The organism is Nitratireductor luteus, from assembly GCF_026162365.1.
GTDB lineage: Bacteria > Pseudomonadota > Alphaproteobacteria > Rhizobiales > Rhizobiaceae > Chelativorans > Chelativorans luteus.
This window is the reverse complement of the sequence record NZ_JAOANW010000004.1, coordinates 227,325-283,879: the sequence shown is the minus strand read 5'-3', so window position 1 is coordinate 283,879 and position 56,555 is coordinate 227,325. Positions and strand designations below refer to the sequence as shown.

The following is a 56,555-nucleotide window of genomic DNA, read 5'->3' as shown; positions in this document are numbered from 1 at the left end:
GTCATTACGTCAATCGCGTGCAACGACATCTCCAGCGAGCAGCGGTGGGGACGCCCCTCGATGATCGCCATGGCCATATCGGCAAGGCCGACGGCGCGGTAGTTGGCGCGGCCGGGGCCGTTCTCCAGATCCTGGTTGGCAACGGCGAAGGGATGCGGCCAGTCCGGCAGCACGTCCACGACCTGCTGCTCATTGGTCACGATCAGATCGCCGCCGAAGAAATTCGGGTCCGGCAGGTGGAGCGAGCCCTTGTCGCCATAAAGCTCCATGTTGGAATGCTTGTGATGCCACACGTCCCAGCTCGCGCCGAGGGTGACGATGGCGCCGTTGGCGAACTCCATCACGGCATGGATCGTGGTGGGCGTCTCGACCGGGATCTTCTCGCCCCGACGCGCCTCCGAAAGGATGGTGCGCTCCTTGGCCGGGATCGATGCGAGCGCCCCGACGCGCCTGACCGGGCCGATGAGCTGGATCAGGTTGGTGACGTAGTACGGGCCGACATCGAGCACCGGACCGGCGCCGGGCAGGAAAAAGAAATCCGGGTTCGGATGCCAATGCTCCATGCCGTGGCTCATGACATGGCACGTGCCGCTGACAACCTTGCCGATGGCGCCGGTGTCGATCACGTGGCGGGCAAGCTGGTGTGCGCCGCCTAGGAACGTGTCGGGGGCCGAGCCGACGCGGACACCCTTGTCCTCGGCCAGCCTTGCCAGGGCAAGGCCCTCTTCCACGGACAGGACGAACGGCTTTTCCGAATAAACGTGCTTGCCCGCCTCTATCGCCTTGCGCGAGACATCGTAGTGGGCCGCTGGGATCGTCAGATTGACGACGATGTCGATATCGCCGGCGGCAAGCAGGCCCGCCACGGTCTCCTGCCTGACGCCGAATTCTTCGGCGCGCGCCTTCGCCGCCGCTTCGTTCACATCCGCGCAGGCGCGTATCTCAATGCCGCGGAAAAGCGGTGCAAGGCGCATATAGGCGGCGGATATGTTGCCGCAGCCGATGATGCCGACGCCCAGTGTCTTTGCCATTCGTTTCCCCTTTCTAGAGCAGTTCCAGGAAAAGTCGAAGCCGGATTTCCGTCTGGAATTGCATAAAATCAAACAGTTGGACCAGTTCTGCGTTTCTGCGAGACGGCGAACTGATCTAGAATTTGCGTGCGTTCTCGATGGACCGGCGCGCGAAGCGCTCATGGTCGTTCGGCTTGTCATGCTCCATCACGAAGAAGCGCGTGCTGGTATGCGCCCGCACCGCGTCCATGATCGACTTCCAGTCCATCGTGCCGGTGCCGACATCGGCCCAGCCATCTTCATCGGCGCATTCGCCCTCGGGCGCGATGTCCTTGATGTGAACGGCTGTGATGCGGCTGCCGTGTTTTTCGATCCACTCGATCGGGTTGCCGCCGCCGCGGACGATCCATGCAATGTCGGCCTCCCACGAAAGATCGGGCCCGCCGCGGAATATCTCCTCCTGGGGGATCGAACCGCCCGGCAGGGCGCGGAACTCGAAATCGTGATTGTGCCAGCCGAAGACCAGGCCGGCGCTGACGAGCTTCTCCCCCGCCTTCTGCAGACGCTCGCCGAAGCGGGCATAGCCGGCCGCATCCGCAGGCCGCTGGTCGGGCATCAGGAACGGGCAGTACGCCGCCTTCATGCCGACGGTGCTGGCGATCTCCAGCACCTTGTCGGCCTCATTTTCCAGCGCATCGATCCCGAAATGTCCGGAGGTCATCGAAAGGCCGGCCCCGTCGAGCGCCGCCTTCAAGCCCGCCAGATCGCCATAGACGCCGCCATAGCCTTCGACCTGCGCGTAGCCGAGCGACTTGAGCATGGCGAGGGTTTTGTCCAGGGGCGGAAACTCTCGGGAGGAATAAAGCTGGTAGGAAAACGCGGTCATATCTTTCTCCACTATTGGAAGGTCCGCACGCCTCGCAACGATAACGAACCGGGCAATGTTCTGGTGGTCCTGCTAATTCGGCGCCGGTCGTTCGAAGGTCACAAGCGCATCTCCGTCTCCGCATTGAAAATCGAGGCGCGGGCCGGGTCGAAGCCAACGGCAATGCGATCTCCCTTCTTGATGGCAGTCTGGCCATCCACCCGGAAGCGAAACTCGTGGCCGGCCAGGCGGGACCACACGAGCGTATCGGCGCCCATCGGCTCGATAACCTCTACGACGGCTTCGGCCCTGAACGGCAGGTCTTCGGCCGCCTTGTCCATGAAAATGTGCTCGGGCCGCATGCCGAAGACGACATTGCCTTCGCGCGCTCCGTTGCCGCTGAATTCGTATCGCGCCAGCGGAACTTTCAGATCGCCGGCCTTCAGGAAGGGATCGCTGTTCATGACGAGCTGCCCGTCCACGAAATTGATGATCGGCGATCCGATGAAGCCGGCAACGTATTTGTTGACCGGGCGATTGTAGATCGTGGCCGGGTCGGCGAGCTGCTGAACGGCGCCGTCGCGCATGATGGCGATGCGGTCGGCCAGCGTCATGGCCTCGATCTGGTCATGGGTGACATAGATCATCGTGGTGTTTTCGAGCTGCTGGTGCAGCCGCTTGATCTCCACCCGCAGTTCGGCCCGCAGCTTGGCGTCCAGATTGGACAGCGGTTCGTCGAACAGGAACACGTCGACATCGCGCACCAGCGCCCGGCCGATCGCCACCCGCTGCCGCTGACCGCCGGAGAGCTGCGCCGGCTTGCGTTTCAACAGCGGTTCGATGTGCAGGATTTCCGCCGCCCGGGCGATACGCTTGGCGATCTCGGCCTTCGGCACGCGGGCGTTCTTCAGGCCGAAGGCGAGGTTCCCCTCCACCGTCATCTGCGGGTAGAGCGCGTATGACTGGAACACCATGCCGATGCCGCGATCCTTGGGCTGCTCCCAGGTGACGTTGCGGTCGCTGATGAATATCTGCCCGTCGGTGATGTCGAGCAGGCCAGCGATGCAATTGAGCAGCGTGGACTTGCCGCAACCGGAGGAGCCCAGAAGGACGAGGAACTCACCCTTCCCGATTTCCAGATCGAGACTCTGGAGGACCTTCACATCGCCGAAGCTGAGCGAAAGGTCGTTAATGATTACGCTGGACATGGCCTACCCTTTCACCGCGCCTGCGGCGATGCCGCGGACGAAGAGTTTTCCGGATGCGAAATAGACGATGAGCGGCACGAGGCCGGTGATGATCGTGGCCGCCATGTTGACGTTGTATTCCTTCACACCCTGCACGGAGTTGACGATGTTGTTGAGCTGCACGGTCATCGGATAGAGGTCCGGCTTGGTGTAGACGACGCCGAACAGGAAGTCGTTCCAGATGCCGGTGATCTGGATGATCATCGCGACTACGAAGATCGGCAGGCTCATCGGCAGCATGATCTTGAAATAGATGCCCCAGAAGCCCGCTCCGTCCACACGCGCGGCCTTGAACAATTCCTCCGGTATGGATGAGAAATAGTTGCGGAAAAGCAGGGTCAGGATGGGCATGCCGAAGACCGTGTGCACCAGCACCAGCCCGGTAAGGCTGCCGTAGAGCCCCATTTCCCGGAGTAGGATGACGATCGGGTAGAGCATCACCTGATAGGGGATGAAGGCGCCGATAATCAGGATCGTGAAGAACAGGTTCGCCCCCTTGAAGCGCCAGTTTGCGAGCGCATAGCCATTGATGGAGGCGATGGCGATCGACAGGATGACGGAGGGCACCGTGATGCGCACCGAGTTCCAGAAACCGCGCGAGAGCCCCTCGCAATTGAGGCCCGTGCAAGCGGTTGCCCATGCCTTGACCCATGGTTCGAAAGTGATCTCCATGGGTGGGGAGAAGATGTTGCCGAGGCGTACCTCCGGCATGCCCTTCAGCGATGTCACCACCATCACGTAAAGCGGCAGGAGATAATAGACCGCCATGACGAACAGCGTGCCGTAAAGGATGATATTGCCGCGCGAAACGATGCGCCTCGGCCGCGCGCCGCGTGGGCCCGAGAGTTCCCGGGGAATCGTGCCGGCCGCTACTCCGGCTCTGTTGAGGGCGCCTGTGTCAGCCATGACGTTTCTTCCCTCCGAATTCGAGATAGGCCCACGGGATGACGACAATCAGCACCGAGAGCAGCATCATCGTGGAGGCGGCAAAGCCCTGGCCGAGATTCTGCGAAGAGAACATCATGTCGTAGACGTACTTGGCCGGAACCTCCGAGGCGATCCCGGGCCCGCCGCTGGTCTGCGCAACGACGAGGTCGTAGACGCGCACGATACCCGTCGCGATGATCACGAGGGCGGTGATGAAGACCGGCTTCATCATTGGTACGATGATGAGGAGATATGTCTTCCACATCGGAATGCCGTCGATGCGCGCGGCTTTCCAGATGTCCTCGTCGATGCCGCGCAACCCGGCCAGCATCAGGCACATGATGAGGCCGGTGCTCTGCCAGAGCGCGGCGATCAGGATGCCGTAAATGACGATGTCGGGGTTATAGAGCGGGTCGAAGGCGAAGCTCTCCCACCCCATCTGTCGAACCACATTCTGGATGCCGAATTCGGGATTGAGAATCCACTGCCAGACGAGACCCGTGACAATAAACGAAAGAGCGAAGGGGTAGAGAAAGATCGTGCGGAACGTGTTCTCGAAACGGATCTTCTGGTCAAGCAGCGCGGCGAGGATGAAGCCCACCACCAGCGAGAAGACCAGCATGCCGAGGCCATATATGAAGAGGTTTTCGATAGATATGAGCCAGCGAGGCGTCGACCAGAGACGCTCGTACTGAGCCAGCCCTACGAATTTCAGACGGGGGAGCAGGCCTGAGTCGGTGAAGGAATAGAAAATCGTCCAGAGCGTTCCGCCAGCGAAAACCACCACCGCCGTAAAGATCATCGGTATGGCCGCGATCTTGGCGTGAAGATTTCGGAAAAGCTGGTTCGGACGGCTTTGCTGCGTCATCGCATGATCTCCCGGCCGGCGAACTAGGGTCAGGACCTAAAGGTTACGAGGCACCGGCCCGCCTGTGGCAGGCCGGTGTTCATCGTCACGCGGTCAGGAGGCGCTGCCGATGATACCGGCGAAACGCTGCTGCGCATCCTCCGGCGTCATAGAGGGCGTGCTGAAGAATTCCGTCATCAGATCGTTGATCTGATTGATAATGTCCGGCGACATCAATTGCTCCTGCGAGGGGACGGCGCCACCGCCCTCCAGAATTGCCAGCCCCTTCTTCATACAGTCGTTGGCGGCACTCTGATCGATATCGCCGCGAACCGGCACCGACCCCTTCTTCAGGTTGAAGGCAACCTGCACCTCGGGATCGAGCATAACCCTGGCCAGTTCGTCCTGGGCGCTGGATATCTCCGGATCGTCCACCGATGGGAAGTAGAACGCGTCGCCGCCGGTTTCCAGAGCCTTGCCCACGCCGAGACCCGGAAGGCAGGTATAGTCCTCGCCCGCGACTTCGCCCGCCACCTGGAAATCGCCCTGGGCCCAGTCGCCGATAATCTGGCCTCCGGCCTTATCGGTGATCACCAGATTGGTCGCCTGGTTCCAGTCCTGCACATTGGATCTGGCAGCCATCTTGCGCGCGTCATCAGCGGCTTTGAATATCTTGGCGATCTCCGGACCGGCCGCCACTTCGGCATCTTTCTCGCCATAGACCTTCTGATAGATCTCCGGCCCTGCGAGCGAAATCAAGAGCACACGGAACACGCCATGTATCTGCCAGGACTGGCTACCGACGGCGAGCGGGATCTTGCCTGCTTTTTCAAGCGCAGGAGCAGCCGCCACGAACTCGTCCCAGTTCGTCGGGACCGGCACGCCGGCGTCCTCGAAGGCCTTGTTGGAAAGCCACAGCCATTCCCAGGAGTGGATATTGACAGGCACGCAATAGATCTTGCCGTCAAGCGTGCAGCTGTCGAGCAGCGACGAAGGCTCAATGGCGTCGCGCCAGCCCTCCTGCTCGGCCAGGTCGGTCAGATCGCGCATGAAACCTGCCTCGACCAGTTCTGCCGCCTGCTGACCATGATTGAATTGTGTGGCGCCCATCGGATCGCCGCCGGTGATGCGGCTGATCATGACCGGACGGGCAGTGTTGCCGCCACCGGCAATGGCGCCGTCGACCCATTTGTTTCCGGTGGCGTCGAACGCCTTGGCGAATTCCGCGACAGCGGCAGCCTCGCCCCCGGAGGTCCACCAATGCGTCACTTCCAGATCGACCGCGGACGCGGTCGTGACAACGCTCAGCATGGTGGACGCGGCCAATACGGCTTTCAATGTGTTCATCTCATTCCTCCCGTTCGGCAGCCCGACGCGCGGACCAGAAAAACAAAACACCGGCCTCCTACCGGTGCAATCGATTACATGGTAACATATGTCGGCATCTGTAATCGATTACATATAGCTTGATTTGCCATGGCAAAAGTGTCAAGCCTTTTTATGGGATGCTTCTCCGGAAGAGCGGAGCCAGGCAACAGGGTGGAGCGGGATTGGATAAGAAAGCGACCACTATTCAAGATGTTGCGCGGGTTGCGGGTGTTTCCACGGCGACGGTGAGTCGGGCCATCAGCAACCCGGACATCGTATCGGAAGCGACGCGCGAAGCCGTGTTCGCCGCCATCCGCACGACCGGCTACCACATCAATCTGATGGCTCGAAACCTGCGACGCAAGCGCACCGGCGCCATCGTCGTGCTGGTGCCCAATCTCGGCAATCCGTTTTTCTCCCGCATCCTTTCAGGCATCGAGCAGACGGCGGCGGCCGAAGGGCTCTCCGTGCTGATCGTGGATACCAAACATCCCAACGCGGACCAGACCCAGCTCGTCAGTTACCTGCACAACACGCGGGCCGACGGGCTGATCGCGCTCGACGGCTCCCTGCCGCGCGCCCTGCTCGGCGACGGGCAGGCATCCGGCGCCATGCCGCCGATCGTCTTCGCCTGCGAATGGATCGCCCACTGTTCCTTTCCCAATGTAGCCATCGACAACGAGGCCGGGGCGGCCTTGGCGGTGAGGCACCTTTATGAGTTGGGGCACCGGGATATCGGCCACGTCATGGGCCCTCCAGGCAATGTGCTCACCGAGACTCGCCTTGCAGGCACGCGCGATGCGCTGCGTTCGCTGGGGCTCGACATCCGCGACGAGTGGTTCATCGACGGCGATTTCAGCCTGCAGTCGGGCGCGGATGCGGCGCAGCAATGGCTCGCAATGAAGGAGCGCCCCACCGCGCTGTTCTGCGCCAGCGACCAGATGGCCTGCGGCTTCATATCCGAGATCAGCCAGGAAGGGCTGTCCGTGCCCGGTGACGTCTCCATCGTGGGCTTCGACGATATCGATATCGCCCGGCGCTTCATCCCGCCCCTGACCACGATACACCAGCCCCGCAACGCCATCGGCAACGCCGCCGCCAGGCTGCTCATCGAGCAGATCAGCGGCGATCGAACCGAAGCCGCCTCAGCGGTGCATCAGGTGCTGGGCGTCGAGCTGGTAGTCAGGAAAAGCACGGCGCCGCTAGGGAATAAATGAATCCAAGACGGATCAAACGCACCTGCCGTCATCCCGGACAAGCGGCGTAAGCCGCGCAGAGCCGGGACCCATTGAGAGGCACGGCCGGTCTCCGCAGAAGGGGTAGGTGGCGCTGAAATGCGCCGACGCGAGGACCGGGCCGCTCTCCATGATATGCTTCCAATAGGCCCCGGATAGCCCCGACGGGCTTCCGGGGTGACGACGGCGAAATAAGCTGAACTCAACCCGCTCCTACTGTGACCTAGGGCCGGCTTCTTCGCCCTTTCAGATCGCTTCCTCGAACAGCTTCCGGGTATTCTCCGGGTCGAGCCGGACGGGATTGCCGCCGGCCGTTGGATCCTCCAGCGCCATCTCGACCATGTCGCCGATGCGATCGGTCCCAACGCCAAGCTCGCCCAACCGGTCCGGCACGCCGAGTTCGGCGCGCAGGCCGATGACGAAGTCGTAGAAGCCGTCAAACCCGCCGGAAATGCCGAGATAGGCGGCCGCGGCCGCGATCCGGTCCTCGATGGCCGGACGGTTGAGCCTTAGGACGGGTGGCATCACCACCGCGTTGGTCATGCCGTGATGGGTGTTGTAGATCGCGCCCACGGGATGGGAGAGCGCGTGGATGGCGCCGAGACCCTTCTGGAAGGCGACGGCGCCCATGGCGGCGGCGCTCATCATGTGCCCGCGCGACTCCAGATTGCCGGGGTCGGCCACGACCTTTGGAAGATTCTCCTTCACCAGCCGCATTCCCTCGAGCGCGATGCCCTGGCTCATGGGATGGTAGAAGGGCGAGGAATAGGCTTCCAGGCAATGGGCGAAGGCATCCATGCCGGTGCCGACCGTGATCGTTGCGGGCATGCCGACGGTCAGCTCGGGATCGCAGATGGTGACGGCGGGGAGCATCTTCGGGTGGAAGATGATCTTCTTGACATGGGTCACGGAGTTGGTCAGCACGCCGGCGCGGCCGACTTCAGAGCCGGTGCCTGCCGTCGTCGGCACGGCGACGATGGGCGCGATCTTTGCCGCGTCGGCGCGGGTCCACCAGTCGCCGATGTCCTCGAAATCCCACACGGGCCGCGTCTGCCCGGCCATGAAGGCGACGAGCTTGCCGAGGTCCAGCCCCGAACCGCCGCCAAACGCCACGACGCCGTCATGGCCGCCCTCGTTGAAGATCTTGATGCCGGCGGCGAGATTGTTCTCGTCCGGATTTGGATCGACGTCGCTGAACATCGCCGCGCCCAGCCCCGCGTCGCCGAGGACGGCAAGCGCCTGGCTGGTGATGGGCAGCGGCGCCAGGCCCTTGTCGGTGACGAGAAGCGGCCGGCTCATGCCGGCGGCCTTGCAGGCCTCGGCCAGTTCCTTCACGCGCCCTGCCCCGAAACGGATGCTGGTGGGGTAGGACCAATTGGCAGTCTGGCTCATGATTTTCTTTTCCTGAGATGGAAGGATTTCGGGCGGGTGAGGTTGTGAAAGCCGATTTCGGACAGCGCGCCGCCGCGGCCGGTGTCCTTGCAGCCGGTCCAGCACAGCGCCGGATCCAGATAGTCCGCCCGGTTCTGGAATACGGTCCCGGTCTCGACCAGGCTTGCGATACGCTCCGCGCGCTCGGCATCCGCCGTCCATAGCGAGGCGGTGAGGCCGTAGGGGCTGTCGTTCATCAGTTCCAGCGCTTCGTCGTCGTTCTTGACCGGCATGATGCCGACGACGGGGCCGAAGCTTTCATCGCGCATGACGCGCATCTGATGGTTCACATCGACCAGGATCTGCGGCATCAGATAGGCGCCGCCATCGTCCTGCGGGAACAGCTTGGGGTCGATCAAGGCACGCGCTCCCTGCGCCACGGCATCGGCCGTCTGGCTGCGCACTTCGGCCGCGAAGCGCTTGTTGGCCATGGGCCCGATGGTCGTCTCCCGATCGAGAGGATTGCCGAGCTTGAGCTTTTCCACCCAGGCGACGGATTTTTCCACGAAGGTGTCGAACAGCGGCTCGGCCACGTAAAGCCGCTCGATGCCGCAGCAGCACTGGCCGGCATTGTACATGGCGCCGTCCATCAGCACGTCGACCGCCCAGTCGAGATCGGCATCCTCCATCACATAGGCGGGATCCTTCCCGCCCAGTTCCAGCCCAAGACCGGTGAAGGTGCCGGCGGCGGCGCGCTCGATGGCCTTGCCGCCGCCGACCGATCCGGTGAAATTGACGAAGTCGAAAAGGCCGGCCGAGACCAGCGCCTCGGTGCCCCTGTGGTCGAGGAAGAGATTGACGAAAACCTCCTCCGGCACGCCCGCTTCGTGAAAGGCAAGGGCGATCCGCTCGCCCACGAGCAGGGTCTGCGTTGCATGCTTCAGCACCACCGCATTGCCCGCGATCAGCGCCGGAACGATGGTGTTGATCGCCGTCATGTAGGGATAGTTCCAGGGCGCGATGACCATCACGACGCCATGCGGCTCGCGCCGGATGAAGCGTGAGAAGGTGGCCGAACCCTCGATTTCGATGGGCGCCAGCGCCCGCGCGGCGATCTTGGCCATGTAGTCGGCGCGCTCGTTCATGCCGCCGAACTCTCCGCCGTAGCGGACGGGCCTTCCCATCTGCCAGGCGAGCTCCGGCACCACCTCGTCTGCCATCTGGTTGAGGCGGGCGATGCCGGCGCTGACCAGGGCGATGCGCTCGTCCAGCGGGCGGGCGGCCCATGTCTTCTGCGCCTTGGCCGCGCGCTCGACCCGCTTGGCGGCCTCCGTGGGCGGCATGATCGGACGCTCCGCATAGACGGAGCCGTCGATCGGCGAAATGCATTTCAAGGTGTCTGTCATCTTAGGCTCTCTCAAATCCGCGGCGGACTTCCCAGTCGGTGACGCGGCGGTCATATTCGGTCTGCTCCCAGCGCGCGGCGTGCACATAGTGGTCGATCACCTCGTCGCCGAAAGCTGTCCGCATAAAGCGGGACGTGTCGAGCGCTGCGGTGGCGTCGCGCAGGGTCTGCGGAATCTCGCGAACGTCGCGACCGTGATAGGCGTCGCCGACGAAGGCGGGCTCCAGCGCCAGCTCGTTCTCGATACCGTCCAGCCCCGCCGCCAGCAATGCGGCGAATGCAAGATAGGGGTTGAGATCGGCCCCGCCCACCCGGCACTCCACCCGTACGGCCTTGCTGTCGGCACCGCAGACGCGGTAGCCGGCGGTGCGGTTGTCCATCGACCATATCGCCTTGGTCGGCGCGAATGTCCCGGCGGCAAAGCGCTTGTAGGAATTGATGTAGGGCGCGAGGAAATAGGTGATCTCGCCGGCATGCGCCAGCAGGCCCGCCATGTAGTTCCGCATCAGGTCCGACATGCCGTGTTCCTTGTCGGCGTCGAAGAAAAGCGGCTTGCCGTCGAGCGACCACAGCGACTGATGAACGTGCGAGGAATTGCCGGCGGCCGCATTGTCCCATTTGGCCATGAAGCTGACGGCGCGGCCGTTCTTCCAGGCGATCTCCTTGCAGCCGTTTTTCACGATGGCGTGGCGGTCGGCCATGGTCAGCGCGTCGGCGTAGCGGACGTTGATTTCCTCCTGCCCGGCATCGGCCTCGCCCTTGGAGTTCTCGACAGGCACGTCGGCGCCGTTCAGGCCGTTGCGGATCGCCCGCATCACGCCTTCTTCCTTGGTGGTCTGGAAGATGTGGTAGTCCTCGTTGTAGGCGCTGATCCGCTCCAGCCCGCGATAGCCCTTGGCATGGGCCTCCTCGTAGGAATCGCGGAACAGGAAGAACTCCAGCTCCGAAGCCATCATGGGCTTCATGCCCAGCGCCTTCAGCCTTTCGATCTTCGTCTTCAGCATCGCGCGCGGGGAATGCGGAACCTCGGCATGGGTGTGGTGGTCGAGCACGTCGCACAGCACCAGCGCTGTGCCTTCCAGCCATGGAATACGCCGCATGGTGGTGAGGTCCGGCTTCATCGTGTAGTCGCCATAGCCGGTCTCCCAACTCGTCGCGCGGTAACCCTCGACCGTGTACATTTCGAGGTCCGTCGCCAGGAGATAGTTGCAGCTATGGGTTTCCTCGAAAGCGCTTTCGAGGAAGAAATCGACGTGGAAGCGCTTGCCCATGAGCCGCCCCTGCATGTCGACCAGCGCCACCAGGACGGTGTCGATCTCGCCAGCCGCAGCTGCGGCCCTCAGTTCTTCCAAAGTCAGCTTTCCGGGCATGGCGTTCTCGACTTTCTTAGAGCGGGACACGAAAAAGTGGACACTGTTCTTGTTCGCAAAGATCCCGCGACAAACAATGGGCTGTCATGAATGAGGCGCCCCCGGTCTAGCGGGAGCGCCTGTCTCGGAGCGCGCTCAGGACGCGCTGTAGGGGAAGCCGGACTTGTTGATAACGGCGTTGTAGTCCTTGAATATCTGGACCACTTTCGCCTTGGTCTCGCTTTCCGCGGCGATCTCGTCCCAGAATTTCTTTGCCGCTTCTTCGACCTCGTTCCACTCGGCCGCCGGTACGGTGGTCAGTTCCAGCTTCTCACCGCCGGCGCGCAGCTTTGCCTCGCCGCCCCAGTACCACTGGTTGCGGAAGGTGTGGCTTGCTTCCATGCAGGACATGTAGAGCGCCTTGAGATGATCCGGCAGGTCCGACCATTTGCGCTCGTTCGCGAACCACGAACCGATCCAGGCACCGGAGATGTTGTTGGTGGTGAAGTAGTCGGTCACGTCCGCCCACCCCACGGTGTAGTCCTCGGTGATGCCCGACCACGCCATGCCGTCGAGTTCGCCGGTCTGCACCGCCACCTCGGCGTCCTCATAGGGGATCGACACGGGCACGACGCCGAACTGGGCCAGGAAGCGGCCGGCGGTCGGGAAAGTGTAGAGGCGCAGGCCCTGGAGATCGGACAGGCTGCGGATCGGCTTCTTGGTGTTGAAGTGGCAGGGGTCCTGTCCGGCAGCCGAAAGCCACACCACGCCGCCCGCCTGCGCATATTGCTCGCGCCAGATGTCGGCGAGGCCGTACTGCTGGAACAGCGCCGGCACGTCCAGTATGGACCGCGTGGCGAAGGGGAAGTAGCCGCCGAAGACGGCGACTTCCACGGGCGCCGCCATGGAATCGTCGTCCGAATGGACGGCGTCGATGGTGCCGGCCTGCAGCGCGCGGAAGAGTTCGCCGGTCGGCACGATCTGGTCGGCGTAGAACAGCTCGATCTCCATCTCGCCATTGGCCGCCTCGTTGAAGGCATCGACGAAAGGCTTCGTCACGAACTCGCCCAGCGTCGAGCCGGCATAAGTCTGCATGCGCCAGCGGATCGGCGCCTGCGCGCGCACGACGGCGGGAGCCGCAAGGCTGGCCGCGCCCGCCATTCCGGCGGTTCTCAGGAAATTGCGTCTCGATGTCATGATGGTTCTCCTCTGTGGTCCCGGTTTCTTGTTTTCCTCGTCAACCCTGCAGCTTCCCCTGGAACTGCGATGGCAGCCACAGGGCGATCTGAGGGAAGAGCATCACCAGCGCGAGCGCCAGAATCATCACCAATACGAACGGAAAGACGGAAGCGTAGATGTCGCGCAGGCGGATTTCGGGGGGTGCCATCGCGCGCATCAGAAACAGATTATAGCCGAAGGGCGGGGTCATATAGGCGATCTGGCAGGTGATCGTGTAGAGCACGCCATACCAGATGAGATCGAAGCCGAGCGCCCGGACGAGCGGAATGTACAGCGGCGCGATGATGACCAGCATCGCCGTATCGTCCAGAAAGGTGCCCATCAGCAGGAAGGAAAGCTGCATCAGGATCAGCACCTCCCAGGGGCCAAGGCCGAGATCCTCCAGGAAGAAGCCCTCGATGGCCCGCACGGCGCCCAGCCCGTCGAAGATCGCGCCGAAGGCGAGCGCCGCCAGGATGATCCACATGAACATACAGGTGATGCCGAGCGACTTGCGCAGCGTGTTTTCCCACACCTTGGCCGTCAGCCGGCCCTTGATGGCGGCAGCGGCCGTCGCCGAAATAGCGCCGACGGCGGAGCTCTCCACAAGGCTGGTGATGCCCATCAGGAAAAGGCCGGTCATCATGAAGAAGATGGCGAGCGGCAGGATGCCCGCGCGCAGCAGCCTCAGCTTCTCGCTGAGCGGTATATTGCGCTCCTCCTCAGGCAGGACCGGGCCGAGATGCGGCTGCAGGCGGCAACGCACGGCGATGTAGACGACGAACAGGGTGGCCATCATCAACCCCGGCAGCGCCCCGGCCAGCCAGAGCTGGCTCACCGGCTGCCGCGCGATCATGCCGTAAAGCACGAGCACCACCGAAGGCGGAATGAGGATTCCGAGCGACGATCCTGCCTGGATGACGCCGGTGACCATGATCTTGTCGTAGCCACGCCGCAGAAGCTCGGGCAGTGCAATGGTGGCGCCGATCGCCATGCCGGCCACCGAGAGACCGTTCATGGCAGAGACGATCACCATCAGCACAATCGTACCGATGGCGAGGCCACCACGGACCGGACCGAACCAGACGTGGAACATCTCGTAGAGATCGTCGGCGATGCGGCTCTCTGAGAGGACATAGCCCATGTAGATGAACATCGGCAGCGTCAACAGCGGATACCATTTCATCAGCTTGATCGACTGCGCGAAGGCGATCTCCACGCCTCCCGTCCCCCAAAGGAGAAGGGCCGCCGCCACCGCAACGGCGCCGATGGCGCCGAAGACGCGCTGCCCTGTGATCAGCATGAGCATCATCGAGGCGAACATCAAAAGGGCGATGACTGTGTAATCCATCCCTATGCCTCGACGCCGCGAAGACGGGCGACATCGCGGATCAACTCCGCGATGGACTGCAGCAACATCAGAAAAATTCCGAAGGTGGCGACGAGCTTGACTGGCCACATGTAAGGCCGCCACACCGAATGCGCCCGCTCGCCATATTCGATCGCGTAGACGGTGCTGGAGATGCCGCCATAAAACAGGACGCCGAGGAAGAAGATCAAGGCGAACACAGTCACCGCGTCGAGCGCGGCCTTGCGCCTGTCGGAGAGGGCACCATAGACAAGATCCATACGCACATGATCTCCGAGTTGCATCGAGTAAGGTCCGCCGAGCACGTAGTAGCCGACCATGACGAACTGGGCCATTTCCAGCGTCCACAGCGACGGGTAACCCACCTGCTTGGACACGGACGACCACATCAGGACACCCGCCAGGACGACAATGAGATACATGGCGAAGCGACCGATGGCACGGTTCACCCGGTCGACGACGCGGACATAGCGCAGGAGCAGTTCAGGCATTTGGAGCCTCCGCAGTTCCTGTTCGTGCTCGATGCTTCATCATACCCCCAGGCTTCGTTCCACTGACGCCTTTGCCAGCGTCAGATGTTCGGCGAGCAGCCTGGCCAGCCGCGCCTGCTGTACTTCGTCCGCAATAAGGTCGTTGCGGACTTCGATCATGACGTTGTGGAGACCGCGCGGCAGGGCGTGGGTGACAAGCGTGTGCATGACGCCGTGCTCTGGGCCATAGGGCTCGTTGCGGCGTACCTCGAAGCCGGCACCGGTCATCAGGGAAGCCAGCAACGCATCGGCCAAACGGCTGTCACGGTCGTGAAGGACACCGATTTCCACGTCCCGGTGAACGCCGTTGTAGACGGGCGTGAAGGAATGGATGGTGACGAGCATCGGCAGCCGGCGGGCCGTGGTCCGGCTATCAAGGCTTGCCGCAAGCGCTTTCTCGAAAGGCCGGTAGAACTGGGCGACGCGGGCAGCCCGTTCCTCCTCGGTCAGGCCCATATTTCCTGGCACCATGTAAAGCTCGCTGCGCACCGGCATGGCGTCGGGTGCTTCCATGGGGCGGTTGCAGTCATAGACGAGCCGCGACACGCGCTGCGCCACCAACGGCGCATCCAGCAGGCGCGCAAGCTCGACCGCGACCGCGCGCGCGCCGGGATCCCAGGCGATATGGCTGGACAGCGCCTCCTCGCCCAGGCCGAGATCGCCATACTCCGGCGGGATGGCGCGGGAGGCGTGCTCGCATGCCAGCACAAAGCCGGCCGAACCTTCGGCGTTGATCGTCTCGACGACGCTCCCTGATGCCTCGGTCTCGTCCTGCTTCACTAATGGCTTCACGCCGGTCCCCTGAAACTGTTCCCCGATGCGATCGTTCCGCCGCATTCGGAAACAATCTTTTCACAATCATCATTCCGGTCAAGTTTAATTCTGAAATTTTTTTTACAGGTCCTGAAAGATGGACTACATCTTGAGCAAGAATACGCCGCGCACGGGCGCCGGGAAATCGAGGGAGGTGGGGCCGATGGGGATTGTGGAACAGAAAACTGTCGCCGAGCGGGCGCGTCAGGCCTTCGACGCCCTTACACGGGCCGAGCGGCAACTGGCCAACGCGCTGCTCGACAACTACCCCATGCTCGGGCTGGAGAGCATAACGGCCGTCGCGGAATCGGCAGGCGTATCTACCCCGACGGTGGTGCGCATGGCCAAGAAGCTCGGCTTTGGCGGTTTCCCGGAAATGCAGGCCAGTCTGCGGGCGGAACTGCAGGCGACTATCTCAAGTCCCATCGCCAAGCACGACCAGTGGGCCGCAAGCGCATTGGAAGGCCATCTCCTGAGCCGCTTCGCCGATGCGGTGACGGAGAATATCCGGCAGACGCTTCACCAGATCGACAAGACGACATTCGATGCGGTTGCCGACCTCCTTTCCGACCCCGAACGGAACGTCCATGTGGTGGGCGGGCGCATCACCCGGTCGATGGCCGACCATTTCTTCACCCATATGCAGGTGATCCGGCCGGGGGTGACGCAGATCGCCTCCAACTCGAACAGCTGGCCGCATTACGTGCTGAACATGCGCGCGGGCGACGTCCTGGTGGCCTTCGACATCCGCCGCTATGAGCACGACATCCTGCGCCTGACGGAAATGGCGCGGGCGCGCGATGTGACGGTTGTGCTGTTCACCGACCAGTGGGGCTCGCCCGCCGCCCGCCATGCGGCCCATCGTTTCCATGCGCGGATAGAGGTGCCGTCGGCCTGGGATTCCACCACGGTCATCCTCTTTATCTCCGAGGCGCTCATCGCGGCCATCGAGACCCGTACCTGGGAGACGACCCGCGCGCGCATGAACGAGCTGGAAGAGCTGTTCGACAAGACCCGGCTGTTCCGCAAGTTTGTGTAGAACACTTGCCGAAGCAGGACCCTATCGCACCACCAGCACCGAGATGGTGGCGTGGCGCACCACGCGGGCGGCATTGGGCCCGATGAGATAGTCCTCCGGTCCCGGTCGCTTGGCCGAAAGCACCACGAGATCGGCCTTGGTCACATCGGCATAGTGCAGGATTTCGCGGTAGATCGAGCCGTGGCCGACAATGTGGCGGTGCTTGATCTCGGCCGGCACGTGCTCCTTCGTGAACTCGTGCAGCGCCTTGTTGGTATGCTCGATCGCCTCCTGCTCATGCCCCTGGGGGAAGAAGCCACCGACAATGGACATGCCGTAGTCCGGCACCACGGTCATGATGTGCAGACGGCTGCCGAAGGTGCGGGCATAATCGATCGCCGTCTCCAGCGTCTTCTTCTCGTTGTCGGTGTCGCCGAGATCGATGGAGACGAGAATGTCCTTGTACATGATGATTCTCCTTATGCGGCCACTGCCTTGCGAGGCCGTGGATTGCCCGCCAGCGTGCCCCCGCGCAGACGCTGGACAAACATAACCAGCGCCAGAAGAAGAACGGCCGGAATGTAGAACATTTCGCGCGGCATGCGTTCCGCACTTACCTCGATGGCGGTGATCTGCACGGGCTCCTCCGCGTAGAAGTCGAGGTTCGACAAGGCCTTGGCCGCGAGCGAGTTCATGTCCAGGGGTTCATCGAGGATAACGGTGCCATTCTCGATGCGTACCGGCAGGCCAATCGATCGCTCGAACCGTTCCTCGCCCGATGCATCGGCCTCTCCGAGGCCGAAGGCCATGGTGCGCGTGAGCATCTGGTCGGGATTGTCGAAGCTCGGCCCGCTGATGACCAGACGCACATCCGCCCCGCTCGGCTCTGCCTCCACCGCCTCGAACAAGTTCTGGGGCTCCACTTGGTCATAGGGGCTTTGCACGAGATCGAGGAAAAAGCCCGGACGCAGCAGCATGAAGGTCACGAGCAGAAGCGCCGCCGATTCCCAAAGCCGCGATTTCACCATGAAGAATCCCTGGGTCGCGGCGGCGAATATCAACATGGCGACGGTCGCCAGCGTGAACACCCAGATCGCACCAAGCCAGCTCACGTCGATCAGCAACAGGTCGGTATTGAAGACGAAAATGAACGGCAGGAGAACCGTGCGCAGCGAGTAGAAGAACGCGGTGAAGCCCGTCTTCAGCGGATCGCCGCCTGAAACGGCGGCAGCGGCAAAGGATGCCAGCCCCACCGGTGGCGTCACGTCAGCCATGATGCCGAAATAGAAGACGAACATATGCGCCGCGATCAGCGGGATCAGCACGCCATTGGCCGCGCCAAGCTGCACGATGACGGGAGCCATCAGCGACGAGACGACGATGTAGTTCGCCGTCGTCGGCAGCCCCATGCCCAGCACCAGCGAGATCGCGGCCGTGAAGACCAGGATCAGGAAGATGTTGCCGCCCGAAAGGAACTCCACGAATTCCGCCATCACCTGGCCGATGCCGGTGAGCGTGACGGTGCCGACGATGATGCCGGCGGCAGCCGTCGCGCAGGCGATGCCGATCATGTTGCGCGCGCCGGCGATGAGGCCGGCGATCAGGTCCTGGAAGCCCTCAACCACAGCGGCGCGTTGCTTGTCCGACTGGAGGCCCCGAAAGACTGCCTTGAGCGGCTTCTGGGTGAGGATGATGAAGATCAGCAGCAGCACGGCGTAGAAGGCCGACAGGCCGGGCGACGACCGTTCGATCATCAGGAACCACACGAGCACGACGAGCGGCAGCAGATAGTGAAGGCCGGTTCTCAGCACTTCCGTGGCGATGGGCAATTGAACCACCGGCGCCTCGGGATCGTCCAGTTCCAGATCGGGTTCCCGCGCGGCGAACCAGACCAGCCCGACATAGACCGCCAGCATGCCGATGATCAGAACCGGCGCGGAGACCTCGGGAAGAACATAGCGGACGAGCGTGATGCCGTAATAGATGGCGCCCGCCAGGATGACGATCGAGGCGACGGTGATGCCGATGCGCAGCAGCGCGATCGTCGCCGGATGCGTCTGGCGCTTTTCCAGGACCGGCATGTCGTTCTTCACGGCTTCCAGATGCACGAGGTAAAGCAGCGCGATGTAGGAGATCACGGCCGGCAGGAAGGCATGCTTGATGACCTGCAGATAGGAAATGCCGACATATTCGACCATCAGGAAGGCGGCCGCGCCCATGACGGGCGGCATGATCTGCCCGTTGACGGAACTAGCCACCTCGACCGATCCGGCGCGCTCGGGCGTGAAACCGACGCGCTTCATGAGCGGAATCGTGAAGGTGCCGGTCGTCACCACATTGGCGATGGAGGAGCCGGAGATCAGCCCCGTCATCATGGAAGCCAGCACGGCAGCTTTCGCCGGACCGCCGCGCAGATGGCCGAGCAGCGCGAAGGCCAGCTTGATGAAGAAATTTCCGGCGCCCGCGCGGTCCAGCATCGAGCCGAACAGCACGAACAGGAAGACGAACGCCGAGGATACGCCGAGCGCCACGCCGAACACGCCATTGGGCGACAGCCACATCTGGTCCATCGCGCGGCTGAACGATGCGCCGCCCCAGCGGATGATGTCGGGCACCAGCGGCGAGGAGCCGAAGAAGACATAGGCCAGGAAGACCAGCGCCACGATCACAAGGGGCGGTCCGAGCGCACGGCGCGTGCCTTCGAGCAGTAGCACCATGCCGATGCCGGCCACGACGAGATCCTGCGTGATCGGCAGGCCCGGCCGCTGGGCGAGATCGCGGTAGAACACGAAAATGTAGAGCGCGCAGCCGGCGGCCACGATCCCAAGAATCCAGTCGAGCGGCGGAATCCGGTCGCGCGGCGAGCTGGAAAGCGCCGGGAAGGCCATATAGGCAAGGAACAGGCCGAAAGCGAGGTGAATGGCGCGGGTCTGCGCGTCGTTGAGAACGAGCGAAAGGCCGCTCAGGCTGGAAAGCATGAATGGCAGCGGCGAGGCGATGTAGAGCTGGAACAGCGACCAGCATAATGCCACGGCGGTAATAACGAACCCAGCATTGCCAGTGGGATTGCGCGCGCCGGTATCGGTCGCGGCGACAAGATCCTGCAGATCGTCGTTGGAAGGCTGGGATTGCGCTTGAGCGCCATTCGGTTTTTTAGCCATCTGCTTGTCCCCACAGGATGGTTGTCGTTATTGCGCCCTGCCCCAGCGTCATTTTTCTCGGACAGAGCGAAAAGGGCGCCCCGGGGAGGGCGCCCTTGAGACCGGTTGACTATTCGAGCCAGCCCTTTTCCTTGTAGTAGGCCTCCGCCGCGGGATGCATGGGAGCCGAGTTGCCCTGGGTGACCATGCCTTCCGGCGTCAGGTTGGCGAGTGCCGGGTGAAGGCCCTTGAAGGCGTCGAAATTTTCGAACACCGACTTGACGAACGCGGTCACGACCTCGTCGGATACACTGGCCGACGTCACGACCGTGGCACCGACGCCGAACGTGTTCACGTCATCGGCCGTGCCTCGATACATGCCGCCGGGAATGGTGGCTTTGAAGTAGTAGGGGTTCTCCTCCACCAGCTTGTCGACCGCCTCACCCTCCACGGGAACGATGATGCTGTCGCAGGTGGTGGTGGCCTCCTGGATAGAGCCGGCCGGATGACCGACCGTGTAGGCGAAGGCATCGATGTTGTTGTCGCACAGCGCCGCGCTCTGCTCTGCCGGGGCCAGTTCGGCGGCAACGGCGAAGTCGGCATTCGTCCAACCTTTTTCGGCGATGAGCAGGTCCATCAGCGCGCGCTGGCCGGAGCCGGGATTGCCGATATTGACGCGCTTGCCCTTCAGGTCATCGAAGCTCGAAATGCCGGAGTCGGCACGGGCAACGACGGTCAGCGGCTCGGCATGCAGCGAGAAGACCGAACGCAGATCCTCGTGGGCACCGGTGTCAGCGAAATTCGCCAGCCCGTTGGCCGCGTTATACTGCACGTCGGACTGCGCGACACCGAACTCGAGATCGCCGCCCTTGATCGCGTTTACGTTGAAGACGGAGCCGCCGGTCGATTCGACCGAGCACCGAATGCCGTGCTCGCGCCGGTTCTGGTTCATCAGGCGGCAGACGGCCCCACCAACCGGATAGTAGACGCCAGTGACGCCGCCGGTCCCAACGGACACGAATTGCTGCTGCTGCGCATTTGCGGCGCCCGTCGACAGTGCGCCCAGCATCGCCGCGGCCATGCCAAGCCCCAGAAGCCTCTGTGGTTTCATCATTACGTCTCCCTGACTGTTACACATTGCAAACTTGCACGTCGTGACTTGTTCGCCACCCTTTGCAAAGGGCCTGCCGGCCGCTCCGGACACTGCGTGCATATGTGTCCAGGCAACCACCGCGCAGCTTGGCGTAAGCGTGTATCGCCCATACGGGCGAGTCAATGGCCATGCCGCGCAATCCGCCGATATCTACAACCTGTTGTTGTCTCCTCCCTTGTCCGTTCACGCGGGCAGCCGACCGGCAAAGTCCTGCGCGACGGCGGCGTCCAGTGCGTCGCCCAGTCGTTCGACGATGGCTTCCGCCGCCGTACGGTCGAGAATGAAGGGCGGCGCGAGGAGCACATGATCGCCGCGCCTGCCGTCGACGGTGCCGCCGGCAGGGTAGACCATCAGTCCCCGCACCATCGCCTCCTTCTTCACTCGCGCATGCAGCTTGGCATCGGGCTCGAAGGTCGCCTTCGTGGAACGGTCGGCGACCAGTTCGAGCCCCAGGAACATGCCGCGACCGCGAATATCGCCCACATGGGCGTGATTGCCGAAGCGCGCCTCCAGGCGTTCGCGCAGATAGGCGCCGGTGTCACGCACGTTCTGCAACAGGTCATCGCGCGCGATCACTTCCTGCACGGCAAGCGCGGCAGCACAGGCCATGGGATGGCAGATATAGGTGTGGCCGTGCTGGAACAGACCCGATCCTCCGGCGAAGGCGTCGAAGATGTCCCGCGACAGGAGCGCGGCGCCGATAGGCTGATAGCCGCCGCCGAGCCCCTTGGCGATGGTCACGATATCGGGCCTCACGCCATCCTGCTCGCAGGCGAACATGGTCCCCGTGCGCCCCATGCCGCACATAACCTCGTCGAGGATCAGCAGCACGCCATGACGGTCGCAGATTTCACGGATGCGGCGGAAATAGCCTTCGACGGCGGGCACGGCGCCCGCCGTCGCTCCCACGACCGGCTCGGCCATGAAGGCCATCACCGTGTCGGGGCCGAGCTCCCGGATCTTGTCCTCCAGCTCCTGCGCCGCGCGCTGGCCGTAGGCGGCTTCGCTTTCGCCTTCCTCCCGATGGCGGTAGGCGTAGCAGGGGCTTATGTGATGCGTCTCGATCAGCAGCGGCGCGAACTGGGCGCGCCGCCACTCATTGCCGCCGGCGGCGAGCGTTCCCAGCGTGTTGCCGTGGTAGCTCTGCCGGCGCGCGATGATGTTGCGCCGCTGCGGCTCGCCTTTCTCCACGAAATACTGCCGCGCCATCTTGATGGCCGCCTCATTGGCTTCCGAGCCGCCGGAGACGAAATAGGCATGGCTGATGCCTTCGGGCGCCGACGCGATCAGCCTATCGGCCAGCCGTTCCGCCGGCTCGTTGGTGAAGAAGCTCGTATGGGCATAGGCCAGCGTTTCCGCCTGCCTGCGCAGGGCCTGGACGATGTCGGGATGGCCATGCCCGAGGCAGGAAACGGCCGCGCCGCCCGAGGCGTCGATATAGGCGCGCCCTTCGGTATCGAAGAGCTCGATGCCGCTGCCTCCTGCGGCCACGGGCAATCGGGCGTGGATCTGTCGGTGCAATATGTGGGTCATCGCGGTTCCGGCGGCTGGGACCTGTCATGGAGATGGACTTTTCGCTCCGCCAGATGTTCTTCCGCGCGGGCAATTGCTTTGAGCGAGCCTTCACCGCCCTCCCCCGCCACCAGCGCGGCCAGGATCTCGGCCGCCGCGAAAGCCGGCGCCATGGCGTGAAAAAAGGACGGGCTTTCGGTGGCCGCGACGATCACGTGCCTGGCAATGGAGGCGACGGGAGAAGCCGCGCTGTCGGTGATGGCGACGACGGTCAGCCCCTTGCCGGCGGCATAACGGGCGGCCTCCACGCTGGCGCGCGTGTATGGCGAAACGGTTGCCACGAAGAAGATATCGCCGGCGCTCGCAAAGCGCAGCGCATCGAAACCCGCACTTCCTTCACCACCCAGCAGAACCGTCTTCTCGCCGAGGAAGGAAAGCACATAGGCCAGGTGGCTGGCGATCGGGCGGCCGGAACGCAGGCCAAAACAATAGATGCGCCGCGCGGCCGCCATGTCGCGCGCCGCCCCGGTCAGAACCTCGATACGGGCAGGAGCTGCCATCGCCGCGATCTGGACGGCCATCGTGCTGGCCATCTCGGCGCCGAGCGCACTGCCGCCTTCCTGCTTCTGACGCGCAAGCTGGGCGTTGGCGCGGCCGGAAAAGCCCAGCGCCTGCTCCTTCAGCGCTTCGCCGTGAAGCTGGCGCACGTCGTCGTAGCCATCGAGGCCGAGCCGCTTGGCAAGGCGCGTCATGGTCCACGGCCTGACGCCCGCGCGCCGAGCCTGCTCGCGCATCGACAGCAGCGCGACATCGCCTGGATTGTCCAGCACATAGCGCGCCGCCGCCCCCAGTTGCCCGGGGAGCCCGTCGACGGACTGCGTGATGCGCTCGGCGATATCGTTACGATCCATCTGGCGATCCTAGACGTAGAAGACCGTTTGTGCAACAAATGTTGCACTATCCTTTCTTCATGCAACAATTGGAGAAATCCCTTGCCGGACGCAGTGGTGCATCAAAAGCTGGAGCCCGTCGCGATTGCCGTTGCACCGAATGGCGGCCGCCGGACGAAAGTCGATCATCCCGCCCTCCCCATCACCGCGGACGAGCAGGCGCTGACGGCGGCAGGGTGCCTGGAAGCCGGCGCGGCGATGTATCATTGCCATGTCCGTGACGGGGAAGGCCGACACCTGCTCGACGCGGGCGCCTATGCCGACGTGATCCAGGCCATCCGGTCGAAGGTCGGCGAGCGTCTCGTCATTCAGATCACGACGGAGGCGGTGGGACGGTACGGGCCGCAAGAGCAGATGGCGGTGGTGCGCGCGGTGCGACCCGAAGCGGCGTCGCTCGCCCTCGGCGAACTCGCACCGGACGCCACGCACGAAGCCGCCTTTGCCGACTTCCTCGCCTTCATGGCCTGCGAGAAGATCGTTCCGCAGATCATCCTTTACCACCCGGACGAGGCGCTGCGGCTCCACGACATGATGCGGCGGGGCATCGTCCCCTTCGACGACATCCCTGTCCTCTACGTGCTCGGGCGATACACGCCCTGCCAGCGTTCGGCGCCATCCGATCTGCTGCCGTTCATCGCCAGCGGAATGCCCCGCTTCGCCCATTTCATGGTCTGCGCCTTCGGCGCGCAGGAAACGGCCTGCGTCAGCGCGGGCGCGCTTCTGGGCGGGCACGCGCGCGTCGGCTTCGAGAACAATCTTCACCTGCCGGACGGCAGGCCGGCCGGCGACAACGCCGAACTGGTGGCCAGCACGGCAACCGCTCTGCGCGCGCTAGGCCTGAGCCACGCGACGGCGGACGATTTGCGCGCGGCATGGCAACGTGGAATGCAAGCGAATTGACCTGCGGCCGGGATTCTCCCATACATCGCGGGAATTCGAGGAGGAGAACCATGGCATTTGCACGGGTCAACGGCGTCGTTCTGCACCACGAGTTGCGCGGTGCGGCGGATAGGCCGACACTGGTCTTTTCCAACTCGCTGGGCACGGACTTCCGGATATGGAACCGCGTCGTCGACATGCTGGAGGATGACTACCGCATCGTCCTTTACGACAAGCGCGGCCACGGACTGTCCGAGGCAACGCCGCAGCCCTACCGGCTCGGCGATCACGTCGACGACCTCGCCGCCCTGCTCGACCATCTGGGCATCGGCGCCGCAGCCATCGTCGGCCTGTCGGTCGGCGGCATGATCGCACAGGGGCTGGCCACATTGCGGCCCGATCTCGTGCGGACGCTGGTCTTGTGCGATACTGGACACAAGATCGGCGACCAGGCGATGTGGGACCAGCGCATCGAGACCGTCAACGAAAAGGGTATCGCGGCGCTTGCCGACGGCATCATGAAGCGCTGGTTCACCCCGGCCTACCGCTCGCCCGACAATCCCGATTTCGTCGGCTATGTCGCCATGCTGACGCGCACGCCGGTCGACGGCTATGCCGGCACCTGCGCCGCCGTGCGCGACGCCGACCTCACCGAATCGACCCGCGCCCTCAAGCTGCCCACGCTGTGCCTGGGCGGCGATCAGGATGGGGCGACGCCGCCGGCGCTCGTAAGGGAACTCGCCTCGCTCATCGAGGGCGCGCGCTGCGAGATCATCGAGAATGCGGGACATATTCCCTGCATTGAGCAGCCGCAGGCGACGGCCGAATTGATCGAGGGTTTCCTGCGCCAGCACGTCCCCCATTGACCGCCGCTCCGGGCGGCCGCTTTCACAGGATCCGGCACGATGTCGATAACGGCTCTCTTTATCGCGTTTGCACTCCTCTTCCGCTTTGGGACGCTTGCCGTCTCCATCAGGAACGAACGCCGGCTGAAAGCGCAGGGCGCGCGGGAGTTCGGGGCCGCAAACAGCATCCTTCTGGCGCTGCTCCACATCCTCTTCTACGTCGCCGCCATCGTCGAATGGGCCTATTCGGGCACTACCGGCCTCACGGCGGTCCAGGCCGGCGGCATGGCGCTCTATCTGTTCGCGGCGGTGATGCTCGTGATCATCATACGCACGCTTCATCCCTTCTGGACGGTGAAGATCATCATCGCCGAAGGCCATCGTCTGGTGAGACGCGGGCCTTTCCGCTGGTTTCGCCACCCGAATTATTTTCTCAACATTCTGCCGGAGCTGGTAGCCTTCGCGATTGTGCTGCAGGCATACGCGACCTTGATCGTCGGCCTTCCCGTCTATCTCGTCTGCCTGTATGTCCGTATCCGGCAGGAAGAGGCGGCCATGCGCAGCACCTTCCCCGACTATGGAAGACCTGCCGGGTCTGGAGACTTGGCCGGGGCCTGAGGCAATTCCAGGAAAAGGTGGGCTCCGGCTTTCGGAAAAGATCATGCTCCAGCAAGGCGATGGATCAAGGTGACGATTCGACAAAAAGTCCATCTTGATCCGAACAGGCCGTTCGGCGCAGCAATCGGAGGACATATGGCGGATACGGTATCGGTGACGCGGCAGGACGGCGTGGCCGTCGTCTGGCTGGACAATCCGCCGGTGAACGCGCTCGGCCACGCGCTTCGGCAACCGCTCCATGCGATGCTGGAAAAGCTGCGTGCGGATGCGGACACGGCGGCAATCGTGATCGCCTGCAAGGGCAGGACCTTCGTCGCCGGGGCGGACATCTCCGAGTTCGGCCAGCCACCGAAGGCGCCGAGCCTGCCGGACGTGATCGCCCTCCTGGAGAGCATCGGAAAACCCACGGTGGCGGCGATCCACGGCAACGCGCTGGGCGGCGGGTTCGAACTGGCGCTCGGCTGCCATTACAGGATCGCCACGCCCGATGCGCGGGTGGGCCTGCCGGAAGTGACGCTCGGCCTCCTGCCGGGCGCCGGCGGCACGGTGCGGCTGCCCCGGCTCGTCGGCGCGCGGGAAGCGCTCGGTGTGATCGTTTCGGGCAAGCCCCTAAGGGCCGAAAAGGCGCTGGCCCTCGGCGCCATAGACGCTATTGCCGAGAGCGACCTCGTGACGGAAGCCGTGTCGTTCGCCCGCGCCAGGGCCGAAGGCGGCGGTCCGCATGTCCCGGTGCTGAAGCGCGAAAAGAAGATCGAGGCTGCACGCAACGACCTCGACGCGTTCGACGAAGCGGCCAAGGCGGCAACCGCCAAGGCGCGCGGCCTGACCGCCCCGCTCAAATGCACTGAGGCCGTGCGCAACGCCATTCTTCTTGAACCCTCGCAAGCGCTGGCGCGGGAGCGCGAGATGTTCGTTGAACTGCGGGACGGCGAGGAATCGGCTGCGCTGCGCCATCTGTTCTTCGCCGAGCGGGACGCGGCCAAGGTCGAAGGCGTCGGCAAGGATGTCGCGCCACGGCCGGTCCGTAATGTCGGCATCGTCGGTGCGGGCACGATGGGCGGCGGCATTGCCATGGCCTTCGCCAATGGCGGAATGCGGGTGACGGTCCTTGAAGTCGGCGACGAGGCGCTGCAGCGCGGGCTCGGGCAGATCGAAAAGAACTATGCGGGCTCCGTGTCGCGCGGCTCGCTGAGCGAGGAAGACAAGCAGGCGCGCCTTGCCCGCATCAGCGGAACCACCGACTATACGGATATGAGCGACTGCGACCTGATCGTCGAGGCCGTGTTCGAGGAGATGGGCGTCAAGAGAAAGGTCTTCGAAAGGCTCGACGAGGTGGCCAGGGACGGCGCGGTGCTGGCGTCCAACACGTCGTATCTCGACCTTGATGCCATCGCCGCCTTCACCAAGCGGCCGTCGGACGTGGTCGGGCTGCACTTCTTTTCCCCCGCGCACGTCATGCGCCTGCTGGAGATCGTGCGCGGCGAGCGTACGGCGCCCGAGGTGCTGGCCACCGCCTTGAGCGTGGCGAAGACGATCGGCAAGATCCCCGTTGTCGTCGGCGTCTGCGACGGCTTTGTCGGCAACCGCATGCTGGCCGCGCGGCGCGAGGAGAACGAGGCGCTGCTGCTCGAAGGCGCCTCGCCCTCCTCCGTCGACAAGGCATTCACCGATTTCGGCTGGCCGATGGGACCGTTCCAGATGGTCGACCTCGCCGGCCTCGACATCAGCTGGCGGCATCGCCAGTCGCAGGGATTGACCGCGCCCGTCGCCGACAGCCTGTGCGAGCTCGGCTATTTCGGCCAGAAGACCGGCCGCGGCTTCTACCGTTACGACGAAGGCGCGCGCAAACCGGTGCCGGACCCCTTCGTGGAGGAACTGATCGAAGCAAAGTCCAGGGAACTGGGCATCGAGCGCCGCGCCATCGGCGCCGAGGAAATCCTGGAGCGCACCATGTACCCCATGATCAACGAGGGCGCGCGCATTCTGGAGGAAGGCATCGCGGCGCGCGCCTCCGACATCGACGTGGTCTGGGTCAATGGCTACGGGTTCCCGCGCGGCAAGGGCGGGCCGATGTTCTGGGCACGCAGGCACGGGATCGACAAGATCCTCGCACGGCTCAGATATTGGCATGGCGCTACCGGCAAGGCGGTCTATCGCCCCGCGCGAAAGCTGGAGCAGGCAGCGACAGAGGCATTCTGGTAGTCTACCGGCGCCTCGAAGCGACGCCGTTATTCCGCCACCGACAGCCTGCACGGTATGCGGCAGATGCTTGAAGCAACTCCGGGAAAAATGGATGCCGGTTTTCCGTCCGGAATTCGTAAAATGAAAAACCTGGATCGCATTGAAGGGAGGAAGGCCATGGGATTGCCGTTCACACCCGATCTTTCGGTCAAACCAAAGGTCATCGGCTTCTTCGACGAAGCTACCAACACCATCTCCTATGTGGTGAAGGATCCCGGCTCCGATGCATGCGCGGTGATCGACACGGTGATGGACATCGACTATGCGGCCGGGCGGCTCACCTTCGACAGCGCCGACCGCATTATAAAGCTCATCGAGGAACAGGGCCTCAAGATCGAATGGATCATCGAGACCCATGTTCATGCCGACCATCTGTCCGCCGCGCCTTATATTCAGGAACGGCTTGGCGGCAGGATGGGCATTGGCGAGAACATCACGATCGTGCAGGACACGTTCGGCAAGATCTTCAACGAAGGGACCGAGTTTCAGCGGGACGGCTCGCAATTCGACAGGCTGTTCGGCGACGGTGACAGTTACCGGGTCGGGACGATGACCGTTCATGTCATGCACACGCCAGGCCACACGCCGGCCTGCATGACCCATGTGGCGGGCGACGCCGCCTTCGTAGGCGACACGCTGTTCATGCCCGACGGCGGTTCGGCGCGGGCCGATTTTCCCGGCGGCGATGCCCGCATGCTCTACCGTTCCATCAGGCGCGTCCTGGAACTGCCGGACGAAACCCGGCTCTTCATGTGCCACGATTACGGCCCGAACGGTCGCGACATAAGGTGGGAGACCACCGTGAAGGACGAACGGGAGCACAATATCCACGCTCGCGACGGCATAGGCGAGGACGACTTTGTGGAGATGCGCGAGGGGCGAGACGCGACACTGGCGATGCCCCGGCTGATCATTCCCTCGCTTCAGGTCAATATGCGCGGCGGCCGCTTGCCAGAGAAGGACAAGGACGGCAAAACGTTCCTGAAGGTACCGATCAACGAGCTATAGGCAGTGCGCGGCGCCGGCTTGGGCGCCGCATTTCAAAAGGCAACAGAATGGACATCCGCAAGATCAATGACGAATTCGCCGTAACGGGCCAGATCGCCGCCGCACAGGTCAAGCAGATCGCCGACGCCGGCTTCAAGAGCCTGGTCTGCAATCGGCCCGACACGGAAGACGGCGCCGTGCCCCATGACGAGGTCGCCCAGGCGGCGCAGGAGGCCGGCCTCCAATTCAAGTTCATTCCCGTCGTCTCCGGCGCGATCACGGAAGACGATGTGCGCGAGATGACCAAGGCCCTGTCCGACCTGCCCCGCCCGGTGCTGGCCTATTGCCGCAGCGGCGCGCGCAGCCTCAATCTCTACGGGCTGGCGCTGCAGACTGGCTGAGATCCGTTTTCGCTGAAGCGATGAAACGTGAAATGGTCTAAAATTTCATCCGCAGTTTGGCGCCGAGCGTCTGCTTCGGAGCGTCGTCCGTGAAGCCTGCAGACAGCTTGTAGCTGGCGCCGGCGCTGGTGTGCTTGCCGAGCGACCAATCCATGCCTGCGCTGAACGAGAACGACCCGGCGGTCCGGCCGGTTGCCGCCGTGGAAAATCGTTCGCCGTCGCTTTCGAAATGTATCGAACTGCGCGAGTTTCGCGTCCTTCTCCACTGCATTTCGACTTTGGCGCGCGGCTGGAAGGTACCGAGCCTACTCGTGAACGTCCTGCTTGCGCTTATCCCGGCCGTGAACGCGGCCTGATAAGAGCTCCGGGCCTCATGGCGGAGGGTATGCGCTCCCTGGTAGACATAGCCGTCGAAGTTCGACCACGAGATGGCCGTCTGCCCATAGGGGCGAAGGGTGCGCCGCCCGTGCCGGAAATCGCGGCTGTATCTGGCGCTCGCAAACATCTGGGTGCCGTTCCGCCGGCCGGCAGCCCCGCTGCCAAAGTCGTCATAGGCGGTCGAGAAGTCCATCGCGGCGGCGCCCAGCGCCAAATCGAGATAGCTGTTGGCCGAAGTGAAGTAGCTGGCGTAGAGCGTGTCTGAAATATAGCGTGAGCCGAGCGAGCCGGTCCTGCCAAAGGCTGACCGATCGAAGCCCGTGCCTATCGCATTTCCCACCAGCAGGCGCGGTCCGAGACGCATGTCGGCACCAAAAACGATACCGTTTGTATGGAGGATCGAAGCACGCGGGTCGTGCTCGCGCCGCCCGTCCACCAGGAGATCTCCACCGAACCAGACCGCGATACGCTCGGTGCGGCGATCTTTCTCCGCCGCGATATGTTTCTCCGTTTCGAGTACGGCGCTTTTTTTGGCGATCCCACCCCTGAAGCGGACGGCAAGTTCGCTTGAATGCGCGTTTCGGCCCCGCAGACGCTGATCGCGCGTCCCGGTAAGCCGCTTATTGACGAGGCCGAGCTGCCGCATCCTGCCCTTCGTCGCAGTTGCATTCTGCCTGGAGAATGCCGCGCGCCGGTCGGGGGTATCGATGTTCGCCATCGCTGTGTCCTGCGCCAACGCGGGCCCAAGCGAAATCCCCGCGGCGAGAAGAACCGCTGCGATGCTGGAGCATGTGAGGATCGTCGATTTGCGCATAGCCGTACCGCCCCGCCCCCAGATACGGGCCACGGCGGCCATTCCGCACCGGGACGCTGCTTTTAGCTTAGGAAGAGGCCGCGCGGGACGCAATTGGTAACAGTCCGTTTCATTGCGTCACAATTGATTTACTTCTGCCGTGTGATCGCTGCGCAACAGCCGGCGCGCGCCGGAGTGGTACCGGAAAATCGCAGTTCACCTGTCCGAAACGGAGGGGTCAACCCGCCAGACTCGATAGAACAAATAAATGCAATTATGTATTAATGACACATGATTTGAATAAACCAAAACTTTCTCCAATCGAGAAGCGTTACGTTCTGAACGATTATTTGAATACGCCTTGCCTGGTTTCGTAAAAGCAAGCCACAATGTGGTCCGACTCGATTGTCAGGTCTTGCTCAGGCAAGGGTTCACCTTGGTCAACGATGCCTTCTGGAGCCCCGACTGAGCAATGAGTGTCAACTATCCGGATCCAGGGAGTGAAAATGCCGAAGGCGCGCCATCGCGTCTGGATAGGCTGTTTCACACCGCATTTCTCGCCGCCCTCGCCCTGCTGATCTTCCTGGCCGGCTCACTGCTCACGGTAGTGGGATACCCTCCGGGACCGCAGATCACGCGCGCCTATGAGGGAGGCCGGGCGCTTTATGCCAAGCGCACCGGATACAAGGACGTCTATCGCACCGACCTGTGGTACCCGGAGCGCAGCAAGGACAAGGGCGTCACCGTCAAGCGCCCGGACCTGATGCAGGACGGACCAACAATCTATCTCTCGGGAAGCGAGCCCACGGCCTTCCTCATCGACGCGGATGGAAACGTGCTGCATTCCTGGACGAAGCGTTTCAGCGAGATCTGGTCGCCGGAAGCCGGCGGCGTACAGGAGCCGCAGCCCGATTCGCACGTCTATTTCCGTCAGACCCACATCTTTCCCAATGGCGATCTCATCGCCATCTATGAAGGCGTCGGCGATACGCCCTACGGCTATGGCGTGGTCAAGCTTGATCGCGACTCGAATGTGATCTGGAGCTACCCCGGCCACGCCCACCACCAGTTCGATATCGGCCCAGACGGCAATATCTACGTTCTCACGCATGAATTTATGGATGACGAGATCGGCGGGTTCGCCCATCTTGACCGGCCACGGCTGGAAGATTTCCTCGTCGTGCTTTCGCCGGACGGGAAAGAGTTGAAGAAGATCAGGCTCTTCACCGCCCTGGCCGACTCGGAATTCCGCCAGATGCTTTACACGGTGTCCAGCTTCGGACTTGGCGATCCCACCCACACCAATACGGTGGAATTCATCGACGGCGAAGCAGCAGCCAATTTCCCGTTCGGCGAGGAAGGGCAGGTCCTCCTTTCGTTCCGAGGCCTCAGCGCAATCGCCGTGCTCGACACGGAGGCCGAACGAATCACCTGGGCGACCAATGGGCCATGGCTCGGGCAGCACGACCCCGACATCCTGCCCAACGGCAACATCCTTATGTTCGATAATTTTGGAAACTTTGACCGTCCGAACGGCTTCTCACGTGTGATCGAGCTCGATCCGAAGACGATGGAAATCGTGTGGCAATATGCCGGTACCGCACAATCTCCGCTCGACAGCCGCATCCGCTCCGACCAGCAGCGGCTGAAGAATGGCAACACGCTGATTACCGAATCGAACGGCGGCCGCATGATTGAAGTAACGCCGGAAGGCGAGATCGCCTGGGAATTCATCAATCCCGTTCGCGGCGGGCCGGATGGCAGCTTGATCCCCATCATCGCATGGACGGAAAGACTGGATCCTTCCGCGTTCGATCCCGAACTGCTGCAGCCCGAGCAGCGACAAGCTGAATTGCAAACGGAGACTTCTCCATGAGAAAGATTGCAGTATCGATTTCCTTTACGGTCACCATGCTTACGCCAACGATCGCGCTTGCCTATGTCGGTCCCGGCGCCGGTCTCAGCCTTCTGGGTGCGCTTTGGGCGCTCGTGGCCGCTATCGGCACTGCCTTGATATTCATCGTCGTCTGGCCGGTACGCAAAGCGTTGCGTCGCCGCCGCGCCATGCACGGGCGCGATGCTGCGGATGCCGGCCCCAAGGATACGGTGTCAGACGGCCATCCCGTCAAGAAAAACCGTTGAGGCCGGCCCATGGGCCTCCTGGACCTGCCGGCGCCGATCCTTTCCACGGTCGACGGCTGGCTAAGCCCATTCCTCCCATCGGCGGCAAGGCTGCTCGTTTGGGCCGCTCTCGGCGCGTTCCTGTCGATGGAACTCTACCGCTGCCTATCGCCGCAGTCGCGCATTGCGGCGACAAAACAGGCATACGAGGAGACGCAACGCGGTATCTCCAACTTCAATGGTGAGTTCCGGGACGTGTGCCCGCAAATGCTGCGAATGATGTCCCTGGCGTTGCGCCGCATCGTGCTGGTCTTCCCCGCAACCATTGCCGCGTCCCTGCCCCTGCTCGTTGTCATCGTTTGGCTCGACAGCCAGTACGGCACCACCTATCCGCCCCCCAACGAGCCGGTGATGGTCTCCGTGCCTGGTGATTTCGAGGGGCGATGGGTCGGTTCCAACGATGGAACGCCGCACACGCAGGTGACAGGTCCCGGTGGCGGACCCGTGGCCGACATCGCTATCGCCAAACCCGTGCCGGTGATCCACAAGCGGCTGTGGTGGAATGCGCTTATCGGCAACCCTGCTGGTTATCTTGATGACAGCCTGCCCTTCGACCGCATCGACATCGCCCTGCCTCGCCAACAGGTTCTGCCCTTCGGACCCCTCTGGCTGCGCGGCTGGGAAGTCATCTTCTTCGGTTCGATGATTGTCTTCGCGCTGACGTTCAAATCCCTGCGGCGGATCGCATGATGGTGCACGCAAGAAGACCGGCAGGCAAGCCGCCCATTCCGGAAATAGATCCGTGGACGCACAAGCTCGGCAGCCTTCTCGAGCGTTACCCGCAATTCTGGATCGGGGTCGGGAACCGGGAAACAAGCGTGCTTAGGGAGCGGATCGAAGCCATTGCGATTGACCAGCCGATCTATATCGCCGGCCTTGCCCGCTCCGGCAGCACCATCCTGCTCGAATTGCTCGCCCGCCATCCCGTCACGGCAACCCATCGCTATCGCGACTTCCCGCTCGTTCTCACGCCATGGCTTTGGAACTGGTTCGTCGACCGGGCCGGCAGCCGGCTACAGGAGGCCTCGGAGCGTGCGCATCGCGACCGGATCAAGGTGACGCCGGAAAGCCCGGAAGCCTTTGAAGAACTCATCTGGATGGCCTTTTTTCCGCAATTGCACGACCCGTCGATGAACGCGGTCCTCGATGGAGGCGACCACAATCCCCGTTTCGAAGCCTTCTACCGCGATCACATGCGCAAGCTGCTCGCCCTGCGCGGCGGCCGGCGCTATCTCTCCAAGGGCAACTACAATGTCACGCGCGTGCGCTACCTGAAAAAACTCTTCTCCGATGCCCGCTTCATCGTCCCGGTCCGCGACCCCGTCTGGCACATTGCCTCGCTGATAAAGCAGCACCGGCTCTTCGCATCCTGGGAAGGCGAGGATCGGCGCGTTCGCGATCACATGCGCCGCAGCGGACATTTCGAATTCGGGCTCGACCGGCAACCCGTGAACATCGGCGACGGCAGGGCTGCGGCGGAGATTGCGCAACTATGGAACGATGGCAAGGAGGTCGCCGGCTGGGCCGCCCATTGGGCAGGGGTCTATGGCCACGTCGCAAGGGATCTCGAGGATCCGGAATTGGCCTCGACCACGCTTTTGGTGCGGTATGAGGATTTGTGCAGTGACCCCGGCGCCACGCTTGGCGCCGTTCTCGACCACTGCGGACTGGCGGATGACGGCCTGACCGACATTGCCCGCGAAACGATCAGCCCACCGACCTATTACGAGCCGTCGTTCACCCAGGCAGAGCGCCAGACGATCCGGGACCGCACCGGCGCTACCGCCCGGCTGTTCGGATACGAATGACGGGCGGACCCGAGCATCAATACAGCCAGCGCATGAGGAACAGCGATATCGCCGGGAACATGGTGAGGATAGCGACACGTATGATGTCGCTCGCCACGAAGGGCAGCACGCCGCGATAGGTGTCGGCGATGGGCGTGTCCTTGGCCATGGAATTGAGCACGAAGAGATTCATGCCCACCGGCGGCGTTATCAGCCCCACCTCCACCACGATCAGCACCAGAATGCCGAACCAGATGGCGAATTCCTCGGCGGACATGCCGAAATCGAGCGCCATGACGATCGGAAAGAAGATTGGGATCGTCAGTAGGATCATCGAAAGCGAATCCATGACGCAGCCGAAGACGAGGTAGAGCAGCAGGATCAGCACCAGCACCAGCCACGGATTGAAGCCCTGCTCGCCGATGAAGGCTGCCGCCTGTTGCGGCACCTGCGCCAATGCGAGGAACGAATTGTAGAAGCTCGCGCCCAGCACGATGAAGAAGATCATCGCCGTGGCGCTGGCCGTGGCGAGGATGGACTGGACGAAAGTCGCGCGCGTCAGGCCGCCATTGGCCAGGGCGATGAGGCCGGTGCCCGCCGCGCCCACGGCCGCGCCCTCGGTCGGCGTGAAAATGCCGAGATAAATGCCGCCCACGACGGCGAAAAACACCACCAGTACCGGCCATACATCCAGCAGGGCGCGGAAGCGTTCGGAATAGGGCGCGCGCTCCCGCTTGCCGGCCGATTCGGGCCAGATGCGCACATAGATCGATATCGCCACCATGTAGCCGGCGGCCGCCAGCAGCCCCGGCACGAGGGCGGCCACGAACAGCTTGGCGATGTTCTGCTCGGTCAGGATCGCGTAGATGACGAGAATGACCGAAGGCGGGATGAGGATGCCGAGCGTGCCGCCGGCGGCGAGCGTGCCGGTCGCCAGGGCCCCGGAATAGCCGTAGCGGCGCAATTCCGGCAGGGCGACCTGGCTCATCGTGGCCGCCGTCGCCAGCGACGAGCCGCAGATGGCGCCGAAACCGGCGCAAGCGCCGACAGCCGCCATCGCAACGCCGCCGCGCCTGTGGCCCATCCAGGTCTCGGCGGCCCGGAAAAGGGCCCGCGACATGCCCCCCAGCGTGGCGAACTGGCCCATCAGGAGGAACAGCGGCACGATGGAAAGCGAGTAGCTGGAGAAGGTCGAATAGGTCTCGTTCTTGAGCTTGGCGAGAACCGGTATCGTGCTGCCGGTTACGAGCCATGTGCCGGCCAGGCCGCAGATGATCATGGCGAGGCCGATGGGCATGCGCAGGAAGATGAGGACCAGCAGAACCGGGAAGGACCAGAGGCCGAGTTCGAGATTGCTCAATGAAGGCCTCCCTGGCCCAAGGTATAGCTGCCGCCGTCGGCCCGGTACTCGAGGATGCGCTGCCAGGTGGCGAACACGGAAACGACGACCGCTACCACGGCCGCGACGAGGCTCGCCGCATAGGCCCACCAGAGCGGGAACTGCAGAATGAAGGTCGTTTCGTTGTAGCTCAGCTTGTCGAGCATGCCGTGATAGAGCCGCCAGGCGATGAGCATGATCACCAGCGTCATGAGCACTTCCGAAATCAAGTCGATCGCCCGGTTGACCCGCGGCGGGAAGAAGCTCGTCAGGATGTCGACCGAGGCGTGGCCGCGGTTGAGCTGGCACCAGGGCAGAAACGAGAAGACGGCGAAGCCCACCCCTGCTTCCACCAGCTCGTAGTCGCCGGGAATGGGGCCGAAGCCGAAAACGATCAACGCGCGCCCGGTGATGCTGACGACCGTCAGTACCGTCACGACGACGAGAACGAAGCCGCCCAATATGGCCAGCCCGCGCGCCAGCCAAGGGATGATCACCGAGAGTTTCACTCCCTTACCCCAAACATGCATGTTCCCCTTGTCCGGCCGGGCCGCCGGTTCCTGGTAGCACGGTCACGATTGCCCGCCACAACTGTAGAACAAGCACAATCCGGACGCTACCGGCCCTCCGGCCATCGGGCAACGGCGAAAGCGCTTGCCCGGCCACAGCGGCAAAAAGGCGGGCCCGGGAGCCCGCCTCTGCTTCGCATCCGGTGCGATCAGTTGTTCGTGTACTTGTCGATCAGGGCGCGGGCTTCATCGATGAGCATTTCGCCGTCGATGCCCTTTTCCTTCATCTCCGCTATCCACTGGTCGTAGACCGGCTGGGCGGCTTCCTTCCATTTTTCGGTGTCTTCGGCGCTGATCTGGATGATGTTGTTTCCGCGATCGACCGCGATCTGACGGCTGGGGCCGTCGGCGCCAGCCTGGGTGCGGCCGGCGAAAGCGGCGAATTCCTGGCCGGAATTGTCGTCGAGCACCTTCTTGAGATCGTCCGGCAGGCTCTCATACTTGGCCTTGTTCATCGCCAGCACAAAGGTCGTCGTGTAGAGCGCATGGTCGCCGCCAAACTCGGTGTGGTTTTCCACCAGTTCGGGCACCTTGAGCGCCGGCGTCACTTCCCACGGGATCACGCAGCCATCGATGACACCCTTGGACAGCGCCTCCGTGATCTGCGGCACCGGCATGCCGACGGGCGTCGCGCCGAGTTGGCCCAGCAGCGCGTTGATGATGCGCGTGGGCGCGCGGATTTTCATGCCGTTGAGATCGGACAGCTCGTCTATCGGGGTCTTGGAGTGCAGCATGCCCGGCCCGTGCACCCACACGCCCAGGACATGGGTGTCCTTGAATTCGGTGTCCTTCATGTGCTTTTCGAACAGGTCCCAATAGGCGCGGGACGTGGCCTCGGCATTGGTCATCATGAAGGGAAGCTCGAACACTTCGGTCGAAGGGAAACGTCCGGGGTTGGAGCCCGGCAGCGTCCACACGATGTCGACCACGCCGTCACGCGCCTGGTCGTAGAGCTGCGGAGGCGTGCCGCCGAGCTGCATGGCCGGATAGCGCTCGATCTTGATGCGGCCGCCCGATTCCTGCTCGACCTTGTCGGCCCACGGGTCCAGCACGAGCTTCGGCACATTGGCCTGCGGCGGCAGGAACTGGTGCAGGCGAAGCGTCACCTCCTGCGCCAGCGAGCCGGACACGGCGCCCAGAAGGCCGGTGGCGGCGATGAGACCGGCGGCGGCCAGCCTCTTCAGTGATTTCATTCTCATATTGTTGTCCTCCCTTTTGAACACCCGGTTTTCCCGGAGCTGCCCGCATTCTGGATTATGCTCCAGTTCGGCTGCAATGGACCATGGCTACTTCTTCTTGCACGGTCGGGCACGCGAAAAATCGCGAATCCGATCAGCGCCGCACATCCTGCATCCGAACCCCGGTCGAAACCAAGCTTAGCGATTATTATGTAACAATAAAGGGGATTTGTTCGCCCATTTCGTAACGAATGCCCGCGGCATCGCCAGACCCGTGGGGTCACAGAGGAAGGCTGGAGGTTTCCTTGAGCGTCTGCAGCACGATCGCCGTCTTCACGTGCTGGACCGATTCGTGGGGAAGCAGGACGGCGTTGACGAAATCCGATAGGCTTTGAAGGTCGGGCGTGACCACCTTCAGGATATAGTCCATCTCGCCGGTGAGCGCGAAGGCCTCCTGCACCTCGGGCAAACTGGCCACCAGATCGGCGAAGCGGCGCGCATTGTCGGGATTGTGGGTGGCGAGCGTCACGGTGATCACGTTGATCAGCGGAAAACCCAGCCGCTCCCGATTGAGCACCGCACAATAGCCGGATATCAGCCCCTCCTCCTCCAATCTTTGACGGCGGCGCGAACATTGTGACGGCGAGAGGTTCACGCGTTCCGACAAATCGTTGTTGGTCAGCCGGGCGTCCGTTTGCAGCAGTGACAATATCTTGCGGTCAAATCCATCAATCTGTGCACGGCTCATGCATTGCCCTTCGATTACGCGTGATTTGTGCGTATTTGATGCATTTTCCGTTCGACAATGCAACCCACGTGCGAGACTAACGCGCTAGTATTGGGCCAAGATGCATCCGATCTACGGAGGAATTCATTATGGGTCCGTTTCCACATGACGCGCCGCCCGCGGAAATCAGCAAAGAGAACCCGGCCGGAACGGACGGTTTCGAGTTCGTGGAATTCGCGCATCCCGAGCCGGAAAAGCTGTCGGAGCTTTTCGCGCGCATGGGCTATGTCGAGGTCGCCCGCCACAAGTCGAAGAATATGGCCGTCTGGCGCCAGGGCGACATCAGCTATGTGCTGAATGCCGAACCGGGCAGCCACGCCATGCGCTTCGTCGAAAAGCACGGCCCCTGTGCGCCGTCCATGGCGTGGCGCGTGGTCGATGCGCAGCACGCCTTCGACCATGCGGTCGCCAAAGGCGCCGAGCCCTATACGGGCGATGACAAGACCCTCGACGCCCCGGCCATCGTCGGCATCGGCGGGTCGCTCCTCTACTTCATCGATAAATACGGGGAAAAGGGCTCGCCCTATGACGATGAATTCGAATGGACGGGCGAGCGCGATCCGAAGCCGGAGGGCGTGGGCTTCTACTATCTCGACCACCTCACCCACAACGTCTATCGCGGCAACATGGACAAGTGGTGGGCCTTCTACCGCGAGCTGTTTGGCTTCAAGCAGATCCACTTCTTCGACATAGCCGGCAAGATCACCGGCCTCGTCTCGCGCGCCATCACGAGCCCATGCGGCAAGATCCGCATTCCGCTCAACGAATCGACCGACGACAAGAGCCAGATCGAGGAATATCTCAAGAAGTACAATGGCGAAGGCATCCAGCATATCGCCGTCGGGACCGAACATATCTACGAGGCCACGGACAGGCTGGCCGCGAACGGGCTGAAATTCATGCCCGGACCGCCGGATACCTATTACGAAAAGAGCCATGAGCGGGTGCACGGCCACGACGAGGCGATCGACCGCATGAAGAAGCATGGCATTCTGATCGACGGCGAAGGCGTGATCGACGGCGGCACGACCAAGATCCTGCTGCAGATCTTCTCCAAGACCGTCATCGGGCCGATCTTCTTCGAGTTCATCCAGAGGAAGGGCGACGAGGGGTTCGGTGAAGGAAACTTCCGGGCGCTGTTCGAAAGCATCGAGGAAGACCAGATACGCCGCGGCGTCTTGAAGGTGGACGCGGCCGAATAGAGGCCGCCGGTTCGACGAGGCTGCAGCATCGGCTCGGAAATCGGAATCGATCTTCGGAAGGCACGATGCGTGAATCCAAAGTGTCGGAGCGCCCTTGTGCAGCGTCCGGATGGACGCCCGGCGCTCTCATGACGGGGCCGCTCTGCGGTCCCGTTTTTCATTGCCGCAAGAGCCGGCTGGATCGGCGCTTCCGCCGCATTCCCGCCAAAAGCTCGCCGCCCGGCGCGGATGCAATGGCTTGCGGCATTGCCTCAACCTTTCACGCCAGGCGTCGCTGAACGTTCGACCAGAACCGGTAAACACCACCATAGAAGCAACCATGTCGCAGGAGTTTCATTAACGCTTGGAGGGTTTGCCACATAGGAGTGATCACCATGCACAGGACGTTCGGACAGATGTCGCGGCGGGATCTCTTGACGATGATCGGTGCCACCGCGGGAGGCGCGGCGCTCTATCAGGCGATGACGACGCTGGGCCATGCGCAGGAATCCACCTATCGGGGGCCGATCGCGCTGGACGGGGACCCGCAGGGCGCGAAGGTGCTGATCCTCGGAGCCGGTCTTGCCGGCATGGTTGCCGCGATGGAATTGCGCGCCGCCGGCTATACGGTCGAAGTGCTGGAATACCGCGAGAAGGCCGGCGGACGTTGCTGGACGCTGCGCGGCGGCGACAGCTACACGGAACTCGGCGGCTCCACGCAGAACGTGCAATACGAAAAGGGCAATTATTTCAATCCCGGCCCTTGGCGCATTCCGCATCATCACCATGCGGTTCTGGACTATTGCAAGCGGCTGGGCGTCAAGCTGGAACCTTTCATCCAGAAGAACCACAACGCGTATCTGCACCGGCAGGAAGCGTTCGATGGAAAGCCCCAGCGCTTCCGCGAGATCGCCACCGACTATCGCGGCCAGACATCGGAACTTCTCGCCAAGGCGACGAACCAGGGCAAACTCGACGAGCTCGTCACGCAGGAAGACAAGGAAATGCTCCTTGAATCGCTGCGCGTCTACGGCGTTCTCGACGAGAACTATGCCTATGTGAAAAGCGAGCGCACCAGCGACTACCGAGGCTATGCGAAATGGCCGGGCGGCGGACTGGACGGCAGTCCCGAACCCTCCGAACCCATCGCCCCGGGCAAGATCATTCAATCCGAGCTGTGGCGGTGGCTGGACGAGGCCGAGACCGTCGAACACCAGGCGACCATGTTTCAGCCAGTGGGCGGCATGGACATGATCGCCCAGGCCTTCGAGCGCGAAGTGAAGGACGTCATCCGCTACAACACCAAGGTCACGTCGATCATGCAGGACGAGAACGGCGTCACCGTCAGTTTCGAGGACACGAAGGAAGGCGGCGGAGCCCAGGAAGCCAGGGGCGACTGGTGCATCTGCACCATCCCCTTCTCCATCCTTTCCCAGATCGAGAACAACCTGTCGGGCGCGATGAAAGGCGTCATCGACACGATGTACTATGCCGGCTCGGTCAAGTTCGGCCTCGAGTTCAACCGGCGCTTCTGGGAGGAAGACGAGAACATATTCGGCGGCATCAGCTACACCGACCTGCCGATCTCGCTCATCAGCTATCCCTCCACCGACTATTTCAGCGGCGGCAAGGGCGTGCTTCTGGGCGGCTATAGCTGGGGTGCGATCGCCTACCAGTTCAACGCGATGCCGCCGGAGGAGCGGGTCAGGATCGCGCTTGAATACGGCGCCAGGATCCATCCCCAGTACAAAGACGAATTCAGTAATGGGGTGAGCGTGGTCTGGCACCGGGTGCCGTGGGTGCTCGGCTGCTACGGCATCTGGCAGGACAGGGAGACCCAGTACCAGACAGCGGCGGCGATAGATGGGCGCACGGTAATGGCGGGCGAGCACATATCCTATCTGCCCGGCTGGCAGGAGGGCGCGATCCTCTCCTCGCTGGACGCGATCTCGCGTCTGCATGACCGTGTCATCAACAGTTGAACGCCAAATAGCCAAGGAGAGAAGTCATGAATGCTCTTAAAGGCGCTATCGGTCTTGCCGTTCTGTTTGGTGTCTCTACCTTCGCGCTCGCCCAGGACAGCGCAACCGGCGACGACCAGACCAACACACGCAAGCTTTCCGACCATGAGGCCATGTTCGCCGATCCTTCCAAGATCGGCGCGACCGGCGGCGAGGACGTCTACCGGGCCATTTGCCAGGGCTGCCATATGCCCGATGGCGAAGGCGCCGTGGGCGCCGGTGCTTATCCGGCGCTGGCGGATAATGAGAACCTCGAATTTCCCGAATACCCGATCTACATCATCATCAACGGCCAGAAGGCCATGCCGCCGCTGGGAGACGTCCTCGACGACCAGCAGATCGCGGATGTCGTCAACTACATCCAGACGCATTTCGGAAACGAGTATGGCGGCGATGCAACGGCCGAGATGGTTGCCCAGAACCGGCCTTAAAATCGGCCATGGAGATGGCGAGAAGGAGCTTCGGCCTTCAGCGCCGGAGCGCAGATTATCTTGCATTGAACGAAAGGAATTTCTCATGCTGCGTATTGCAAGCCTCACCCTGCCCGCCCTGCTGATTTCGGGGGTCGCACTGGCCGATGAGGTGGTTCGTCACAAGATTCCCGGATCGGATTTCCCTATCGCCCGCGCGGTAGAGGTGCCGGGGGACGCCACCACCGTCTATTTGAGCGGCGCGGTGCCCTCCGTGGTCAATGAAGACGCCGACCGTGGCTCGATCGAGGCCTATGGCGACATCACCGAGCAGACCAGAACGGTGTTTCAGTCCATCGAGAAAAGCCTCGAGGACATGGATTTGACGATGGGCGATGTCGTCAAACTGCAGGTCTTCCTGGTCGGCCAGAACGGGGAACCCATGGATTTTGCCGGCTTCATGGAGGGCTACACCGAGTTCTTCGGAACCGACGAACAGCCCAACCTGCCGGCGCGCTCGGTCTTCGAGGTCTCCGGTCTTGCCAATCCCGGCTGGCTGATCGAGGTGGAGGCCATCGCCGTCCGCGCCGAGAAAAACTGATCGGGAGCAACTGGCGCCACCCCTTGTCCTTCAAGGGGTGGCCCTGCCGGCGGCATCCGCCAGCTACTTCTTCGCCGCCGCCAACGCCGCTCGGAGCGCATCCAGATCGCCCACCCGGTTGGCAAGCAGCAGAACCAGCCTGGCGTTGAGCCGAGCGCTTTCCTCGAAGCTCAGGCCTTCATGGGCCTGCATCAGCAGCGCATAGAAATCGTCGCCGGCGGTATCCAGCCGGTCGCGGCCTATCTCGTCCTTGTCGGTCAATGCTCCCTCCCCATTGCGCGGGCATAGGCCAGGGCGATTTCGTCGGCATGCGGCGCGACGAAGGTCGCCGCTATGTGCTGGTCGGGCCGGACGAGGCAGATGACGCCGGCGCCGTAGCGGTCGGCGACGAGGCCTTCCGCATCGCGCAGGACGATCCTCGCCTCGGCGCCGGCGAGGTTCTCGTCCGGCCATATCTCGATCACCGGCAGTCCGGCGGGCAAGCCGGGCGGCGGCGCGCATCCGACCGCCATCAGCGCAAAACCCCCGCCGAAATATTCCAGCAGCCAGCCGGGACGGCCTTCGCATTGCACCGGCGCGTCCGGCATGGCCTGGCCGGGGGCAATCCCTTCGGCCGCGCCCGGTGTTTGCAGGCTGAGGCCTTCAAGGGAACAGGGCCTGGACAGGCGGCCGGAATTGACCAGCCGGCGGGCGAATTCGTGATCGGCCGCCAGATCGAGGACGCTGTCGCGAAACAGCTTTTCCATCTTGGATTTGGGCGTCATGAAGGAGGTGGAGCGCGACGAGTTCAGGATGTTCTCGTCCGCGCCGCGGACGCGCTCCTCATCATAGGTTTCGATCAGGCTTTCGGGCGCCTCGCCCTTGACGATCAGAGCCAGCTTCCAGCCCAGATTGTCGACGTCCTGAATGCCGCCATTGCCGCCGCGCGCGCCGAAGGGCGAGACTATATGAGCACTGTCGCCGGCGAAGACCACCCGGCCATGCACGAAGCGTTCCAGCCTGCGGCACTGGAACATGTAGACCGAGACCCAATCGAGCTCGAAATCGCCGTGCCCGATGATCTTCTCGATGCGCGGTATCACGTTCTCATGCCTCTTCTCCTGGTCGGGATCGGCATCGGGACCGAGTTGAAGATCGATGCGGTAGATGTTGTCCGGCTGCTTGTGCAGAAGGGCCGACTGCCCCGGATGGAACGGCGGCTCGAACCAGAACCACCGCTCCGACGGGAAATCGGCCCTCATCTCCACATCGGCGATCAGGAAGCGCTCCTCGAACACCCGGCCCTCGAAGTCGAGCCCCATGAATGAGCGCATCGGCGAGCGGGCGCCGTCGCAGGCAATCACCCATGCGGCGTCGAGATGGTAGGCGCCGCCGGGCGCCTCGACCGCGAGCCTGGCGCCCGTGTGATGGCTGCGCACGCCGTTGACCCGGTTCTTCCACCGCAGGTCGATCAGGTCGGGGAAATCCGCGCAGCGCTCGACCAGATACTGTTCCACATAATATTGCTGGAGATTGATGAAGGCCGGCATCTTGTGGCCTTCCTCGGGCAGGAGATCGAAGCTCCAGACCTCGCGGTCGCGATGGAAAAGCCGGCCGACCTTCCATGTGATGCCCTTTGCCACCATGCGCTCGCCGATGCCCAGCCGGTCGAAGATTTCGAGCGTGCGCTTCGACCAGCAGATCGCCCGGCTGCCGAGCGACACGACGTCGTTGTCGTCGAGCACGACGGACGGAACGCCGCGCAGCGCCAGATCGACGGCCATCGAGAGCCCGACCGGCCCCGCGCCGGCAATGGCGACCGGATATTGCCGGGCGACCGCGCCGTCCAGCTCCGGCGGCTTTTTATAGGGGAAAGGCTGATAAGCGTAGCGGGGCATCTTCTCCAAACACTCGTTGCGGCCGGCGGGCGGCGGGCGGCGGGTTCAATCGGGCTCGTCCATCTCGCCCCGCCTCGAAGGCGCGTCGAAATCGAGGAAGAATTCGTCGAGCTGAGGCGGCTTGACGGTGGTGCCGGACAGCATGGCGTGCACCTGCCCGCGGTGGTGAATCTGGTGCAGGAACAAATGGGCGAGCAAATCGCCGACAAGCTCGGGGAACCGGCCCGCCTCCCCCCGGTCCGTGACGACGCGGCGCGCCATGTCGGCGCTGCCGAGCCTTTCGCACAAGGCGATGAGGCGTTCGTCCTCCACACGCCGCGCTTGCGCGAGCGCCACCGGATCCTCGAACGCCACGAAGTCATGGAATGCCGAGGGCCCGCGGCCGCCTTCCTCCAGCGCGTCCAGATAGTAGAGGTCGACGGCCAGGATGTGATTGAGCGTCTTAGCTATGGACGGGAAGAAGCCCGTGCGCGGCGCTTCGAACTCGCCCGGCTCCAGCGCGAGCACGGCGCGCATCAGCCGCCGGTTCGACCAGCGATTGTTGGCCGCCATCTTCTTGAAATGGGTTTGCAGATCCATTCTGGCTCCGTCACTGGCTGGCGAATGCGATCGACAATATCCATGCGAAGCTGGAGGCGATCGCCCCGGCATAGCCCGCCGCCAGCGCCAGGCGGGCGCGGCGGTGGATGTCGCCCTGGCCCGTCTCCTCGGCGTAGGCGCGCAGTTCCTCCCGGAGGTACTTTTGCATGCGCTTTCTCTTGCCGGGTCCGCGCGGGCTGCGCAGCGAGAAGAACTTCAATCTGGCTTCATCGTCGGACCAGCCGAAGCGCTGCTTTTCCAGGCCGAACGTCAGGCGCAATATCTGCCGCCAGCCATAGATCACCAGCGCCAGTGACAGAACGAAGATCAGACCCAGCAGCCAGTTCGGCATCGTCTCGCTCCTTCTTGCCATGCCGCACCGCCATCGGCCGATCCGCCTTTGGGCGCGGCTACCCTTGCAGCGCCTCCCACATCTGCTTGTCGCGCTCGGCGGTCCAGATGCGCGGCGTATCGATGCCCAGCGCCTCGTCATAGGCGCGCGAGACGTTGAAGGGCAGGCAATGCTCGTAGATCGCGTAGTCGGAGAATTTGGGGTCGCACTCGGCGCGACAGGCATCCCAGGCCTCCTTCAGGCTGCCGCCGCCCTGCGCCACGCGGGCGACCGGCTGATAGGTCGACAGAACGAAATCGCCGGTCAGGTCCAGCGCTTCGTTGACCATGTCGCGGCCCACCAGCGCATCACCCCGGCCCGGCGCGATGGCATCGGGATCGAAGGCGCGGATTTCCTCCAGCGTTCCCGGCCAGTCGTGGAAATGGCCGTCGCCGCAATAGCAGGCCGAATGATATTCAACGATGTCGCCGGTGAACATGACATTGGCATCCGGCACATGGGCGACGATGTCGCCGGCCGTATGGGCGCGTCCCAGGAACATCAGGTCGACCCGGCGCCTGCCCAAATACACCGTCATCGATTGCGAGAAGGTCGTGGTCGGCCAGGTGAGCCCGGGAATGCTTTCGTGCCCCTGGAAAAGGCGCGGGAAGCGGACGAATTCGGAATCCCAGTCCTCCTTGCCGCGCTCCACCACCATCGCGCGCGCCTTGTCGCTCATGACGATGGTGGGGGCCTTATAGGCGGAAGCCCCCAGAACGCGCACGGCATGGTAGTGCGTCAGCACCAGATGGCTGATCGGCTTGTCGGTGACCGAGCGCACCTTCTCGATCACCTTTTCCGCAAGGCGCGGCGTCGCCTGCGCCTCGATCACCATCACCGATTCATCGCCGATGATGACGCCCGAATTCGGATCGCCCTCGGCCGTGAATGCCCACAGGTCGCGGCCGATCTCGTCGAACGAGATTTTCTTGTCGGCCAAGTCCCCGGCCGATGCGAAGTTCTTCGCCATTTATGCGCCTTTCTCGTATTTCTGCACTTCCTGCTCGATCGCGCCGAAAATGGAATGGCCATTCTTATCCTTCATCTCGATACGCACCGTGTCGCCGAAACGCATGAACGGAGTTTTGGGCCTGCCGTCGTCGATTGCCTCGATCATGCGGATTTCCGCTATGCAGGAATAGCCGGCGCCGCCGGCATCGACGGGCTTGCCCGGCCCGCCGTCGAGCTTGTTGGATACGGTGCCCGAGCCGATGATCGAGCCCGCGCAAAGCGGGCGCGTCTTGGCGGCATGGGCGATCAGCGTCGGGAAATCGAAAGTCATGTCGATCCCGGCATTGGCCCGGCCGAAGGGCTTGCCGTTGTAGTCGACGCAAAGCGGCAGGTGCACCTTGCCCCCGTCCCAGGCCTCGCCCATCTCGTCCGGGGTGACCGCTACCGGCGAGAAGGCCGAGGAAGGCTTCGACTGGAAAAAGCCGAAACCCTTGCCGAGTTCGGCCGGGATGAGGCCGCGCAGCGAGACGTCGTTGACCAGCATGATGAGGCGTATCGCATCCCGTGCCTCGTCCGCCGAAGCGCCCATGGGAACGTCGTCAACGATGACGGCGACCTCGCCTTCCATGTCGATGCCGTATGCCTCATCGGCCACGGCGATGGGATCGCGCGGGCCGAGGAAGGAATCCGATCCGCCCTGATAGATAAGCGGGTCTTCCCAGAAGCTCCTGGGCATTTCGGCCCCGCGCGCCTTCCGCACCAGTTCGACATGGTTCACATAGGCCGAGCCGTCCGCCCATTGATAGGCGCGCGGCAGGGGCGACATGGCATCGTGTTCGTGGAAGCGCTCGGCCGGCACCGCGCCGTGCTCCAGGCTTTCGGCAAGGGCTGCCAGATGGGGCGCAACGCGCGACCAGTCGTCGAGCGCGGCCTGCAGCGTCGGCGCGAGGAAGGAGGCGTCCGTATAACGGGTCAGATCCTTCGAGACGACGACCAGCCTGCCGTCCCGTGTGCCGTCCTTCAAGGTGGCGACTTTCATGCGATGCTTCTCCCTGGCTCGAATCTGTCAATGTCGTCGCGATCAGTCCAGCCGTATCTCGAGGCCGTCGCGCGCGACGATCAAGGGACCTGACCACGTTTTGCGCACGGCGTCATGCCATTCTTCCTCGCCGAAGTTCGGGTCGTCGGCGGGGATCAGATGATGCAGCAGCAGATGGCCGCATTCGGCAAGGCTTGCGATGCGTCCCGCGTCCCCGGCCAGCGTATGGCTGTCCATGAGGTGCTTCTTCAGCGAGGCCGCGTTGCCGGTGCGCGCGACCAGCGCATCCACTCCCTCTTCCAGCATGGCTTCATGCACGAGAACATCGGCCTTGCGGGCGAAGTCAGCCAGCGGCGGGAAATAGGCCGTGTCGGCCGAGAACACGATCTTCCTTCCGCCACCCTGGAAGGACAGCGCGAAGCAGTCGGTCACGGGCGGATGGACGACCCGCAGCGCCTCGACGCTCAGGCCATCCTCATCCAGCACCGGACCCTCGCCATATTCGGTGATCCGCACCAGGTCGCGAATATCGGGGCGCCCCTCGTCCTCGATGCGGGTTTCGATGTCATAGGACATCGACTGGCAGAAGCCTTTCCAGACATCGCCGATGCCGGGCGGGCCGTGGACCGAGACCGGCTTCGCCAGCCCCGCCGTCCAGGCGGTGTGGATCAGCGGTCCCATCTCCAGCACATGGTCCGAATGCAGGTGCGTGATGAAGATCAGATCGAGATCGCGCAGATGCATGTCCGCATCGACGACGCCAACGGTGACGCCCAGTCCGCAGTCGACCACGATGCGCCGGCCGGCGAGCTCCAGCAGGGTAGAGGTCGGCATCGGCCCCTCGGGCCGGATCGCCGGCCCGCCCTTGCTCCCCAGGATGACGAGCCGGTCGCTCAAGACCAGTCGCCTTCAGGCGTGCCGTTGAAACGCTTCTTCAGGCCGGTCCAGCAGTCGATATAATTGTCCTGGAGCGCCTCGTTTTCGGCGGCGAAGCGCGTCAGGTGCTGGGGAAACCGGGTTTCGAACATGAACGCCATCGTGTCATCAAGCTTCACCGGCTTCAACTCCACGCTGGTCGCCTTCTCATAACCGTGAGCGTCCGGCCCGTGCGGCAGCATCATGTTGTGCAGCGAAATGCCGCCGGGCACGAATCCTTCCTCCTTGGCATCGTACTGGCCTTTGATCAGCCCCATGAACTCGCTCATGATGTTGCGGTGGTACCAGGGCGGGCGGAAGGTGTGCTCGGCCACCAGCCAGCGCGGCGGGAAGATCACGAAATCGACATTGGCCGTCCCCTCCTCGCCCGAGGGCGCGGTGAGCACCGTGAAGATCGACGGATCGGGATGGTCGAACAGGATGGCGCCGACCGGCGAGAAGGTGGAAAGGTCGTATTTGTACGGCGAATAGTTGCCGTGCCAGGCGACCACGTCGAGCGGCGAGTGATCGATCTCCGTGCGATAGAAGCGCCCGCACCATTTCACCGTCAGCCGGCAGGGCGTCTCCTTCTCCTCGTACCAGGCGACCGGCGTCTTGAAGTCGCGCGGATTGGCCAGGCAGTTGGCCCCGATCGGCCCGCGGTCCGGCAGGGTGAACTTGGCGCCGTAGTTCTCGCATATATAGCCGCGCACCGGGCCGTCCATCAGCTCGACCTTGAAGATCATGCCGCGCGGAACGATGCATATCTCGCCCGGCGTCACTTCCATGATGCCCATCTCGGTCATGACGCGGATGCCGCCTTCCTGCGGCACGATCAGCAACTCGCCATCGGCGTTGAAAAAGTGGTCGTCCACCATCGAGGCGTTCGCGACATAGATATGCGCCGCCATTCCCGACTGTCCCTGCGTGTCGCCGGCGGTCGTCATGGTGCGGATGCCCGCCAGGAAATCCGTTTGCTCGTTGGGAATGGGGATCGGGTCCCAGCGAAGCTGCCCGAGCGAAAGCTCGTGGTCGTCCAGGTTGGGCGCCGATTTCCAGCGCGCATATTCGACCGGCTTGAAGCGCGACGTGTGCCGCACCGAGGGGCGGATGCGGTAGAGCCAGGAGCGCTCGTTGGTGCCGCGCGGGGCGGTGAAGGGAGAGCCGGAGAGCTGTTCCGCATAGAGGCCATAGGCCGGACGCTGCGGCGAGTTCTGGCCTTGCGGCAGCGCACCGGGAAGGCTTTCGGTTTCGAAGTCGTTGCCGAAACCCGGCATGTATCGGACCGTCATTTCGTCCTCCGCAGGATTGACCAAACTGGTTTCATCTGTAACCATTGAAAATGTAACTATCAAACCATGTCATGGCCATGCCCGACCGCGAAATCCTGTCACTGGAATCCTTCCTGCCCTACAGACTCAACCGGCTGGCCGATGCGGTCAGCCGCTCCTTCTCCGACATCTACCGGCAGCGCCACGGCCTCACCCGGCCGGAATGGCGCACACTGGCAACGCTCGGCCAGTATGGCACGATGACGGCGACCGAGGTCGGCGCCCATTCCTCCATGCACAAGACAAAGGTCAGCCGCGCGGTGGCGGCGCTGGAGAGAAGGCGCTGGCTGAAGCGCCGGGCGGACGGGCAGGACCGGCGGGTGGAACACCTCGAGCTGACGCCCGCCGGCCAGCGCGTCTACGAGGAACTGGTTCCGCTCGCCAAGACATTCGAAGCCGACCTTCTGGGCAAGCTCGACATGCGCAAGCGCGAGGCCGTTCTGAAGGGGCTCGCGGCCTTGGAAGAGGCCGTGTTGACGAAGTGAAGGGACGGCATTATATCTGAAAGTCATATTAACCAGATTGACCGGTCAAAGAAATGAAGACAGTCCCTGCCACGGAAGCCAAAGCCAAGTTTTCGGCTCTGCTCAGCGACGTCGAGCGCGGGGAGATTGTATCCATCACGCGTCACGGCCGGACGATTGCCAGGATGGTGCCCGAGGAGAGCAAACGCCCTGAGGAAGTGCGGCGGGCGGTCGAGAATATCCGCAAGCTTCGTGCATCACTTCCCAAAACCGGCATTACCATCGAGGAAGTGCTCTCCTGGCGTCATGAGGGGCATAGATACTGATGCCGTTCATTTTGGACGCCTCGGTAACTGCGGCCTGGCTTCTACCCGACGAAGAGCACCCTCTCGCAACGCACTTGGAGGGTCATCTCCTTCATGACCATTTTTTTGTTCCACCGATCTGGTGGTTCGAGGTGCGCAATCTGCTTGTGGTCGCGGAACGACGCATGCGGCTGACATTGGAGCAAACGGCTGGAATTATCGCCAATCTGGCAATCTACCCAATCGTCGAAGACAATGATGTGGATGAACAGGTTCTCCTGCAACTGGCGCGCGCGCATGCCCTTTCCATCTACGACGCGAGCTATCTGGAGTTGGCCGGTCGATTGCGTCTGCCCCTCGCCACACTCGACAACAAGCTTCTCCGTGCCGCCGAAGCGGCGTCCATCCGGCTCGTCGGTCCCTGAGCCCCTTCAACGTCTGAGAGGCACTTCCAAAAGCGCTCTCACCAGTCCAGCACCACCTTGCCGGCCTCGCCCGAGCGCATGGCGTCGAAGCCTTCCCTGAAATCGTCGATGCCCATGCGGTGGGTGATCACGCCGGAGACGTCCAGCGGGCCCTGCACCAGCGCGATCATCTTGTACCAGGTCTCGAACATCTCGCGGCCATAGATGCCCTTCAGGTGCAGCATCTTGAAGATGACCTTGTTCCAGTCGATCTCGAAGCCGGTCGGCGCGATGCCCAGAATGGCGATCTTGCCGCCATTGTTCATCGCGTCGATCATGCCGCGGAAGGCGGGGGCCGCCCCCGACATTTCCAGTCCGACGTCGAAGCCTTCGGTCATGCCGAGCCGCGCCATCACGTCCGGCAGCTTTTCCTGCGCCGCGTTGACCGCATGGCGCACGCCCAGCTTCCTGGCCAGTTCCAGGCGGCCGGGATTGATGTCGGTGATCACGACCTTGCGCGCGCCCACGCATTGCGCCACCAGCGCGCCCATGATGCCGATGGGGCCGGCCCCGGTCACCAGCACGTCCTCGCCAACGAGGTCGAAGGACAGCGCAGTGTGGACGGCGTTGCCGAGGGGATCGAAGATGGCGGCGATCTCGTCCGGCACGTCGTCGGGGATCGCCACGACATTGTGCTGCGGCAGCGCGATGAACTCGGCGAAGGAGCCGGGGCGCTGTACGCCGACGCCCAGCGTGTTGCGGCACAGATGCCCCCTGCCTGCCCGGCAGTTGCGGCAGTGGCCGCACACGATATGGCCCTCGCCCGAAACGCGCTGGCCGGGCTTGTATTCTGTGACGGCCGCGCCGACATCGACCACCTCGCCGGTGAATTCGTGGCCGGTGACCAGCGGCACCGGCACTGTCTTCTGCGCCCACTCGTCCCAGTTCCAGATATGGACGTCGGTGCCGCAGATGGCCGACTTCTTGATCTTGATGAGCACGTCGTTCGGCCCGATCTCCGGCACCGGCACGCGCTCCATCCAGAGGCCCTCCTCCGGCTTGGCCTTCACCAGCGCCTTCATCATGTTGGACATGAGACTGTCCCCGTATCTGGAGTGTCGGCTGCCGTCATGAAATCACCCCCAGTTCCCGCCCCACGATCGCGAACGCCTCCACCGCCCGGTCGATATCCTCCGCCGAATGGGCGGCCGACATCTGCGTGCGGATGCGGGCCTGGCCCTTGGGCACCACCGGAAAGGAAAAGCCGATGACATAGATCCCGTGGTCCAGCAGGCGCGAGGCCATCTTGTCGGCCAGCGCGGCATCGCCCAGCATCACCGGGATGATCGGATGGCCGCCGCCGGCGAGCGTGAAGCCCAGCTTCTCCATGCCGGCGCGAAAGCGGGCCGCGTTGTCGTAAAGGTGGCGGCGCAGGCTGTCGCCGTTCCTGACGATGTCGAAGACCTTGAGCGAGGCGGCGGCGATGACCGGGGCCAGCGTGTTGGAAAAAAGATAGGGGCGCGAGCGCTGGCGCAGCCACTCCACCACCTCCTTCCTGCCGCTCGTATAGCCGCCGGAGGCCCCGCCGAGCGCCTTGCCGAGCGTTCCGGTGACGATGTCCACCCGCCCCTCCACGCCGCAATGCTCCGGCGTGCCGCGCCCATGCGCGCCGACGAAGCCGATGGCGTGGCTGTCGTCCACCATGACCATGGCGCCGTATTTGTCGGCCAGGTCGCAGATGCCCTGAAGATTGGCGACGATGCCGTCCATGGAGAACACGCCATCGGTGGCGATCAGCCGGAAGCGGGCGTCCGCGGCCTCCTTCAGCCGGTCTTCCAGCTCGCCCATGTCGTTGTTGGCGTAGCGGTAGCGCCTTGCCTTGCTGAGCCGCACGCCGTCGATGATCGAGGCGTGGTTGAGCGCATCGGAAATGACCGCGTCTTCCGGCCCGAGCAGCGTTTCGAACAGGCCCGCATTGGCGTCGAAGCACGAGGAATAGAGGATCGTGTCCTCCATGCCGAGGAATTTCGAGATCGTCTCCTCGAGCTCTTTGTGCTCTTCCTGGGTGCCGCAGATGAAGCGGACGGAGGCCATGCCGTAGCCGTAGCGGTCGAGCGCCTTCTTGGCCGTCGCGCGCAGCTCCTCGTTGTCGGCAAGGCCCAGATAATTGTTGGCACAGAAGTTCAGCACCTTCCTGCCGCCGCTCTCGATCTCGGCCGACTGCATCGAGGTGATGACGCGCTCGGTCTTGTAGAGGCCGGCGGATTTCAGGCCGTCGAGCTCGGCAGAAAGGTGTTTTAGGTAGGAAACGGTCATGTGTACCTCACCAAGAAACGGCCGTCGCGCGAGGCAAGCCCCTGTCTTGCGATTTCCAGCATTCAGCCTTCGGCCAGAATGCTGAAAGCGCTGTCTCTCCCGCAGAGGGAGAGATAAGGGCACCCGGAATCGATGGCAGCGTATCTCCCCCCTGGCGGGGGAGAAAGCAAATTCTCGGGGCTCGGCAGCACGCCAGGTCCTGGAACCTGCAAGAAAGGGGGCCGGCGCCATGCCGGCGGCTTTCCGCCCTCAGAAAAACGCCTGCAGCCCCGTCTGCGCCCGGCCGAGGATCAGCGCGTGCACGTCGTGCGTGCCCTCATAGGTGTTGACCGTCTCCAGGTTCTGCGAGTGGCGCATCACGTGGTATTCGATCTGGATGCCGTTGCCGCCGTGCATGTCGCGGGCGGCGCGCGCGATGTCGAGCGCCTTGCCGCAATTGTTGCGCTTGACGAGCGAGATCATCTCCGGCGCCATCCGGCCCTCGTCGAACAGACGGCCGACGCGGAGCGAGGCCTGGAGCCCGAGCGCGATTTCCGTCTGCATGTCGGCCAGCTTCTTCTGGAAAAGCTGGGTCTGCGCCAGCGGCTTGCCGAACTGCTTGCGGTCGAGGCCGTATTGGCGGGCGCGGCGCCAGCAATCCTCGGCCGCCCCCATCGCCCCCCAGGAGATGCCGTAGCGAGCGCGGTTGAGACAGCCGAACGGCCCCTTGAGCCCCGCGACATTGGGCAGAAGCGCATCCTCGCCCACTTCCACGCCGTCCATCACGATCTCGCCGGTGATCGAGGCGCGCAAGCTGAGCTTGCCGCCGATCTTGGGCGCGGAAAGGCCCTTCATGCCCTTTTCCAGCACGAAGCCGCGGATCTGGTTGTCATGGGCCGCGGACTTGGCCCAGACGACGAAGACGTCGGCTATCGGCGAATTGGAGATCCACATCTTGGAGCCGGTGAGCCGGTAGCCGCCGTCGATCCTGTCGGCGCGCGTCTTCATGCCGCCGGGGTCGGAGCCGGCGTCCGGCTCGGTCAGGCCGAAGCAGCCGATATATTCGCCGGAAGCAAGCTTCGGCAGATATTTCCTGCGCTGCTCCTCGGACCCATAGGCGTGGATCGGATACATGACCAGCGAGGACTGCACGCTCATCATCGAGCGATAGCCCGAATCGACCCGCTCCACCTCGCGGGCGACCAGCCCGTAGGAGACGTAGCCCGCGCCGACGCCGCCATATTCCTCGGGGATGGTCACCCCCAGAAGCCCGGCCTCGCCCATCTCGTGGAAGATGGCCGGATCGCTCTCCTCGTTCATATAGGCATGCTCGATGCGGGGGCTGAGCTTGTCGGCCGCAAACGCCGCCGCCGCATCGCGGATCATGCGCTCCTCGTCGCTGAGCTGCTCGTCGAGAAGAAAAGGGTCGTCCCAGACGAAGTTGGATTCCGAGGCTTTCGGCTTCTGATCCTGCATATTCATATCTGCCTTCCTGCTGCGATTGCACGCGCATCCCTACCTGGCGAGGGACCATACAGCATCCTGAGGCCCAGTGCTTCAAGCATAAAATGATTTTTTGGAAGGGGATGATGACGGGAAGGAATGGGGAGAGCGTTCGGCAACTGTTGGATCGATGACTGCTGCGCGTCTGATACCGGTCGTTCGAGAAACTGATCTGCAATCCGAGCAGACATTGTGAAAACGTGGACGAGCCGCTGCTAGATGACATGTTGCTCGCAAGGCATTCGTTTGTCCGAAACAGTAGTGATTAAAGCGGCTCAGTAAGCCTGTGTGGTCGATTCGGACAAGCGGCCGCTAGCATAACGAGGACCTCGTTCTTGAATACCCATGTCAGCGTGCCGTGGGGCGATTTCACAGGAATAGTACCGCCGACAGCCTGCGTGGGACTATCATCCCACTCAGCAACAATTGCGCTCCAGCGCCTTTGGTGTCAGTCGTCCCACTCCGGCAGCGAACGGATCTGCTCCCTGCTCATGTCGAGTGTGAGCCGGAGCCCGTCGAGCCGGATGCTGTCGAGATTGATGACCACGTCTCTTTCATTGATGCCGAGAAAGCCGCCGACCTCCACCGTTACGGCCGCGATCGCGCCGTCACCCGTCGCCAGCACTCCTCGATCTCGCCGATCTTCTCGCTGTTCGCACCGAAGACGTCCATGTCGCGCAGTTCCTTCACTGAAACGTTGAAGCCGGGAATGAGTCGGTCAGCCTCGTCGATCTCGATGAGCACCGGCCTGTCCGAGGACCCCTCGCTCTGCTGTGCAAAGACCGGATACGCCGTGGCAGTAAGCAACAGGCCTGCAATCAATGCGCTTCTCATCGCTCTCTCCTTGTCCGCCCGAGGCGGGTCACGACGCATCGCTCGGCGTCCACCCTTTGGCGGGCGTGCGCCAGGTATTACTGGGTTTCATTTGGCGGAGGCTCGCTTCCGCCCCGTTGCGTTCCGCTGCCGTTGGTCTCAGGCAGCGCCCACGCCCAAACATAGTCACCCTTGGGCGTTTCCATGAACGCGTGGCCACCTGCCATGAACGCCAGATACTGCCGGCCATCAACCTCGTAGGTGATGGGCGTCGCCTGTCCGCCAGCCGGCAGAATATCGCTCCACAACTCCTCGCCCGTTTCGATGTCGTAAGCGCGGATCATGTTGTCGGTGGTGGCGGCGATGAAGATCAGCCCGCCGGCTGTAACAATCGGTCCGCCGTTGTTCGGCGTGCCAATCGTAAAGGGCAACCGGGAAGGGATCCCGAACGGCCCGTTAGAGCGCGCCGAGCCGAACGCCTGGTCCCACAGTGTTTCGCCGGTCGCCAGGTCGATGGCCCTGATGCCGCCATAGGGCGGCTGCTTGCACATCAGCTTTGTGAAACCGACGCGCCAACCGGGGTTGACGTCGATCGCATACGGCGCGCCCACTTGCGGATCGCCGACGTCGCCTCCGGGGGCCGTGACCGGCTTCATGTCGCGCTCGCGCGCCTCCTCATGGGTGATGAGCCGGTTGAAGTTCGGAATGTCGTTGTAGTTGGCGATCAGGACCCCTCGTTCTGCGTGGACCGCCATCGAGCCCCAGTCCTGGCCGCCATTGTAGCCAGGATACTGGATGTAGGGTGTCTCGTGGGTCGGCGGCGTGTAGATCCCGTCATAGGTTGCCCGATGGTACTGGATGCGGCACCAGAGCTGATCCAGCGGGCTCATGCCCCACATGTCCTGCGGCTTGATGGGGTCGAAGGCGAGCGTGTGATAGGTGGAGAATGGCTGCACCGGGGAAATGTAGTCCGGTTCCACCCCGCCTTGCGGGACATCGCGCTCCTCCGGCTCGAATAGCGGTTCGCCGGTCTCCCTGTTGAGAACGTAGATGTCGCCCTGCTTGGATGAGATCAGCAGCGCCGGTATGGTGCCGTCCCCGGTGGGGAAATCGACCAGCGCCGGCT

56 protein-coding genes (2 of these 56 cut by a window edge) are annotated in these 56,555 nt (G+C 63.1%); 19 read left to right on the top strand and 37 right to left on the bottom strand.

Annotation, left to right across the window (positions count from 1 at the left end; all coding sequences use genetic code 11):
• From N1058_RS06535 to N1058_RS06510, 6 genes are all read right to left on the bottom strand, one after another.
• Positions 1-1,031, bottom strand: partial view of a Gfo/Idh/MocA family protein gene (locus tag N1058_RS06535; protein ID WP_265516692.1) — the 5' portion only. 124 nt of this gene lie to the left of the window's left edge; the window shows 1,031 of its 1,155 coding nt (coding positions 1-1,031); its start codon is at positions 1,029-1,031; the stop codon falls past the left edge of the window.
• Positions 1,032-1,146: 115 nt separating this feature from the next.
• Positions 1,147-1,896 carry a sugar phosphate isomerase/epimerase family protein gene (locus N1058_RS06530; RefSeq protein WP_265516691.1) on the bottom strand — a complete coding sequence of 250 codons (750 nt, stop codon included), beginning with the start codon at positions 1,894-1,896 and terminating at the stop codon, positions 1,147-1,149.
• Positions 1,897-1,994: 98 nt separating this feature from the next.
• A complete protein-coding gene (locus tag N1058_RS06525; RefSeq protein ID WP_265516690.1) occupies positions 1,995-3,083 on the bottom strand; it encodes an ABC transporter ATP-binding protein in 1,089 nt (362 codons plus the stop codon).
• Positions 3,084-3,086: 3 nt separating this feature from the next.
• Positions 3,087-4,028 carry a carbohydrate ABC transporter permease gene (locus N1058_RS06520; protein WP_265516689.1) on the bottom strand — a complete coding sequence of 314 codons (942 nt, stop codon included), beginning with the start codon at positions 4,026-4,028 and terminating at the stop codon, positions 3,087-3,089.
• On the bottom strand, positions 4,021-4,917 hold the full coding sequence (locus N1058_RS06515) for a carbohydrate ABC transporter permease (RefSeq protein ID WP_265516688.1): 897 nt from the start codon (positions 4,915-4,917) through the stop codon (positions 4,021-4,023). The genes N1058_RS06520 and N1058_RS06515 overlap by 8 nt, the downstream gene beginning before the upstream one ends.
• Before the next feature lie 93 nt (positions 4,918-5,010).
• Positions 5,011-6,243 (bottom strand): ABC transporter substrate-binding protein, encoded by a 1,233-nt coding sequence (locus tag N1058_RS06510; RefSeq protein WP_265516687.1) that lies wholly within the window; start codon positions 6,241-6,243, stop codon positions 5,011-5,013.
• 203 nt (positions 6,244-6,446) lie between these two features.
• On the opposite strand from N1058_RS06510, the gene N1058_RS06505 reads away from it, so the two are divergent.
• Complete coding sequence (locus tag N1058_RS06505) at positions 6,447-7,481, top strand: LacI family DNA-binding transcriptional regulator (protein WP_265516686.1); 1,035 nt, start codon at positions 6,447-6,449, stop codon at positions 7,479-7,481.
• Between the two features lie 264 nt (positions 7,482-7,745).
• On the opposite strand, the gene N1058_RS06500 is transcribed toward N1058_RS06505, so the two are convergent.
• The 7 genes from N1058_RS06500 to N1058_RS06470 form a co-directional block, all read right to left on the bottom strand.
• The gene (locus tag N1058_RS06500; RefSeq protein WP_265516685.1) at positions 7,746-8,891 is read right to left on the bottom strand and encodes an iron-containing alcohol dehydrogenase; all 1,146 of its coding nucleotides are present in this window, start codon (positions 8,889-8,891) and stop codon (positions 7,746-7,748) included.
• A complete protein-coding gene (locus N1058_RS06495; protein WP_265516684.1) occupies positions 8,888-10,276 on the bottom strand; it encodes an aldehyde dehydrogenase family protein in 1,389 nt (462 codons plus the stop codon). Before N1058_RS06495 ends, N1058_RS06500 begins: the two co-directional genes overlap by 4 nt.
• 1 nt (position 10,277) lies before the next feature.
• A complete protein-coding gene (locus N1058_RS06490; RefSeq protein WP_265516683.1) occupies positions 10,278-11,645 on the bottom strand; it encodes a glutamine synthetase family protein in 1,368 nt (455 codons plus the stop codon).
• Positions 11,646-11,780: 135 nt separating this feature from the next.
• Entirely contained in the window at positions 11,781-12,821 is a 1,041-nt protein-coding gene (locus tag N1058_RS06485; RefSeq protein ID WP_265516682.1) for a TRAP transporter substrate-binding protein, read from the bottom strand.
• Positions 12,822-12,861: 40 nt separating this feature from the next.
• A complete protein-coding gene (locus N1058_RS06480) occupies positions 12,862-14,193 on the bottom strand; it encodes a TRAP transporter large permease (RefSeq protein WP_265516681.1) in 1,332 nt (443 codons plus the stop codon).
• Between the two features lie 2 nt (positions 14,194-14,195).
• On the bottom strand, positions 14,196-14,702 hold the full coding sequence (locus N1058_RS06475) for a TRAP transporter small permease subunit (RefSeq protein ID WP_265516680.1): 507 nt from the start codon (positions 14,700-14,702) through the stop codon (positions 14,196-14,198).
• 39 nt (positions 14,703-14,741) lie between these two features.
• Entirely contained in the window at positions 14,742-15,533 is a 792-nt protein-coding gene (locus N1058_RS06470; protein WP_265516679.1) for an N-formylglutamate amidohydrolase, read from the bottom strand.
• Positions 15,534-15,717: 184 nt separating this feature from the next.
• Here N1058_RS06470 and N1058_RS06465 point away from each other — a divergent pair, with 184 nt between their 5' ends.
• Positions 15,718-16,593, top strand: a complete 876-nt coding sequence (locus N1058_RS06465; RefSeq protein ID WP_265516781.1) for a MurR/RpiR family transcriptional regulator — start codon at positions 15,718-15,720, stop codon at positions 16,591-16,593.
• A gap of 21 nt (positions 16,594-16,614) precedes the next feature.
• On the opposite strand, the gene N1058_RS06460 is transcribed toward N1058_RS06465, so the two are convergent.
• From N1058_RS06460 to N1058_RS06440, 5 genes are all read right to left on the bottom strand, one after another.
• On the bottom strand, positions 16,615-17,040 hold the full coding sequence (locus N1058_RS06460) for a universal stress protein (protein ID WP_265516678.1): 426 nt from the start codon (positions 17,038-17,040) through the stop codon (positions 16,615-16,617).
• Positions 17,041-17,051: 11 nt separating this feature from the next.
• Entirely contained in the window at positions 17,052-19,733 is a 2,682-nt protein-coding gene (locus N1058_RS06455) for a TRAP transporter permease (RefSeq protein ID WP_265516677.1), read from the bottom strand.
• Between the two features lie 109 nt (positions 19,734-19,842).
• Entirely contained in the window at positions 19,843-20,823 is a 981-nt protein-coding gene (locus tag N1058_RS06450) for a TAXI family TRAP transporter solute-binding subunit (protein ID WP_265516780.1), read from the bottom strand.
• A 225-nt stretch (positions 20,824-21,048) separates the two neighbouring features.
• Complete coding sequence (locus N1058_RS06445) at positions 21,049-22,398, bottom strand: aspartate aminotransferase family protein (protein ID WP_265516676.1); 1,350 nt, start codon at positions 22,396-22,398, stop codon at positions 21,049-21,051.
• On the bottom strand, positions 22,395-23,288 hold the full coding sequence (locus N1058_RS06440; RefSeq protein WP_265516675.1) for a MurR/RpiR family transcriptional regulator: 894 nt from the start codon (positions 23,286-23,288) through the stop codon (positions 22,395-22,397). The genes N1058_RS06445 and N1058_RS06440 overlap by 4 nt, the downstream gene beginning before the upstream one ends.
• An 81-nt stretch (positions 23,289-23,369) precedes the next feature.
• On the opposite strand from N1058_RS06440, the gene N1058_RS06435 reads away from it, so the two are divergent.
• The 6 genes from N1058_RS06435 to N1058_RS06410 all read left to right on the top strand — a co-directional run bounded on the left by N1058_RS06435 (position 23,370) and on the right by N1058_RS06410 (position 29,298).
• Positions 23,370-24,227 (top strand): beta-keto acid cleavage family enzyme, encoded by an 858-nt coding sequence (locus N1058_RS06435; RefSeq protein WP_265516674.1) that lies wholly within the window; start codon positions 23,370-23,372, stop codon positions 24,225-24,227.
• 50 nt (positions 24,228-24,277) lie between these two features.
• Complete coding sequence (pcaD, locus tag N1058_RS06430; RefSeq protein WP_265516673.1) at positions 24,278-25,072, top strand: 3-oxoadipate enol-lactonase; 795 nt, start codon at positions 24,278-24,280, stop codon at positions 25,070-25,072.
• Between the two features lie 39 nt (positions 25,073-25,111).
• Entirely contained in the window at positions 25,112-25,669 is a 558-nt protein-coding gene (locus tag N1058_RS06425) for an isoprenylcysteine carboxyl methyltransferase family protein (protein WP_265516672.1), read from the top strand.
• Positions 25,670-25,804: 135 nt separating this feature from the next.
• Positions 25,805-27,871, top strand: coding sequence for a 3-hydroxyacyl-CoA dehydrogenase NAD-binding domain-containing protein (locus N1058_RS06420; RefSeq protein ID WP_265516671.1), 2,067 nt, complete (start codon positions 25,805-25,807; stop codon positions 27,869-27,871).
• Between the two features lie 120 nt (positions 27,872-27,991).
• The gene (locus N1058_RS06415) at positions 27,992-28,918 is read left to right on the top strand and encodes an MBL fold metallo-hydrolase (RefSeq protein ID WP_265516670.1); all 927 of its coding nucleotides are present in this window, start codon (positions 27,992-27,994) and stop codon (positions 28,916-28,918) included.
• 47 nt (positions 28,919-28,965) lie between these two features.
• On the top strand, positions 28,966-29,298 hold the full coding sequence (locus N1058_RS06410; RefSeq protein WP_265516669.1) for a protein tyrosine phosphatase family protein: 333 nt from the start codon (positions 28,966-28,968) through the stop codon (positions 29,296-29,298).
• A 37-nt stretch (positions 29,299-29,335) separates the two neighbouring features.
• Here N1058_RS06410 and N1058_RS06405 read toward each other — a convergent pair whose 3' ends face one another.
• Positions 29,336-30,394, bottom strand: coding sequence for an autotransporter outer membrane beta-barrel domain-containing protein (locus N1058_RS06405; protein WP_265516668.1), 1,059 nt, complete (start codon positions 30,392-30,394; stop codon positions 29,336-29,338).
• A 547-nt stretch (positions 30,395-30,941) separates the two neighbouring features.
• Here N1058_RS06405 and N1058_RS06400 point away from each other — a divergent pair.
• The 4 genes from N1058_RS06400 (at position 30,942) to N1058_RS06385 (ending at position 34,458) form a co-directional block, all read left to right on the top strand.
• Entirely contained in the window at positions 30,942-32,345 is a 1,404-nt protein-coding gene (locus N1058_RS06400) for an arylsulfotransferase family protein (RefSeq protein WP_265516667.1), read from the top strand.
• Positions 32,342-32,611 carry a hypothetical protein gene (locus tag N1058_RS06395; RefSeq protein ID WP_265516666.1) on the top strand — a complete coding sequence of 90 codons (270 nt, stop codon included), beginning with the start codon at positions 32,342-32,344 and terminating at the stop codon, positions 32,609-32,611. Before N1058_RS06400 ends, N1058_RS06395 begins: the two co-directional genes overlap by 4 nt.
• Before the next feature lie 9 nt (positions 32,612-32,620).
• Complete coding sequence (locus N1058_RS06390; protein ID WP_265516665.1) at positions 32,621-33,340, top strand: hypothetical protein; 720 nt, start codon at positions 32,621-32,623, stop codon at positions 33,338-33,340.
• Positions 33,341-33,468: 128 nt separating this feature from the next.
• Positions 33,469-34,458 carry a sulfotransferase family protein gene (locus tag N1058_RS06385; RefSeq protein WP_265516664.1) on the top strand — a complete coding sequence of 330 codons (990 nt, stop codon included), beginning with the start codon at positions 33,469-33,471 and terminating at the stop codon, positions 34,456-34,458.
• A gap of 16 nt (positions 34,459-34,474) precedes the next feature.
• Here the strand turns inward: N1058_RS06385 and N1058_RS06380 are convergent, their stop codons facing one another.
• From N1058_RS06380 to N1058_RS06365, 4 genes are all read right to left on the bottom strand, one after another.
• On the bottom strand, positions 34,475-35,797 hold the full coding sequence (locus N1058_RS06380; protein ID WP_265516663.1) for a TRAP transporter large permease: 1,323 nt from the start codon (positions 35,795-35,797) through the stop codon (positions 34,475-34,477).
• On the bottom strand, positions 35,794-36,324 hold the full coding sequence (locus N1058_RS06375) for a TRAP transporter small permease (protein WP_265516662.1): 531 nt from the start codon (positions 36,322-36,324) through the stop codon (positions 35,794-35,796). Before N1058_RS06375 ends, N1058_RS06380 begins: the two co-directional genes overlap by 4 nt.
• Positions 36,325-36,533: 209 nt before the next feature.
• Positions 36,534-37,577 (bottom strand): TRAP transporter substrate-binding protein, encoded by a 1,044-nt coding sequence (locus tag N1058_RS06370; protein WP_420847950.1) that lies wholly within the window; start codon positions 37,575-37,577, stop codon positions 36,534-36,536.
• Positions 37,578-37,842: 265 nt separating this feature from the next.
• Positions 37,843-38,310, bottom strand: a complete 468-nt coding sequence (locus N1058_RS06365; protein ID WP_265516660.1) for an Lrp/AsnC family transcriptional regulator — start codon at positions 38,308-38,310, stop codon at positions 37,843-37,845.
• A 128-nt stretch (positions 38,311-38,438) separates the two neighbouring features.
• Between N1058_RS06365 and hppD the strand changes: the two genes are divergently transcribed.
• From hppD to N1058_RS06345, 4 genes are all read left to right on the top strand, one after another.
• Positions 38,439-39,551, top strand: coding sequence for a 4-hydroxyphenylpyruvate dioxygenase (gene hppD / locus N1058_RS06360; RefSeq protein ID WP_265516659.1), 1,113 nt, complete (start codon positions 38,439-38,441; stop codon positions 39,549-39,551).
• Positions 39,552-39,925: 374 nt separating this feature from the next.
• Positions 39,926-41,512: a flavin monoamine oxidase family protein gene (locus tag N1058_RS06355; RefSeq protein WP_265516658.1), complete on the top strand. Its 1,587-nt coding sequence runs from the start codon at positions 39,926-39,928 to the stop codon at positions 41,510-41,512.
• Positions 41,513-41,538: 26 nt separating this feature from the next.
• Entirely contained in the window at positions 41,539-41,982 is a 444-nt protein-coding gene (locus N1058_RS06350) for a c-type cytochrome (protein ID WP_265516657.1), read from the top strand.
• 85 nt (positions 41,983-42,067) lie between these two features.
• Positions 42,068-42,562, top strand: a complete 495-nt coding sequence (locus N1058_RS06345) for a RidA family protein (RefSeq protein ID WP_265516656.1) — start codon at positions 42,068-42,070, stop codon at positions 42,560-42,562.
• A 63-nt stretch (positions 42,563-42,625) separates the two neighbouring features.
• Here N1058_RS06345 and N1058_RS06340 read toward each other — a convergent pair whose 3' ends face one another.
• Genes N1058_RS06340 through hmgA form a run of 8 tightly spaced genes read right to left on the bottom strand, consistent with a single transcriptional unit; the run spans position 42,626 to position 49,606 of the window.
• Positions 42,626-42,823 (bottom strand): DUF2783 domain-containing protein, encoded by a 198-nt coding sequence (locus tag N1058_RS06340; RefSeq protein ID WP_265516655.1) that lies wholly within the window; start codon positions 42,821-42,823, stop codon positions 42,626-42,628.
• Positions 42,820-44,439: an FAD-dependent oxidoreductase gene (locus N1058_RS06335; RefSeq protein WP_265516654.1), complete on the bottom strand. Its 1,620-nt coding sequence runs from the start codon at positions 44,437-44,439 to the stop codon at positions 42,820-42,822. Before N1058_RS06335 ends, N1058_RS06340 begins: the two co-directional genes overlap by 4 nt.
• A 45-nt stretch (positions 44,440-44,484) precedes the next feature.
• Entirely contained in the window at positions 44,485-45,018 is a 534-nt protein-coding gene (locus tag N1058_RS06330; RefSeq protein ID WP_265516653.1) for a DinB family protein, read from the bottom strand.
• 10 nt (positions 45,019-45,028) lie between these two features.
• Positions 45,029-45,370, bottom strand: a complete 342-nt coding sequence (locus N1058_RS06325) for a hypothetical protein (RefSeq protein ID WP_265516652.1) — start codon at positions 45,368-45,370, stop codon at positions 45,029-45,031.
• A 58-nt stretch (positions 45,371-45,428) separates the two neighbouring features.
• Positions 45,429-46,379: an MBL fold metallo-hydrolase gene (locus N1058_RS06320; RefSeq protein WP_265516651.1), complete on the bottom strand. Its 951-nt coding sequence runs from the start codon at positions 46,377-46,379 to the stop codon at positions 45,429-45,431.
• The gene (locus N1058_RS06315; RefSeq protein ID WP_265516650.1) at positions 46,380-47,399 is read right to left on the bottom strand and encodes a fumarylacetoacetate hydrolase family protein; all 1,020 of its coding nucleotides are present in this window, start codon (positions 47,397-47,399) and stop codon (positions 46,380-46,382) included.
• Positions 47,400-47,441: 42 nt separating this feature from the next.
• Positions 47,442-48,296: an MBL fold metallo-hydrolase gene (locus N1058_RS06310; RefSeq protein WP_265516649.1), complete on the bottom strand. Its 855-nt coding sequence runs from the start codon at positions 48,294-48,296 to the stop codon at positions 47,442-47,444.
• Complete coding sequence (gene hmgA / locus N1058_RS06305; RefSeq protein WP_265516648.1) at positions 48,293-49,606, bottom strand: homogentisate 1,2-dioxygenase; 1,314 nt, start codon at positions 49,604-49,606, stop codon at positions 48,293-48,295. Before hmgA ends, N1058_RS06310 begins: the two co-directional genes overlap by 4 nt.
• Positions 49,607-49,683: 77 nt before the next feature.
• Here hmgA and N1058_RS06300 point away from each other — a divergent pair, with 77 nt between their 5' ends.
• From N1058_RS06300 to N1058_RS06290, 3 genes are read left to right on the top strand one after another with little or no spacing between them, the layout of a single operon-like run.
• The gene (locus tag N1058_RS06300; protein ID WP_265516779.1) at positions 49,684-50,130 is read left to right on the top strand and encodes a MarR family winged helix-turn-helix transcriptional regulator; all 447 of its coding nucleotides are present in this window, start codon (positions 49,684-49,686) and stop codon (positions 50,128-50,130) included.
• Positions 50,131-50,183: 53 nt separating this feature from the next.
• Positions 50,184-50,435 (top strand): type II toxin-antitoxin system Phd/YefM family antitoxin, encoded by a 252-nt coding sequence (locus tag N1058_RS06295; protein WP_265516647.1) that lies wholly within the window; start codon positions 50,184-50,186, stop codon positions 50,433-50,435.
• Positions 50,435-50,839, top strand: coding sequence for a type II toxin-antitoxin system VapC family toxin (locus N1058_RS06290; protein WP_265516646.1), 405 nt, complete (start codon positions 50,435-50,437; stop codon positions 50,837-50,839). The genes N1058_RS06295 and N1058_RS06290 overlap by 1 nt, the downstream gene beginning before the upstream one ends.
• 38 nt (positions 50,840-50,877) lie before the next feature.
• Here N1058_RS06290 and tdh read toward each other — a convergent pair whose 3' ends face one another.
• From tdh to N1058_RS06260, 6 genes are all read right to left on the bottom strand, one after another.
• Positions 50,878-51,912 carry an L-threonine 3-dehydrogenase gene (gene tdh, locus N1058_RS06285; protein WP_265516645.1) on the bottom strand — a complete coding sequence of 345 codons (1,035 nt, stop codon included), beginning with the start codon at positions 51,910-51,912 and terminating at the stop codon, positions 50,878-50,880.
• Between the two features lie 34 nt (positions 51,913-51,946).
• Entirely contained in the window at positions 51,947-53,134 is a 1,188-nt protein-coding gene (locus N1058_RS06280; RefSeq protein WP_265516644.1) for a glycine C-acetyltransferase, read from the bottom strand.
• A gap of 249 nt (positions 53,135-53,383) precedes the next feature.
• Complete coding sequence (locus tag N1058_RS06275; RefSeq protein WP_265516778.1) at positions 53,384-54,589, bottom strand: acyl-CoA dehydrogenase; 1,206 nt, start codon at positions 54,587-54,589, stop codon at positions 53,384-53,386.
• A gap of 475 nt (positions 54,590-55,064) precedes the next feature.
• Positions 55,065-55,241 carry a PRC-barrel domain-containing protein gene (locus N1058_RS06270; RefSeq protein WP_265516643.1) on the bottom strand — a complete coding sequence of 59 codons (177 nt, stop codon included), beginning with the start codon at positions 55,239-55,241 and terminating at the stop codon, positions 55,065-55,067.
• Positions 55,205-55,450, bottom strand: coding sequence for a hypothetical protein (locus tag N1058_RS06265; RefSeq protein ID WP_265516642.1), 246 nt, complete (start codon positions 55,448-55,450; stop codon positions 55,205-55,207). Before N1058_RS06265 ends, N1058_RS06270 begins: the two co-directional genes overlap by 37 nt.
• A 77-nt stretch (positions 55,451-55,527) precedes the next feature.
• Positions 55,528-56,555, bottom strand: partial view of an outer membrane protein assembly factor BamB family protein gene (locus N1058_RS06260; protein WP_265516641.1) — the final stretch only. It continues 1,627 nt past the right edge of the window; 1,028 of the gene's 2,655 nt are visible here — the last part of the coding sequence; its start codon lies beyond the right edge, outside the window; its stop codon occupies positions 55,528-55,530.

What these genes read in the sequence shown, in the direction of transcription:
- N1058_RS06530 (WP_265516691.1), bottom strand. Translation starts at nt 1,896, where the DNA reads ATGACCGCGTTTTCCTACCAGCTTTATTCCTCCCGAGAGTTTCCGCCC.
- N1058_RS06525 (WP_265516690.1), bottom strand. Translation starts at nt 3,083, where the DNA reads ATGTCCAGCGTAATCATTAACGACCTTTCGCTCAGCTTCGGCGATGTG.
- N1058_RS06520 (WP_265516689.1), bottom strand. Translation starts at nt 4,028, where the DNA reads ATGGCTGACACAGGCGCCCTCAACAGAGCCGGAGTAGCGGCCGGCACG.
- N1058_RS06515 (WP_265516688.1), bottom strand. Translation starts at nt 4,917, where the DNA reads ATGACGCAGCAAAGCCGTCCGAACCAGCTTTTCCGAAATCTTCACGCC.
- N1058_RS06510 (WP_265516687.1), bottom strand. Translation starts at nt 6,243, where the DNA reads ATGAACACATTGAAAGCCGTATTGGCCGCGTCCACCATGCTGAGCGTT.
- N1058_RS06500 (WP_265516685.1), bottom strand. Translation starts at nt 8,891, where the DNA reads ATGAGCCAGACTGCCAATTGGTCCTACCCCACCAGCATCCGTTTCGGG.
- N1058_RS06495 (WP_265516684.1), bottom strand. Translation starts at nt 10,276, where the DNA reads ATGACAGACACCTTGAAATGCATTTCGCCGATCGACGGCTCCGTCTAT.
- N1058_RS06490 (WP_265516683.1), bottom strand. Translation starts at nt 11,645, where the DNA reads ATGCCCGGAAAGCTGACTTTGGAAGAACTGAGGGCCGCAGCTGCGGCT.
- N1058_RS06485 (WP_265516682.1), bottom strand. Translation starts at nt 12,821, where the DNA reads ATGACATCGAGACGCAATTTCCTGAGAACCGCCGGAATGGCGGGCGCG.
- N1058_RS06480 (WP_265516681.1), bottom strand. Translation starts at nt 14,193, where the DNA reads ATGGATTACACAGTCATCGCCCTTTTGATGTTCGCCTCGATGATGCTC.
- N1058_RS06475 (WP_265516680.1), bottom strand. Translation starts at nt 14,702, where the DNA reads ATGCCTGAACTGCTCCTGCGCTATGTCCGCGTCGTCGACCGGGTGAAC.
- N1058_RS06465 (WP_265516781.1), top strand. Translation starts at nt 15,718, where the DNA reads ATGGGGATTGTGGAACAGAAAACTGTCGCCGAGCGGGCGCGTCAGGCC.
- N1058_RS06460 (WP_265516678.1), bottom strand. Translation starts at nt 17,040, where the DNA reads ATGTACAAGGACATTCTCGTCTCCATCGATCTCGGCGACACCGACAAC.
- N1058_RS06455 (WP_265516677.1), bottom strand. Translation starts at nt 19,733, where the DNA reads ATGGCTAAAAAACCGAATGGCGCTCAAGCGCAATCCCAGCCTTCCAAC.
- N1058_RS06450 (WP_265516780.1), bottom strand. Translation starts at nt 20,823, where the DNA reads ATGAAACCACAGAGGCTTCTGGGGCTTGGCATGGCCGCGGCGATGCTG.
- N1058_RS06445 (WP_265516676.1), bottom strand. Translation starts at nt 22,398, where the DNA reads ATGACCCACATATTGCACCGACAGATCCACGCCCGATTGCCCGTGGCC.
- N1058_RS06440 (WP_265516675.1), bottom strand. Translation starts at nt 23,288, where the DNA reads ATGGATCGTAACGATATCGCCGAGCGCATCACGCAGTCCGTCGACGGG.
- pcaD (WP_265516673.1), top strand. Translation starts at nt 24,278, where the DNA reads ATGGCATTTGCACGGGTCAACGGCGTCGTTCTGCACCACGAGTTGCGC.
- N1058_RS06425 (WP_265516672.1), top strand. Translation starts at nt 25,112, where the DNA reads ATGTCGATAACGGCTCTCTTTATCGCGTTTGCACTCCTCTTCCGCTTT.
- N1058_RS06420 (WP_265516671.1), top strand. Translation starts at nt 25,805, where the DNA reads ATGGCGGATACGGTATCGGTGACGCGGCAGGACGGCGTGGCCGTCGTC.
- N1058_RS06415 (WP_265516670.1), top strand. Translation starts at nt 27,992, where the DNA reads ATGAAAAACCTGGATCGCATTGAAGGGAGGAAGGCCATGGGATTGCCG.
- N1058_RS06410 (WP_265516669.1), top strand. Translation starts at nt 28,966, where the DNA reads ATGGACATCCGCAAGATCAATGACGAATTCGCCGTAACGGGCCAGATC.
- N1058_RS06405 (WP_265516668.1), bottom strand. Translation starts at nt 30,394, where the DNA reads ATGGCGAACATCGATACCCCCGACCGGCGCGCGGCATTCTCCAGGCAG.
- N1058_RS06400 (WP_265516667.1), top strand. Translation starts at nt 30,942, where the DNA reads ATGAGTGTCAACTATCCGGATCCAGGGAGTGAAAATGCCGAAGGCGCG.
- N1058_RS06395 (WP_265516666.1), top strand. Translation starts at nt 32,342, where the DNA reads ATGAGAAAGATTGCAGTATCGATTTCCTTTACGGTCACCATGCTTACG.
- N1058_RS06390 (WP_265516665.1), top strand. Translation starts at nt 32,621, where the DNA reads ATGGGCCTCCTGGACCTGCCGGCGCCGATCCTTTCCACGGTCGACGGC.
- N1058_RS06370 (WP_420847950.1), bottom strand. Translation starts at nt 37,577, where the DNA reads ATGAAATCACTGAAGAGGCTGGCCGCCGCCGGTCTCATCGCCGCCACC.
- N1058_RS06365 (WP_265516660.1), bottom strand. Translation starts at nt 38,310, where the DNA reads ATGAGCCGTGCACAGATTGATGGATTTGACCGCAAGATATTGTCACTG.
- hppD (WP_265516659.1), top strand. Translation starts at nt 38,439, where the DNA reads ATGGGTCCGTTTCCACATGACGCGCCGCCCGCGGAAATCAGCAAAGAG.
- N1058_RS06355 (WP_265516658.1), top strand. Translation starts at nt 39,926, where the DNA reads ATGCACAGGACGTTCGGACAGATGTCGCGGCGGGATCTCTTGACGATG.
- N1058_RS06350 (WP_265516657.1), top strand. Translation starts at nt 41,539, where the DNA reads ATGAATGCTCTTAAAGGCGCTATCGGTCTTGCCGTTCTGTTTGGTGTC.
- N1058_RS06345 (WP_265516656.1), top strand. Translation starts at nt 42,068, where the DNA reads ATGCTGCGTATTGCAAGCCTCACCCTGCCCGCCCTGCTGATTTCGGGG.
- N1058_RS06335 (WP_265516654.1), bottom strand. Translation starts at nt 44,439, where the DNA reads ATGCCCCGCTACGCTTATCAGCCTTTCCCCTATAAAAAGCCGCCGGAG.
- N1058_RS06330 (WP_265516653.1), bottom strand. Translation starts at nt 45,018, where the DNA reads ATGGATCTGCAAACCCATTTCAAGAAGATGGCGGCCAACAATCGCTGG.
- N1058_RS06325 (WP_265516652.1), bottom strand. Translation starts at nt 45,370, where the DNA reads ATGCCGAACTGGCTGCTGGGTCTGATCTTCGTTCTGTCACTGGCGCTG.
- N1058_RS06320 (WP_265516651.1), bottom strand. Translation starts at nt 46,379, where the DNA reads ATGGCGAAGAACTTCGCATCGGCCGGGGACTTGGCCGACAAGAAAATC.
- N1058_RS06315 (WP_265516650.1), bottom strand. Translation starts at nt 47,399, where the DNA reads ATGAAAGTCGCCACCTTGAAGGACGGCACACGGGACGGCAGGCTGGTC.
- hmgA (WP_265516648.1), bottom strand. Translation starts at nt 49,606, where the DNA reads ATGACGGTCCGATACATGCCGGGTTTCGGCAACGACTTCGAAACCGAA.
- N1058_RS06300 (WP_265516779.1), top strand. Translation starts at nt 49,684, where the DNA reads ATGCCCGACCGCGAAATCCTGTCACTGGAATCCTTCCTGCCCTACAGA.
- N1058_RS06295 (WP_265516647.1), top strand. Translation starts at nt 50,184, where the DNA reads ATGAAGACAGTCCCTGCCACGGAAGCCAAAGCCAAGTTTTCGGCTCTG.
- N1058_RS06290 (WP_265516646.1), top strand. Translation starts at nt 50,435, where the DNA reads ATGCCGTTCATTTTGGACGCCTCGGTAACTGCGGCCTGGCTTCTACCC.
- tdh (WP_265516645.1), bottom strand. Translation starts at nt 51,912, where the DNA reads ATGTCCAACATGATGAAGGCGCTGGTGAAGGCCAAGCCGGAGGAGGGC.
- N1058_RS06280 (WP_265516644.1), bottom strand. Translation starts at nt 53,134, where the DNA reads ATGACCGTTTCCTACCTAAAACACCTTTCTGCCGAGCTCGACGGCCTG.
- N1058_RS06275 (WP_265516778.1), bottom strand. Translation starts at nt 54,589, where the DNA reads ATGCAGGATCAGAAGCCGAAAGCCTCGGAATCCAACTTCGTCTGGGAC.
- N1058_RS06265 (WP_265516642.1), bottom strand. Translation starts at nt 55,450, where the DNA reads ATGAGAAGCGCATTGATTGCAGGCCTGTTGCTTACTGCCACGGCGTAT.